47 protein-coding genes are annotated in these 43,949 nt (G+C 74.8%); 27 read left to right on the top strand and 20 right to left on the bottom strand.

From position 1 onward, the window contains the following. Positions 1–184: 184 nt before the first annotated feature. Positions 185–1,051, bottom strand: coding sequence for an aldo/keto reductase family oxidoreductase (locus VKZ81_RS23630; protein ID WP_324243846.1), 867 nt, complete (start codon positions 1,049–1,051; stop codon positions 185–187). 101 nt (positions 1,052–1,152) lie between these two features. On the opposite strand from VKZ81_RS23630, the gene VKZ81_RS23625 reads away from it, so the two are divergent. Next, positions 1,153–2,022, top strand: coding sequence for a helix-turn-helix domain-containing protein (locus VKZ81_RS23625; protein ID WP_324243845.1), 870 nt, complete (start codon positions 1,153–1,155; stop codon positions 2,020–2,022). A gap of 3 nt (positions 2,023–2,025) precedes the next feature. Here the strand turns inward: VKZ81_RS23625 and VKZ81_RS23620 are convergent, their stop codons facing one another. Both VKZ81_RS23620 and VKZ81_RS23615 read right to left on the bottom strand, forming a co-directional pair. After that, on the bottom strand, positions 2,026–2,265 hold the full coding sequence (locus tag VKZ81_RS23620; protein ID WP_324243844.1) for a DUF5703 family protein: 240 nt from the start codon (positions 2,263–2,265) through the stop codon (positions 2,026–2,028). Positions 2,266–2,367: 102 nt separating this feature from the next. After that, positions 2,368–3,312, bottom strand: a complete 945-nt coding sequence (locus VKZ81_RS23615; protein WP_324243843.1) for an aldo/keto reductase — start codon at positions 3,310–3,312, stop codon at positions 2,368–2,370. A gap of 50 nt (positions 3,313–3,362) precedes the next feature. Between VKZ81_RS23615 and VKZ81_RS23610 the strand changes: the two genes are divergently transcribed. Genes VKZ81_RS23610 through VKZ81_RS23595 form a run of 4 tightly spaced genes read left to right on the top strand, consistent with a single transcriptional unit; the run spans position 3,363 to position 6,353 of the window. Next, positions 3,363–4,184 (top strand): undecaprenyl-diphosphate phosphatase, encoded by an 822-nt coding sequence (locus VKZ81_RS23610; RefSeq protein WP_324243842.1) that lies wholly within the window; start codon positions 3,363–3,365, stop codon positions 4,182–4,184. Between the two features lie 39 nt (positions 4,185–4,223). Next, positions 4,224–4,928: a histidine phosphatase family protein gene (locus tag VKZ81_RS23605; RefSeq protein WP_324243841.1), complete on the top strand. Its 705-nt coding sequence runs from the start codon at positions 4,224–4,226 to the stop codon at positions 4,926–4,928. A 50-nt stretch (positions 4,929–4,978) separates the two neighbouring features. Then, the gene (locus tag VKZ81_RS23600) at positions 4,979–5,548 is read left to right on the top strand and encodes a DUF3090 domain-containing protein (RefSeq protein ID WP_324243840.1); all 570 of its coding nucleotides are present in this window, start codon (positions 4,979–4,981) and stop codon (positions 5,546–5,548) included. Between the two features lie 10 nt (positions 5,549–5,558). Further along, the gene (locus tag VKZ81_RS23595; protein WP_324243839.1) at positions 5,559–6,353 is read left to right on the top strand and encodes an SCO1664 family protein; all 795 of its coding nucleotides are present in this window, start codon (positions 5,559–5,561) and stop codon (positions 6,351–6,353) included. Between the two features lie 16 nt (positions 6,354–6,369). Here the strand turns inward: VKZ81_RS23595 and pdxR are convergent, their stop codons facing one another. Then, on the bottom strand, positions 6,370–7,776 hold the full coding sequence (pdxR, locus tag VKZ81_RS23590; RefSeq protein WP_324243838.1) for a MocR-like pyridoxine biosynthesis transcription factor PdxR: 1,407 nt from the start codon (positions 7,774–7,776) through the stop codon (positions 6,370–6,372). A gap of 27 nt (positions 7,777–7,803) precedes the next feature. Between pdxR and VKZ81_RS23585 the strand changes: the two genes are divergently transcribed. Continuing rightward, positions 7,804–8,484 (top strand): B3/B4 domain-containing protein, encoded by a 681-nt coding sequence (locus VKZ81_RS23585; RefSeq protein WP_324243837.1) that lies wholly within the window; start codon positions 7,804–7,806, stop codon positions 8,482–8,484. Between the two features lie 118 nt (positions 8,485–8,602). After that, entirely contained in the window at positions 8,603–9,469 is an 867-nt protein-coding gene (locus tag VKZ81_RS23580; protein WP_324243836.1) for an LLM class F420-dependent oxidoreductase, read from the top strand. Positions 9,470–9,537: 68 nt separating this feature from the next. On the opposite strand, the gene rpsT is transcribed toward VKZ81_RS23580, so the two are convergent. Together rpsT and VKZ81_RS23570 are read right to left on the bottom strand one after the other, a co-directional pair. Further along, positions 9,538–9,798, bottom strand: a complete 261-nt coding sequence (gene rpsT, locus VKZ81_RS23575) for a 30S ribosomal protein S20 (RefSeq protein WP_324243835.1) — start codon at positions 9,796–9,798, stop codon at positions 9,538–9,540. 95 nt (positions 9,799–9,893) lie between these two features. Beyond that, positions 9,894–11,654 carry a GGDEF domain-containing protein gene (locus tag VKZ81_RS23570; protein WP_324243834.1) on the bottom strand — a complete coding sequence of 587 codons (1,761 nt, stop codon included), beginning with the start codon at positions 11,652–11,654 and terminating at the stop codon, positions 9,894–9,896. Positions 11,655–11,898: 244 nt separating this feature from the next. Between VKZ81_RS23570 and lepA the strand changes: the two genes are divergently transcribed. After that, positions 11,899–13,737 carry a translation elongation factor 4 gene (lepA, locus tag VKZ81_RS23565; protein ID WP_324243833.1) on the top strand — a complete coding sequence of 613 codons (1,839 nt, stop codon included), beginning with the start codon at positions 11,899–11,901 and terminating at the stop codon, positions 13,735–13,737. A gap of 316 nt (positions 13,738–14,053) precedes the next feature. Here lepA and VKZ81_RS23560 read toward each other — a convergent pair whose 3' ends face one another. Then, positions 14,054–14,281: a hypothetical protein gene (locus VKZ81_RS23560; RefSeq protein ID WP_324243832.1), complete on the bottom strand. Its 228-nt coding sequence runs from the start codon at positions 14,279–14,281 to the stop codon at positions 14,054–14,056. A 218-nt stretch (positions 14,282–14,499) separates the two neighbouring features. Here VKZ81_RS23560 and VKZ81_RS23555 point away from each other — a divergent pair, with 218 nt between their 5' ends. The 3 genes from VKZ81_RS23555 to VKZ81_RS23545 are packed head-to-tail and all read left to right on the top strand — an operon-like array spanning position 14,500 to position 16,608. Continuing rightward, the gene (locus VKZ81_RS23555; RefSeq protein WP_324243831.1) at positions 14,500–14,880 is read left to right on the top strand and encodes a hypothetical protein; all 381 of its coding nucleotides are present in this window, start codon (positions 14,500–14,502) and stop codon (positions 14,878–14,880) included. A gap of 55 nt (positions 14,881–14,935) precedes the next feature. After that, positions 14,936–15,970, top strand: a complete 1,035-nt coding sequence (locus VKZ81_RS23550; RefSeq protein WP_324243830.1) for an NAD(P)H-dependent flavin oxidoreductase — start codon at positions 14,936–14,938, stop codon at positions 15,968–15,970. Continuing rightward, on the top strand, positions 15,967–16,608 hold the full coding sequence (locus tag VKZ81_RS23545) for an MOSC domain-containing protein (RefSeq protein ID WP_324243829.1): 642 nt from the start codon (positions 15,967–15,969) through the stop codon (positions 16,606–16,608). The genes VKZ81_RS23550 and VKZ81_RS23545 overlap by 4 nt, the downstream gene beginning before the upstream one ends. A 48-nt stretch (positions 16,609–16,656) precedes the next feature. Here the strand turns inward: VKZ81_RS23545 and VKZ81_RS23540 are convergent, their stop codons facing one another. Beyond that, positions 16,657–17,106 carry a MarR family winged helix-turn-helix transcriptional regulator gene (locus VKZ81_RS23540; protein WP_324243849.1) on the bottom strand — a complete coding sequence of 150 codons (450 nt, stop codon included), beginning with the start codon at positions 17,104–17,106 and terminating at the stop codon, positions 16,657–16,659. A 112-nt stretch (positions 17,107–17,218) separates the two neighbouring features. After that, positions 17,219–18,184 (bottom strand): zinc-binding dehydrogenase, encoded by a 966-nt coding sequence (locus VKZ81_RS23535; RefSeq protein ID WP_324243828.1) that lies wholly within the window; start codon positions 18,182–18,184, stop codon positions 17,219–17,221. Positions 18,185–18,227: 43 nt separating this feature from the next. On the opposite strand from VKZ81_RS23535, the gene VKZ81_RS23530 reads away from it, so the two are divergent. From VKZ81_RS23530 to trpS, 3 genes are all read left to right on the top strand, one after another. Next, positions 18,228–18,458, top strand: a complete 231-nt coding sequence (locus VKZ81_RS23530; RefSeq protein WP_324243827.1) for a hypothetical protein — start codon at positions 18,228–18,230, stop codon at positions 18,456–18,458. A gap of 88 nt (positions 18,459–18,546) precedes the next feature. Beyond that, positions 18,547–19,863: a lipopolysaccharide biosynthesis protein gene (locus VKZ81_RS23525; protein WP_324243826.1), complete on the top strand. Its 1,317-nt coding sequence runs from the start codon at positions 18,547–18,549 to the stop codon at positions 19,861–19,863. Between the two features lie 153 nt (positions 19,864–20,016). Further along, the gene (gene trpS / locus VKZ81_RS23520; protein WP_324243825.1) at positions 20,017–21,072 is read left to right on the top strand and encodes a tryptophan--tRNA ligase; all 1,056 of its coding nucleotides are present in this window, start codon (positions 20,017–20,019) and stop codon (positions 21,070–21,072) included. Here trpS and VKZ81_RS23515 read toward each other — a convergent pair. Then, on the bottom strand, positions 21,066–21,905 hold the full coding sequence (locus VKZ81_RS23515; RefSeq protein WP_324243824.1) for an NAD-dependent protein deacetylase: 840 nt from the start codon (positions 21,903–21,905) through the stop codon (positions 21,066–21,068). The two genes, trpS and VKZ81_RS23515, sit on opposite strands and share 7 nt — an antisense overlap. Positions 21,906–21,969: 64 nt before the next feature. On the opposite strand from VKZ81_RS23515, the gene VKZ81_RS23510 reads away from it, so the two are divergent. From VKZ81_RS23510 to VKZ81_RS23500, 3 genes are read left to right on the top strand one after another with little or no spacing between them, the layout of a single operon-like run. Further along, positions 21,970–22,560, top strand: a complete 591-nt coding sequence (locus tag VKZ81_RS23510) for a TIGR03086 family metal-binding protein (RefSeq protein ID WP_324243823.1) — start codon at positions 21,970–21,972, stop codon at positions 22,558–22,560. Between the two features lie 5 nt (positions 22,561–22,565). Continuing rightward, positions 22,566–22,979, top strand: a complete 414-nt coding sequence (locus tag VKZ81_RS23505; protein ID WP_324243848.1) for a nitroreductase family deazaflavin-dependent oxidoreductase — start codon at positions 22,566–22,568, stop codon at positions 22,977–22,979. 45 nt (positions 22,980–23,024) lie between these two features. Further along, positions 23,025–24,038: an endonuclease/exonuclease/phosphatase family protein gene (locus VKZ81_RS23500; protein ID WP_324243822.1), complete on the top strand. Its 1,014-nt coding sequence runs from the start codon at positions 23,025–23,027 to the stop codon at positions 24,036–24,038. A 7-nt stretch (positions 24,039–24,045) separates the two neighbouring features. On the opposite strand, the gene VKZ81_RS23495 is transcribed toward VKZ81_RS23500, so the two are convergent. Together VKZ81_RS23495 and VKZ81_RS23490 are read right to left on the bottom strand one after the other, a co-directional pair. Next, positions 24,046–24,810, bottom strand: a complete 765-nt coding sequence (locus VKZ81_RS23495; RefSeq protein ID WP_324243821.1) for an enoyl-CoA hydratase-related protein — start codon at positions 24,808–24,810, stop codon at positions 24,046–24,048. Continuing rightward, positions 24,807–25,631: a helix-turn-helix domain-containing protein gene (locus VKZ81_RS23490; protein ID WP_324243820.1), complete on the bottom strand. Its 825-nt coding sequence runs from the start codon at positions 25,629–25,631 to the stop codon at positions 24,807–24,809. The genes VKZ81_RS23495 and VKZ81_RS23490 overlap by 4 nt, the downstream gene beginning before the upstream one ends. An 88-nt stretch (positions 25,632–25,719) precedes the next feature. Between VKZ81_RS23490 and VKZ81_RS23485 the strand changes: the two genes are divergently transcribed. Further along, entirely contained in the window at positions 25,720–26,124 is a 405-nt protein-coding gene (locus VKZ81_RS23485; protein WP_324243819.1) for a PaaI family thioesterase, read from the top strand. Between the two features lie 102 nt (positions 26,125–26,226). Then, entirely contained in the window at positions 26,227–27,171 is a 945-nt protein-coding gene (locus tag VKZ81_RS23480) for an NADP-dependent oxidoreductase (protein WP_324243847.1), read from the top strand. Here VKZ81_RS23480 and VKZ81_RS23475 read toward each other — a convergent pair. Genes VKZ81_RS23475 through VKZ81_RS23465 form a run of 3 tightly spaced genes read right to left on the bottom strand, consistent with a single transcriptional unit; the run spans position 27,168 to position 30,128 of the window. Then, on the bottom strand, positions 27,168–28,160 hold the full coding sequence (locus tag VKZ81_RS23475; protein WP_324243818.1) for a CapA family protein: 993 nt from the start codon (positions 28,158–28,160) through the stop codon (positions 27,168–27,170). The genes VKZ81_RS23480 and VKZ81_RS23475 overlap by 4 nt on opposite strands. A 52-nt stretch (positions 28,161–28,212) precedes the next feature. After that, positions 28,213–29,457: a sensor histidine kinase gene (locus VKZ81_RS23470; RefSeq protein WP_324243817.1), complete on the bottom strand. Its 1,245-nt coding sequence runs from the start codon at positions 29,455–29,457 to the stop codon at positions 28,213–28,215. Next, positions 29,454–30,128, bottom strand: coding sequence for a response regulator transcription factor (locus VKZ81_RS23465; protein WP_324243816.1), 675 nt, complete (start codon positions 30,126–30,128; stop codon positions 29,454–29,456). Before VKZ81_RS23465 ends, VKZ81_RS23470 begins: the two co-directional genes overlap by 4 nt. Before the next feature lie 124 nt (positions 30,129–30,252). On the opposite strand from VKZ81_RS23465, the gene VKZ81_RS23460 reads away from it, so the two are divergent. The 4 genes from VKZ81_RS23460 (at position 30,253) to VKZ81_RS23445 (ending at position 32,933) form a co-directional block, all read left to right on the top strand. Further along, positions 30,253–30,627 (top strand): hypothetical protein, encoded by a 375-nt coding sequence (locus VKZ81_RS23460; protein WP_324243815.1) that lies wholly within the window; start codon positions 30,253–30,255, stop codon positions 30,625–30,627. A gap of 465 nt (positions 30,628–31,092) precedes the next feature. Next, positions 31,093–32,028: a M23 family metallopeptidase gene (locus tag VKZ81_RS23455; protein ID WP_324243814.1), complete on the top strand. Its 936-nt coding sequence runs from the start codon at positions 31,093–31,095 to the stop codon at positions 32,026–32,028. A 57-nt stretch (positions 32,029–32,085) separates the two neighbouring features. Then, the gene (locus tag VKZ81_RS23450) at positions 32,086–32,481 is read left to right on the top strand and encodes an MBL fold metallo-hydrolase (RefSeq protein WP_324243813.1); all 396 of its coding nucleotides are present in this window, start codon (positions 32,086–32,088) and stop codon (positions 32,479–32,481) included. 56 nt (positions 32,482–32,537) lie between these two features. Next, the gene (locus VKZ81_RS23445; protein ID WP_324243812.1) at positions 32,538–32,933 is read left to right on the top strand and encodes an MBL fold metallo-hydrolase; all 396 of its coding nucleotides are present in this window, start codon (positions 32,538–32,540) and stop codon (positions 32,931–32,933) included. On the opposite strand, the gene VKZ81_RS23440 is transcribed toward VKZ81_RS23445, so the two are convergent. Beyond that, on the bottom strand, positions 32,894–34,249 hold the full coding sequence (locus VKZ81_RS23440; protein ID WP_324243811.1) for a cytochrome P450: 1,356 nt from the start codon (positions 34,247–34,249) through the stop codon (positions 32,894–32,896). The two genes, VKZ81_RS23445 and VKZ81_RS23440, sit on opposite strands and share 40 nt — an antisense overlap. A 56-nt stretch (positions 34,250–34,305) precedes the next feature. Between VKZ81_RS23440 and VKZ81_RS23435 the strand changes: the two genes are divergently transcribed. Continuing rightward, positions 34,306–34,743 (top strand): SRPBCC family protein, encoded by a 438-nt coding sequence (locus VKZ81_RS23435; protein WP_324243810.1) that lies wholly within the window; start codon positions 34,306–34,308, stop codon positions 34,741–34,743. Here the strand turns inward: VKZ81_RS23435 and sthA are convergent, their stop codons facing one another. Further along, the gene (gene sthA, locus VKZ81_RS23430; protein WP_324243809.1) at positions 34,744–36,159 is read right to left on the bottom strand and encodes a Si-specific NAD(P)(+) transhydrogenase; all 1,416 of its coding nucleotides are present in this window, start codon (positions 36,157–36,159) and stop codon (positions 34,744–34,746) included. It lies immediately after the preceding gene. 225 nt (positions 36,160–36,384) lie between these two features. Here sthA and VKZ81_RS23425 point away from each other — a divergent pair, with 225 nt between their 5' ends. Beyond that, positions 36,385–37,485 carry a DUF4192 domain-containing protein gene (locus VKZ81_RS23425; protein WP_324243808.1) on the top strand — a complete coding sequence of 367 codons (1,101 nt, stop codon included), beginning with the start codon at positions 36,385–36,387 and terminating at the stop codon, positions 37,483–37,485. A gap of 8 nt (positions 37,486–37,493) precedes the next feature. Here VKZ81_RS23425 and galE read toward each other — a convergent pair whose 3' ends face one another. Both galE and VKZ81_RS23415 read right to left on the bottom strand, forming a co-directional pair. Continuing rightward, entirely contained in the window at positions 37,494–38,453 is a 960-nt protein-coding gene (gene galE, locus VKZ81_RS23420) for a UDP-glucose 4-epimerase GalE (RefSeq protein WP_324243807.1), read from the bottom strand. A gap of 105 nt (positions 38,454–38,558) precedes the next feature. Further along, positions 38,559–39,290: an iron-dependent transcriptional repressor DtxR gene (locus VKZ81_RS23415; RefSeq protein ID WP_324243806.1), complete on the bottom strand. Its 732-nt coding sequence runs from the start codon at positions 39,288–39,290 to the stop codon at positions 38,559–38,561. Between the two features lie 164 nt (positions 39,291–39,454). Here VKZ81_RS23415 and VKZ81_RS23410 point away from each other — a divergent pair, with 164 nt between their 5' ends. After that, the gene (locus VKZ81_RS23410; protein WP_324243805.1) at positions 39,455–40,624 is read left to right on the top strand and encodes an acetoin utilization protein AcuC; all 1,170 of its coding nucleotides are present in this window, start codon (positions 39,455–39,457) and stop codon (positions 40,622–40,624) included. Positions 40,625–40,630: 6 nt separating this feature from the next. Continuing rightward, entirely contained in the window at positions 40,631–43,360 is a 2,730-nt protein-coding gene (locus VKZ81_RS23405; protein WP_324243804.1) for a bifunctional acetate--CoA ligase family protein/GNAT family N-acetyltransferase, read from the top strand. Positions 43,361–43,363: 3 nt separating this feature from the next. On the opposite strand, the gene VKZ81_RS23400 is transcribed toward VKZ81_RS23405, so the two are convergent. Continuing rightward, positions 43,364–43,949: FumA C-terminus/TtdB family hydratase beta subunit (locus tag VKZ81_RS23400; RefSeq protein ID WP_324243803.1), on the bottom strand; the 586-nt coding region annotated here is incomplete at its 5' end.

Below are 43,949 nucleotides of genomic sequence, written 5' to 3'. Positions count from 1 at the left end.
GGTCCCGACGAGCCGGCGCCGGGGGGCACCTGGGAGGAGTCGTGCGCCGGGTACTGGGCCCACCTCGGCCGCCGGCTGCGGGAGCGCGGCGTGCCCGCCGATCCCGCGCGGCTGCGTGAGCTGCCCCACGACGTGGTGCTCGCCGACCGCCTGCGCGCCCGCCTCGCCCGCGGTTGGGCCGGGATCAGCGCCCGATCTCGTCCAGCTCCGCGAGTGCGTCGGCAGGCAGCTCCAGCGCGGCGGCGGCGACGTTCTCGCGCAGGTGCTCGATCGACGACGTGCCGGGGATCAGCAGGATGTTCGGCGACCGGTGCAGCAGCCACGCGAGCGCGACCGCGTTTGGGGTCGCCTCGAGCCGCTTGGCCACCGACTCGAGGGCGTCGGACTGCAGCGGCGAGAAGCCGCCGAGCGGGAAGTAGGGGACGAACGCGATGCCCTCGCGCGCGGTGAGCTCGACGAGCGGGTCGTCCTCGCGGTGGGCGAGGTTGTAGTGGTTCTGCACGCAGACGACGGGGGCGATCGCCCGGGCCTCGGCCAGCTGCTCGGCGGTGACGGTGCTCAGGCCGATGTGGCGGATGAGGCCCTGCTGCTGCAGCTCGGCGAGCACCTCGACCTGCGGTGCGATCGAGCCCGGCTCCGGCCCCTCGACCGCGCCCATGCGCAGGTTGACCACGTCGAGGGCGTCGAGGCCGAGCCGTCGCAGGTTGTCGTGGACCTGCGTGCGCAGGTCGGCGGGGTCGCGGGAGAGCACCCAGCTGCCCTTCTCGTCGCGGCGGGCGCCGACCTTCGTGACGATGTGCAGGTCCTCCGGGTACGGGTGCAGCGCCTCGCGGATCAGCTCGTTGGTGACGTACGGGCCGTAGAAGTCGGCGGTGTCGATGTGGTTGATGCCGAGCTCGACCACCTCGCGCAGCACGGCGATCGCCGCGTCGCGGTCCTTCGGCGGTCCGAAGACGCCGGGCCCGGCCAGCTGCATGGCGCCGTAGCCGACGCGGGTGAGCTCGAAGTCGCCGACGCGGTAGCGGCCGCCGGGAAGTCCGTGGGATGTCATGACCCCATCGTTCGGCGGCGGGGCCCGGACCGGAACGTAGAGTTCATCCTGGGAGTCGCAGGACCAGGATCGGCGCTCGCCCCACACCTAGGATCAGGACCGTGACCAGGTCGAACGTGCTGGGCGACTACCTGCGCGCGCGTCGTCACCTCGTCGACCCGGCGGACGTGGGGCTGCACGTCGCGGGGGTGCGGCGCACGCCCGGCCTGCGCCGGGAGGAGGTCGCCACCCTCGCCGGGATCAGCGCCGACTACTACCTGCGGCTCGAGCAGGGACGCGACCGCAACCCGTCGCCGCAGGTGCTGCGGGCGCTGGCGCGGGTGTTCGGGCTCGACGAAACCGCCACGCAGTACCTGCTGAGCCTCTCGGCCGACCGGCCGGCGCCCGCGCGGCGGCCTCGCCGCGAGGTGGTGCCCGCGGGGATCCGGCAGCTTCTGGAGGTGATCGGGCTGCCGGCGTTCGTGGAGAGCCGGAGCTTCGACGTGCTCGCCGCCAACCGGCTCGCCGCCGCCCTGTCGCCGCGGCTGCGGCCGGGGGAGAACCGCCTGCGGTCGATGCTGCTCGACGCCGACGAGCAGGCGCTGCACCCGGGCTGGGAGACGATCATCGGCGGCATGGTCGCGGCGTTCCGCGCCTCCGTCGGCACCGACGTCGACGACCCGCGGATCGTGCAGCTCGTCGGCGAGCTGTCGCTGGCCAGCGAGCGGTTCCGCCAGCTGTGGGCACGCCACGACGTCAAGCCGCTGGCGGGTGGGCAGGTGCGGATGGACCACCCGGAGCTGGGGCCGCTCGAGCTGCGGCTGGAGAAGCTGCCGATCTCGGACACCGACGGCCAGCTCCTGGTGGTCTACCACGCCGAGCCGGGCTCGGACAGCGCCAGGTCGCTGGCGCTGCTGGGGTCCCTCGCCGACGAGCCGCAGCAGCTGCAGCCGCAGGAGACGCAGCAGCCGCGCGCGTCGGCGCGCGGATGAGCTCTAGATCGAGAGCTCCGGCAGCATTCTCGAACTGCGCCGACGGCGCAGCACCACCTTGCGGACCCCACCCGGGTAGAGACGTACGCGGGACAGCTCCCAGCCGCCGAACTCGGCCTGGATCGCCAGCCGCACCGCCGCGGTCATCCGGGACACATCACCCGGTAGCTGGACCGGGCGGTACTCCCAGTCCCCGTCGACAGATTCCCCCTCGACCGTGCCGGTCGGGCCGCTCCGCGCCACCGGCTCACCTCCCTAGCAGCACCGCACCGCCACCTGACGTCCTGGTGAACGCCGGGTGGAATGACCCACACCATAGGCGCGCCCGCGCGCGCGTGCCAGGGCTCAGCCGGGGTCGCTGACGTCGTCGAGGGCGGCGCGGATCTCCGCGGGCAGGACCAGGCCGTCGGCCGCCATCGAGGCCGTGAGCTGGGCCGCGTCCCGCGCGCCGACGATCGCGGACGCGACGCCCGGCTGGTCGCGCACCCACGCCAGGGCCACCGACAGGGGTGAGGTGCCGAGGCCGTCGGCGGCGGTGAGCACCGCGTGGACGATCCGGGTCGCGCGTTCGGTGCGGCGGGCCTCGACGTACGACGCGAGCTCGGGGGACGCGCCGCGGGAGTCGGCCGGGGTGCCGTCGACGTACTTGCCGGTGAGCACGCCGCGGCCGAGCGGCGCCCACGCCAGCAGGCCGATCCCGTGGTGCAGCGCGGCGGGCAGCAGCTCCCGCTCCGGGTCCCGGCACAGCAGCGAGTACTCCGCCTGCGCCGAGACCGGCACGGCGACGCCGCCCAGCATCCGGCCGCGCTCGGCCACCGTCGCGAGCTGCCAGCCGGCGGGCCCGACCAGGCCCGCGTAGCGCGCCTTTCCCGAGTACACCGCGACCTGCACGGCCGACAGGGTCTCCTCGACCGGCACCCGGGCGTCGAAGTAGGGCAGCTGCCACAGGTCGATGTGGTCGGTGCGCAGCCGGGCGAGCATCGCGTCGAGCCCGTCGAGCAGGGCCCCGCGCGCGGCGCCCTCGCCGAGCGGCCCGCCGGGCACGCCACCACGCCCGGCGAGCACGACGTCGTCGCGCCGGACGGCCGTGGCGAGCACCTCGCCGAGCACCTCCTGCGCGGCCCCGTCGCCGTAGGCCTCCGCGGTCTCGACGAGCGTGCCTCCCGCCTCGACGAACGCCGCGAGCTGGGCCTTTGCGGTCTCGACGTCGGTCGAGACGCCCCAGGTCATCGTGCCGAGCCCGATCTGCGAGACCTCCAGCCCGCTGCCCCCGACCCGTCGCCTCCGCACGGGGGAAGCCTATGCGGGACGCCCTCGGCGCCCTCGGTACGGTCCCGCGCGTGACGTGGCTGGAAGTGATCGTGCTCGGGGTCGTGCAGGGGCTGACCGAGTTCCTGCCGATCTCCTCGTCGGCGCACCTGCGGATCGTGTCGGAGGTCTTCTTCGGGCGGGACGCGGGCGCGGCCTTCACCGCGGTCACCCAGCTGGGCACGGAGGCCGCCGTGCTCGTCTACTTCGCGCGTGACATCGGCCACCTGCTGCTGACCTGGCTGCGCGGCTTCCGCTTCCCCGCCGTGCGGGCAACCTCGGACTACCGCATCGCCTGGCTCGTGATCATCGGCACGATCCCGATCGGCGTGCTCGGTTTCCTGTTCGAGGACCAGATCCAGACCGCGGCGCGCAACCTGTGGCTGATCGCGACGACGCTGGTGGTGTTCGGGCTGCTGCTGGGGCTCGCCGAGCGGATCGGCAAGCAGCGCTTCGAGCTGGAGCAGATGAAGCCCGCCGACGGCATCCTGCTCGGCTTCGCCCAGGCGATGGCGCTGATCCCGGGCGTGTCCCGCTCCGGGGGCACGATCACCGCGGGGCTGCTGCTCGGGTTCTCGCGCCCCGCCGCGGTCCGCTACTCGTTCCTGCTGGCGATCCCCGCCGTGGTCGCCTCCGGCATCTTCCAGATCCCGGACGTGTTCGCGGGCGACGGGCCGTCCGTCGCCCAGATGGTGGTGGCGACGGTGATCGCGTTCGCGATCGGCTTCGCCTCGATCGCGTGGCTGCTGCGCTACGTGGAGCGCCACAGCGTCTACCTGTTCGTCTGGTACCGCGTCGCCCTCGGGGCCGTGCTGTTCGTCGCGCTGGGCGCGGGCTGGATCGCCGCCTACTGAGCCGCGGCCGCCCGCTGGACGCACGTACGCTCGGCGGTCGTGACGACGCTCATCCTGCTCCGCCACGGCCGCTCGGCGGCCAACGCGTCCGGCGTGCTCGCCGGGCGCTCCGCCGGTGTCGAGCTCGACGACACCGGCCGGGCGCAGGCCGAGAAGCTGGTGGACCGGCTGGCGGGCGTGCCGATCGCGGAGATCGTCTGCTCGCCGATGCTGCGGTGCGAGCAGACGGTGGCGCCGCTGGCCGCGGCCAGGGGGCTCGTCCCGAGCACGGAGCCGGAGCTCGCGGAGGTCGACTACGGCTCGTGGACCGGCCGCGAGCTGAAGACGCTGGCCAAGGAGCCGCTGTGGAAGGTGGTGCAGGCGCACCCGTCGGCCGCGGTGTTCCCGGACGGGGAGGGGCTGGCCGGAATGCAGGCGAGGGCGGTGGCGGCGGTGCGCAGGCACGGCAACCGGATCGCCGCCGAGCACGGCCCGGACGCCGTCTGGCTGGCCTGCAGCCACGGTGACGTGATCAAGTCGATCCTCGCCGACGCGCTCGCGACGCACCTGGACAACTTCCAGCGCATCGTCGTCGACCCGGGGTCGATCAGCGTCGTGCACTACACCGAGACGCGCCCGTTCGTGGCGCGGGTGAACGATCTCGGCGGTGACGTCTCGGGGCTGATCCCGCCGCCGAAGCGCAAGCGGCGCAAGTCGTCTTCGCGCAGCTCGGACGCCGTGGTCGGAGGCGACACCGGCGCGTAACGCCCACGGGCGTGCCTGAAAAGCCGCGGCGGTCTACCCTCGATGTCGCCATGCCACGCGTCATCCACGTCTTCCGCCAGCCCGAGCGCTTCGTCGCGGGCACCGTCGGCGAGCCCGGTGAGCGCTCGTTCTACCTCCAGGCGATCCAGGATGCGCGCACGGTGAGCGTGCTGCTGGAGAAACAGCAGGTGTCGGTGCTCGCCGACCGGATCACCGCCTTGCTGCAGGAGGTGGCCCGCCGCTTCGGCGCGGACGACTTCGACGACGAGGAGGCCGGCACCGACCTCGACCCCCTCGCCGTGCCGCTGGAGGAGGAGTTCCGGGTCGGCACGATGGGCCTCGGCTGGGACGCCGAGACGCGGTCCGTCGTGGTGGAGCTGCTCGCGGTCACCGACGAGGAGGTCGACGAGTCGGTCGTCCTCGACGACACCGAGGAAGGCCCGGACGCGCTGCGGGTCTTCCTGTCCCCGCCGCAGGCGAAGGCGTTCGCCGACCGCGCCGAGCGCGTGGTGTCCGCGGGCCGGCCGCCGTGCCCGCTGTGCGCCGAGCCGCTCGACCCGCACGGCCACGTCTGCGTGCGGCTCAACGGGTACCACCAGCGGTCCCCGGTCGAGGACTGACGAGACCTCGGTGGACCCTCGCGACCCGGCGGTGCCGGGACTGCTCCGGCACGGCCGCATCGAGATCACCGGCCGGCTGGTGGACGCCTCGAACGCCACCCTCTTCGGCACGATCGCGCTCGACGGCGTGGAGGCCGAGTGCGTCTACAAGCCCGTGCGGGGCGAGCGGCCGCTGTGGGACTTCCCCGACGGCACCCTCGCCGGGCGCGAGGTGGCCGCGTACCTGGTGTCCGAGGCCGCGGGCTTCCACGTCGTGCCGCCCACGGTGCTGCGCGACGGGCCGTTCGGGCCGGGCATGGTGCAGGTGTGGGTGGAGACCGACGACGAGCGCGAGCTCGTCGACGTCTGCCACCCCCGCGAGGTGCCGCCCGGCTGGATCGGCGTGCTGCGCGCCCGCGGTGACCACGGCGAGCCCGCCGTCCTCGTCCACGCCGACATCCCCGAGCTGCAGGCCATGGCCGCGTTCGACGTGGTCGCCAACAACGCCGACCGCAAGGGCGGGCACGTGCTCGCCGGGGCCGACGGCAACGTCTACGGCGTCGACCACGGGCTGTGCATGCACACCGACGACAAGCTGCGCACGGTGCTGTGGGGCTGGGTGGGCAAGCCGCTGCCCCGCCCGGTGATCGAGAACCTCGAGCGGCTGCGCGCGGAGCTGGACGGGGAGCTGGCCGAGTCGCTGTCGGAGCACATCACGCGGCGCGAGCTGCGCACGCTCGTCCACCGGGTCGAGCACCTGCTCGAGGAGCCCAGCTACCCGGAGCCGTCCGGGTACGGGCCCGCCATCCCCTGGCCGGCCTTCTGACCCGTTCCCGCGCTGGTCAGACGCCGGCCGCGGCCATCGCCGCGATGCCCCGTTCGATCCGGTCGGCGGTGAGCGACCCGTACCCGACCACGAGCCCCGCCCGCGGCCTCGTCGACTGCGCGTACGCGGAGAGGGGGATCGCCCCCGGCCCGCCGGGCGCGTGCGCCATGGCGTCGAGCGCGGCCGGCGGGACGGGGTGCCGCGGCACCAGCACGGCGTGCAGGCCCGCGGCCACGCCGGTGACCGACCAGCCGGGCAGGTGGCGGGCCACGGCGGCGAGCAGGGCGCGGCGGCGCTCCGCGTAGCGGGCGGCCATCCGGCGGATGTGCCGGTCGAGCGCGCCGGTCTCGATGAACACCGCGAGCGCCACCTGCTCGAGCACGGACTCTGCGATGTCGGCCCAGTGCTTGACCTCGGTGAGGGTGGTGGCGAGCCAGGACGGGGCGACCACCCAGCCGAGCCGCAGGCCGGGCGCGAGGGTCTTGGAGATGCTGCCGCCGTACACGACGCGGTCGGGGGAGAGGCCCTGCAGCGCGCCGACGGGGGAGCGGTCGTAGCGGTACTCGGCGTCGTAGTCGTCCTCGACCACCACCGCGTCCCGCGCCGCCGCCCACTCCAGGAGCGCCGTGCGCCGCGCGGGGGCGAGGACGGCGCCGGTGGGGAACTGGTGGGCCGGGGTCACCGACACCGCGCGCAGCTCGGTGGCGGCGAGCGCGGCCACGTCGATGCCCTGCTCGTCGACCGGGACGGGGTGGGTGTCGAGGCCGCCGACGCGGAAGGTCTCGACGACGCCCGCCGAGCCGGGGTCCTCCACCCCGACCGCGTCGATGCCGTGGCGGGCCAGCGCCTCGGCGATCAGGCGGGCCGCCTGGGCGAACCCGCCGGTGACCACGATGCGATCGAGCGGCGCGACGACGGCGCGGGTGCGGCCCAGGTACGCCGCGAGCGCGCGGCGCAGCCGGGGGTGGCCGCGCGGGTCGCCGTAGCCCAGCTCGGCGTCGGGCAGCGACCGCATCGCCGTCTCCAGTGCGCGCAGCCACTCGGTGCGGGGGAACGCGCCCAGCGCCGGCACGCCCGGGTTGCCGGGCTCGAACGGGCGCACCGGCGGCGGCGCCTCGCTCCCGTCGGTGTGGACGTCGCTCACCACCGTGCCGCGGCCCGTGTGCGCCTGCAGGTAGCCCTCCGCCACGAGCTGCTCGTAGGCGCGCACGACCACGCCGCGGGAGACCGCGAGGTCGGCGGCGAGGCTGCGCGACGCGGGCAGCCGGGTGCCCGCGGGGAGACGCCCGCCGCGGATCGCGCGGCGCAGCGCGTCGGCCAGCCCGTCGGCCAGCGCGCGCGGGCCGTGCGCCCTCAGGTCACCGAGCTCGATGCGCAGCCCCGGATTGGTCTCGTTGATCGCCGCCGCGGTGGACTCGGTCACGGGACCAGTCTGGCCTAGCGTGTCCGTGTGTTCTCCTACGACCAGGCCGTCCTCGACCGCTACCCCGCCGTCCGCGCCGGCGTCGTCCACGCCTCCGGCCTGACCAACGGGCCCACGCCACCCGCGTTGTGGGAGCGCTACCGCACCGCGCAGAAGGAGGTCGCCGACCGGCTTGCGACCACCCCGCCCTCCCAGCTGCCCCCGATCGCCGCCTGGCGCCGGGCGTTCGCCGGGTTCGGGGCGAAGCCGACCCAGTACCGCAGCGCGGCCGAGGCGCTGCTGCGCCGGCTGGCCAAGCAGGGCGACATCCCGTCGATCAACGCGCTGGTCGACCTCGGCAACCTCGTGTCGATCCGGCACGCGCTCCCGGTCGCGGTCGTCGATCTCGCGGGCATCGACGGCGGCATCACGGTCCGGTTCGCGACGGGGGCCGAGCGGTTCACCGACCTCGGCGCCGACGAGCCGGTCGCGCCGGAGCCCGGCGAGGTCGTGTTCGTCGACCGCGCCGGGGTGGCCTGCGCCCGCCGCTGGTGCTGGCGACAGAGCGCCCAGAGCGCGACCCGGGAGTCGACGACCGACGCCCTCGTGGTGGTCGAGGGTCTGCACGACGCGGCGGAACGCGATGTCGCGGCGGCCCGGGAGGAGATCGTCGCGCTGCTCGCGGAGTTCCAGCCGGGGGCCACCGTCACCGCGCACGCGCTTCCCTGAGCCGGCCCCGGCCTGGGCCGATCCTGGTCCCAGCAGGGCCACCCTGGTCCCACCACCGCGAACGCCGTGCGGGCTAGCGTCGGAACCGCTGATCGAGCAGCAGACTCGGAGGATCGACGTGAAGATCGGTCTGCACATCGCGGACTTCACCTACCCGTCCGGCCCGGCGAACCTCGCCGACGACCTGACCCGCATCGCGACCACGGCCGAGGAGGCCGGCTTCGCCCGCGTGAGCGTCATGGACCACGTGTGGCAGATCGCCGTGCTCGGTCCACCCGAGCACGAGATGCTCGAGGCCTACACGACGCTGGGCTACCTCGCCGCGCGCACGTCGCGGGTGGAGCTGCTCGCGTGGGTCACCGCGGTGACCTACCGCGAGCCAGGCATGCTCGCCAAGCTCGTCACCACCCTCGACGTGCTCTCCGGCGGCCGCGCCATGCTCGGCATCGGCGCCGCGTGGAACGCCGACGAGGCGCGCGGGCTCGGCCTGCCGTTCCCGTCCACCAAGGAGCGCTTCGAGCGGCTCGAGGAGACGCTGCAGATCGTGCAGCAGATGTGGAGCGACTCGGAGGAGCCCTACGTCGGGCGGCACTACCGACTCGAGCGCACGCTCAACCGGCCCCAGCCGCTGCGCAGGCCGCCCATCCTGATCGGTGGCGGCGGCGAGCGGAAGACGCTGCGGCTGGTCGCGCAGTACGCGCAGGCGTGCAACCTGTTCGCCGCCGACGACCTCGAACGCAAGCTCGACGTGCTGCGCGAGCACTGCGCGGCGGTCGGGCGGCTCTACGACGAGATCGAGAAGACCGTGATGCTGCCGCTCGACGTCGGCGAGCGCGGCGAGAAGGTCGACGCGCTGCGGTCGCAGCTGGAGCAGCTCGCCAAGCTCGGCGTGCAGCACGTGCACGGCTGGGTGCCCCGGGTGTGGGAGCTCACGGCGCTCGAGACCCTCGGCCGCGAGATCGTGCCCGCGGCGGCCGAGCTGTAGGCCCTACTGCCGGAGCACGACGGCGCCGATCCGCGAATCGCGGATCGGCGCCGTGGTGGTTCTGCGGGTCAGAGCGCGGCGAGGCGCTTGGCCATCGCCGACTTGCGGTTGGCCGCCTGGTTCTTGTGGATGACGCCCTTGCTCGCGGCCTTGTCCAGCGCGCGCGCCGCGGCGCGCTGCAGCTCGACGGCCTTCTCGGTGTCGCCTGCCTCGGCGGCCTCGCGGAACTTCCGCACGGCGGTACGCACGGCGGACTTGACCGACTTGTTGCGCAGGCGGCGCTTCTCGTTGGTCTTGACCCGCTTGATCTGACTCTTGATGTTGGCCACGCGAATGCCTCGAGTTTCTTCCTGCCGGTGGACTGCTCGCTCTCCGCACCGGCGGCGGGGATCCGTTCGTCACGCCGGGCGCTCGACGGCCCATGCTACAGCGCGTCGGATCCACCGGCGAAATCGCCCCTACCCAGCGGGAACGCCCCGATCCGCCGCGGCCGCGAGCCGTCGTCGCTGACCACCGCGTGGCCGCCCCCGTGCTTGGCCCGGTACATCGCGGCGTCGGCCGCGGCGAGCGCGGCCGCCGGTTCGCCGTCCAGCCGGGCCCGCACCACGCCGATCGACGTCGTCACTCCCGCGGCGACCTCGCCCGGCAGCCGGGCCACCGCGGCCGCCGCACGGCGCAGGGCGGCGGTGGCCACCGGGAGCGGGGTGGCCGGCATGACCACGACGAACTCGTCGCCGCCGTAGCGGGCCACGAGGTCGCCCGCGCGCAGCGTGGAGCGCAGGCAGTCGGCGATCACCCGCAGCACCTCGTCGCCCGCGGCGTGCGAGCGCTCGTCGTTGACCTTCTTGAAGCCGTCGAGATCGATGAGCGCCACGGCGCACGGCTGCGCGGCCGGGTCGGCGACGGCCTCGGCGAGCCGCAGGTCGAGGGCGCGCCGGTTCGGCAGCCCGGTGAGCGGGTCCTGCAGCGCCTGGGCGGCCGCGGCCCCGTGCTCGCGGGCCAGCCGGTGCTGCTCGGCGTGGCTGCGCAGCGCCGTGTGCCGCGCCTCGCGCAGCGCCCACAGCTCGTTCTCCAGCGCCGAGGCGTACAGCTGCAGCGGGCCGGACGGGGCGCCGTGGGCGATGCGGTCGACGCGGGCGACCTCGCGGTGCAGCGCGAGGGTGAGCACGGCACCGGCGGGCGAGCCGTGGCGCAGCTCGGCCTGCAGGCCGGTGAGCGCCGCGGCGGCGTCGTCGGGCCTGCCCGCGGCGAGCAGGCACCGGGCGGTCGCGATGGCCAGCACGATCCGGTCCCCGGCGAAGTGCGCCATCGGGTGCAGGGCGGTCAGCATCTCCAACTGGTGCGGGGCGGGCCGGGCCAGCGCGTAGGCGGCGCCGATCACCGAGCACTCCCTCGTGGCCGGCCGCCCGGTGCGCATCGCGGCGGTCCAGAGCCCGGCGGCGGTGCGCGCGGTCTGCGCCGCGGCGGCGAACCGGGTGGCCGCCGCGGTGTCGCGCCCGCTGCGCTCCAGCCGCAGCGCCCACGACAGCTGCAGCCGGGTCCGGTTGAGCTGGTGCACCAGCCGGTCCATCACCGAACCCGACCCCTGCGCGACGGCGACGGCGCGCTGCGAGACCTCGTCGGCGAGCTCGTGCGACCCCAGCTTGAGCAGCACGACCACGAGGCCGTTGAGGCTGCGGGCGAGCGAGCGCGCCCAGCGGCCGGGGTCCTCGCCCGGCGGGGGCGCGGTGATGTCGGTGAGGATCGCGAACGCCGTCGCGGCGTCGGCGAGCGCGTCCTCCTCGTGCCCGTACACCGCGGTGCGGTGGGCGCGCAGGGTGGCCGCCTCGCCGAGCCGGCGCGGGTCTGCGTCCAGCTCGGCCAGCTCGACGAACTCCTGCAGCAGCGCCTCGACCTCGTCGGCGTCGGCGGCGTCCTCGCCGAGCAGCCGCGCCGTGATGCCCATCCGCAGCAGCTCGGAGACCAGCGTGGACGGGCCGTGGCCGCGGGCCTGGTCCAGCATCGCGTCCAGGCCGCGCCGCGCCGCGGCCCTGCCAGCGGGGTCGGCGCGCTGCCCGAAGCGCACCTTGCTCAGCGCCCTGTCGACGACCTGCTCCTCGGTGAGGTCCCCGGCCTCGCGCGGGCAGCGGCACTCCGGTGCCCCGCCGAGCAGGGCGCACTCGGTCGCCGTGCGCGTCGTCGTCACCGCTTCCTCCCAGCTCGCCGGCGTTCGGCATCGTGGCACGTCGGACGGGTCCCGGACGCGGGCGGCGGCGGAACTCGACCCGAAGATCCAACGGATGGTCGCCCCGGTGTCACGGGCGGTGACCACGGCCGGCCCGGGCTACGCACGGGCGGGGACCCCTCGAGCCGCCGACCGGCTCACCCGTCCGGACTCCGACCCGGTGCGTCGTGGGACGATGGAGCCACCCCGTAGGAGAAGGAACAGAGTGAGCTTCGCCGATCAGACGTTCACCCCGCCGGAGCTGATCCGGAACTTCTGCATCATCGCGCACATCGACCACGGCAAGTCGACCCTGGCCGATCGCATGCTGCAGCTCACCGGCGTGGTCGAGGAGCGCCTGATGCGCGCCCAGTACCTCGACCGGATGGAGATCGAGCGCGAGCGCGGCATCACGATCAAGGCCCAGAACGTGCGGCTGCCGTGGCGGGTCGACGGCACCGACCACGTCCTGCACCTGATCGACACGCCGGGCCACGTCGACTTCACCTACGAGGTCTCGCGCGCGCTCGAGGCGTGCGAGGGCGCGATCCTGCTCGTCGACGCCGCGCAGGGGATCGAGGCGCAAACGCTCGCCAACCTCTACCTGGCGCTCGACAAGGACCTCACGATCATCCCGGTCCTCAACAAGATCGACCTGCCGGCGGCCGACCCGGACCGCTACGCGGCCGAGATCGCCCACATCATCGGGTGCGATCCGGCGGACGTCCTGCGGGTCAGCGCCAAGACCGGCGAAGGGGTGGCCGCGCTGCTCGACGAGGTCGTCCGCGCCGTCCCGCCGCCGCAGGGGGACCCGGACGCCCCGGCCCGCGCGATGATCTTCGACTCGGTGTACGACACCTACCGCGGCGTCGTCACCTACATCCGCGTGGTCGACGGGAAGATCACCCCGCGCGAGCGGATCCGGATGATGTCCACCGGCGCCACCCACGAGCTGCTCGAGGTGGGCATCGTCTCCCCGGAACCGAAGCCGTCGCAGGGCCTCGGCGTCGGCGAGGTGGGCTACCTCATCACCGGCGTGAAGGACGTGCGGCAGTCCAAGGTCGGCGACACCGTCACCACGCAGCACAACGGCGCCACCGAGCCGCTCACCGGCTACCGCGAGCCCCGGCCGATGGTCTACTCCGGGCTCTACCCGGTGGACGGCTCGGACTACCCGGAGCTGCGCGACGCGCTCGACAAGCTGCGGCTCAACGACGCCGCCCTCACCTACGAGCCGGAGACCTCCGCCGCGCTCGGCTTCGGCTTCCGCTGCGGGTTCCTCGGCCTGCTGCACCTGGAGATCACCCGCGACCGGCTGGAGCGCGAGGCCGGGCTCGACCTGATCGCCACCGCGCCGAACGTGGTGTACCGGGTGGTGCTCGACGACGGCTCGGAGCGCATCGTCACCAACCCGTCGGACTGGCCGACCGGCAAGGTCTCCGAGGTGTACGAGCCGGTCGTCAAGACCACGATCCTGGCGCCGTCGGAGTACATCGGCGCGATCATGGAGCTCTGCCAGAGCAGGCGCGGCCAGCTCAGCGGCATGGACTACCTGTCGGAGAGCCGTGTCGAGCTGCGCTACACCCTGCCGCTCGCCGAGATCATCTTCGACTTCTTCGACGCGCTGAAGTCCCGCACGCGCGGCTACGCCTCGTTGGACTACGAGGAGGCGGGCGAACAGGCCGCCGACCTGGTCAAGGTGGACATCCTGCTGCAGGGCGAGCCGGTTGACGCGTTCTCCGCCATCCGGCACCGGGACCAGGCCTACGCCTACGGCACGATGATGGCCTCGAAGCTGCGCGAGCTGATCCCGCGCCAGCAGTTCGAGGTGCCGATCCAGGCGGCGATCGGGTCGCGCATCATCGCGCGGGAGAACATCCGCGCCATTCGCAAGGACGTCCTCGCGAAGTGCTACGGCGGTGACATCACCCGCAAGCGCAAGCTGCTGGAGAAGCAGAAGGAAGGCAAGAAGCGGATGAAGACCATCGGGCGGGTCGAGGTCCCGCAGGAGGCCTTCGTCGCGGCCCTTTCCACCGAGTCGAGCGCAGACAAAGCGAAGAAGTAGCCAGCCGGCAGGCCCCGATTCCGTCCGTGCACGGCGAGACGGAGGAGGGGACCATGGCTCTTCCTGTTGCGGCGGGCGGCCTGCCCGCGCGATCTGCGCGTGGCGTACTGCGAGCGGATCGGGGTGGCGTCCTACCGGCTCCTCGACCCCGCCGAGCCCGGCGCCCTCACCGGCTACGAGCTCGACGGCGCAGGCGCGTACCGCGAGGTCGGCGGCGCCGTGGGCGACGAGGCCTTCCACGCGGAGCGGCCGTCCCGGTCACGGTCGGGCCGGCCCGGCTCCTGGACGGCCTGCGGCCGTGGGCGGCGCCGGGTGGCTATGCGGGCTGGGTGCTCAGCTCGATCACCGCGGCGTCCGGCGCGAGCTCGAGCACCCGCACGGTGAGGGTGCCCCGGTCCGAGCCGAACCGCACCGTCCCGGACGGCCCGACCACGCCCAGCCCGAGCCCGGTGGGCCGGTGCACCCGGAACGCCACCGCGAACGGCCCGACCGACGACACCGAGAGCCCCGTCGCGCCGGCCCGCCCGTCGAGCGGGATCCGCACCGGGCCCGTGACCCGGAGGGTGCAGGTGCCGTCGAGGCAGGCGGCGACGCCCGCGTCCGGGGGGCTGCGCCCACGCCGCGGTGGGCGCGCCGAACAGGCTCAGCGCGAGCGCGGTGAACAGGGCTGCGGCGACGGTCCAGCGGCGCACGCCTCGACGCTGGATCGGCACCGGCGCGGCGGCTGCCCGGATGACCCGGTCGGGGGGCACGATGTGGCCCATGAGTGCCAGCCTCCTGGAGTACGCCCCGGCCGTCACCGGCGTCGTCCTGCTGGCCGTGTTGCTGGCCGGCGTCCTCGCCGGGCGGTCGAAGAGCAGGTGGACGGCGCTCGCGGGCGGCATCGTGCTGATCTTCGCCGCCGGCGTGGTGCTCACCGCGGTCGGCGGCGGCCCGGAGAACGACGACCCGGCCGCCGAGCTCACGGCGCTCTACACGATCACCCTGCCACTGCTGATCGCCTTCGTCGCGGGCTGGCTCCTGGTGCGCGGCGGCTGGCTGCGCCGCTTCCTCGTGATCGCGATCGGCGCGTTCCTGCTGGTCGCCTTCCCCTACGCCGCGGCAGGCCAGGCCACGGCCACGGCGTTCCTGCCAGGCGGCTGACTCACCGCTCACACCTGCGGTACCCGGCCGCCGCGGCCGGGCTAGCGTGATCGGCGTGCTGACCGCGCTGGACTCCCCGATCGTGCTGGCGCCGATGGCGGGTGGCCCCACCACCCCCGAGCTGGTCGCCGCGGTGTCCGGCGCGGGCGGGTTCGGCTTCGTCGCGGGCGGCTACCTGGACGCCCACGGGCTCGGCGCCGCGGTGGCCGCCGTCCGGGAGCGCACCGCGCGGCCGTTCGGGGTGAACCTGTTCCTGCCCGGAGAACGGTGCGACGCCGGGGTGGAGCGCTACCGCGCGCGGCTCGTCGCCGCCGGGTTCGACCCCGGCGAGCCGGTGTGGGACGACGACGCCTACCCGGACAAGCTCGCGCTCCTGCTCGCCGACCCGGTGCCGGTGGTGTCGTTCACGTTCGGCTGCCCCGACCCGGACGCGGTGGCGCGGCTGCACGCGGTGGGCAGCGAGGTGCTCACCACCGTCACGAACCCGGACGAGGCGCGCCAGGCCGCCGAGGCCGGGGTCGACGGGCTCGTCGTGCAGGGGTTCGAGGCGGGCGGGCACCGCGGGGTGTTCGACAACGACCCGGCCGACCCGGCGGGCGGCCCGCAGTACGGGCTGCTCGCGCTGCTGCGGCTCGTCGCCGCGGCCGTCGACCTGCCGCTCGTGGCCGCGGGCGGCATCGTCGACGGCGCGGGCGTCGCCGCCGTGCTGGCCGCGGGCGCGGTGGCCGCCCAGCTGGGAACCGCGTTCCTCGCCTGCCCCGAGGCGGGCACGAAGCCCGCGCACCGCGCCGCGCTCGCCGCCTCCGACGGCGCCCCCACCGCGATGACGCGCGCGTTCACCGGCCGCCCGGCGCGCGCCATCCGCAACACGTTCCTCGACGTCCACACCGCCGCGGCCCCGGCCGCCTACCCGCAGGTGCACCACACGACGAGACCGATCAGGGCCCACGGCGATCCCGCCACCACCAACCTCTGGGCGGGGCAGGCCTACCCGTTGGCCCGGCCGCTGCCCGCCGCCGAGCTGGTGGCCACCTTGCTCGCCGAGGCGCGGGAGGCCGCGTCCCGCGCCGCCGCGGGGGTGGCCCGGTGACGGTCGTGTCGGTCAACGTCGCCGTCGTCCGCAGCGACATCGAGACGCGCGCCCCCGACGGGCGCACCGGCATCGACAAGCGCCCCGTCGACGGCCCCGTGCTGCTCACCGCAGACGGAGTGCGGGGCGACACCATCTGCCACACCAAGCACCACGGCGGCCCGGACCAGGCGGTGTACGCCTACGCGGTGGAGGACCTCGCGTTCTGGACCGCCGAGCTCGGGCAGGAGTTCACCCCCGGCGGCGTCGGCGAGAACCTCACCGTGTCCGGCGTGGACTGCACCGGCGCCGTGCTCGGCGAGCGCTGGCGGGTCGGTGAGGCCGTGCTGCAGGTGCGCGCCACCCGCACGCCCTGCCGGGTGTTCGCCGGCTTCCGCGGGGTGCCCGACCTGGTCAAGCGGTTCATCGCCGCCGGACGGCCCGGTGCGTACCTCGCGGTGCTGCGCCCCGGGACGGTGCGGGCGGGCGACCCGGTGGAGGTTTTCGACCGGCCGGACCACGGGGTGACCGTGGCCGACCTGCTGGCGGCCTCCACCGTGGCGCGCGAGCGGGCGCCCGAGATCGCCGCGGCGCGGGAGTACCTGGGGGTGCGAGCCCGGGCCTGGCTGGACCGGGCGCTGGAGCTGTCGGGGGCGTAGCCGGGGAGGTCGGGGGATTCGGGGGATCGGGGAGGGTCGGGGGTCTTCTCAGACGGGTTGGCGCGCCAGCGCCTCGAGGAGCTCGGCCAGCTGTGCGCGTTCGGGGGTGTGGGGCGAGCCGAGCGCCTCGCTCGCCTTGCGCTCCACCCGGCCGCAGACACGCTCGACGACGGCCCGCCCGGCGCCTGCGAGGTGGACCAGGACCCGCCTGCGGTCGACGGGGTCGGTGCGCCGGTAGGCCAGCTGCGCGGCGACCAGGCGGTCGACCACGCGGGTGGCGGTCGGTGCGGGCAGAGCGGTGTGGGCGGCGATCTCACCCATGCTCCGCCCACCGCCGCGGGCGAGCATGAGAAGCACCCGCCATCCGTCGCGGCTCACGCCTTCCGCCGACGTGACCGGGGACAGCGCGGCGGCAACCGCGCGGTCCAAACGGTCGAGCAACTCGACCAGACCTGTCACTCGCGGCGCCGGGGCGGGGTACCCATTCCCCGGCGCCATTCGACTTGGTGGCTCAGACACGGTCACACACTGTACGTCCTGAGAGGGCCGAACGGGGTTCTCAGGAAGGCGAATCGCTAGACGAACGGCCGATTCAGCGCGACGAGCGGCTTCACCGGGTGAATACGATCTTCCCAGCGGTGTCTCCGTCGAGCATCGCGCGGAAGCCCTCGGCGGCCCGATCCATCGGCAGTTCGAGCCCGATCTCGGGCGAGATGCCGGCGTTCTCGACGAAACGCAGCAGGTCGATGAGCTCCTGGCGCGTCCCCATGGTCGAACCGATGACGCGCAACTGGAGGAAGAACAGCCGCTGGAGGTCGGCACCGGGGTTGGGCCCGCTGGTCGCGCCGGAGACGACGATCACACCGCCCGGCTTGAGGGCGCGCATCGAGTGCGACCACGTGGCTTCACCGACGGTCTCGAAGACCGCGTCCACCCGCTCGGGGAGCCGCTCCCCGGTCGGGAACGTGGCGTGCGCGCCGAGCCGCTCGGCGACCGCGCGCTTCTCCTCCGTGCGCCCGGTGACCCACACCCGCATCCCGGCGGCGCGGCCCAGTTGCACCAGCGCCGTCGACACCCCGCCGGACGCGCCCTGCACGAGCATCGTCTGCCCGGGCCGCAGCCCCGACTTGGTGAACAGCATCCGGTAGGCGGTGAGCCACGCCGTGCCCATCACGGACGCCTGCACGGCGGTGAGCCCCGCGGGCTTGGGCACGACGTTGCGCGCGGGCACCACCACGGTGTCGGCGAACGTCCCCTGGTGCTTCTCGGTGAGCAGGGTGCGCTTCGGGTCGAGCGTCTCGTCGCCCTCCCACGCCGGGTCGCCGATCACCGAGTGGATGACGACCTCGGTGCCGTCCTCGAGCGTGCCCGCACCGTCGCAGCCGAGGATCATGGGGAACTGGTCGGGCTTGATCCCCACGCCGCGCAACGTCCAGATGTCGTGCATGTTGAGGCTCGCGGCGGTGACGTTGACGGCCACCCACCCGTCGGGCACCTCGGGCGCGGGCCGCTCGCCCACGACGAGCGAGTCGAGCGGAGCGTCGGCGTTGGGCTCTGCTGCGTAGACGGCGAACATGGCGCGAATGTATCCAGGATCGTCCCCGTCTACTGTGTGAGCCGTGTTGAGCACCCTGGCGGACTGGTGGGACGCGTTCGAGCTGTGGCTCACGCAACTCCCGTTCGGGTTCCAGGTCCTCCTCGCCACGTTCGTGCTCGTGCCGCTCTGCTGGGGCACCGCCGTGGTGTCCGATCGCCTGGTCGACGCCGCCGCGGGCTGGTTCGCCGCCCGCCGCGGGCGCCGCGAGAAGGGCCCCGAGGGCTCACCCGACGTGACTTCCGCGTCGCGGTAACTCTCAGCGTCGCTTCAGCGGTCCGCCATCAGGGTGGGCCGCGATGCCCGGTGCGACCGCACCGGGTGACGACGGCGACGGAAGGCCCATGTCGACCTTGCAGGAGCACCGCGTTCCGACCCGCGACCGCGCCGCGCAGGTACGGTCGGGTCTGCTCCGCGGATGGCGGACCCCGCAGCACCGCGACGGCCTGGCGCTCGTGCTCAGCTCCGGCCTCACCTCGGGGTTGGGGCTGCTGTTCTGGATCCTCGCGGCCCGGCTGTACGACTCGGCGACCGTGGGCGTGAACAGCACCGTCCTGTCGGCGATGACGCTGCTGGGCACGGCCGCGCAGCTCAACCTCGGCAACGCGCTGCTGCGCTTCGTCCCCGTGGCGGGCCGCCACGTCCGCGTGCTCGTGGTGGGCTGCTACGCCGCCGCGGTGGCGGTGGCCGCACTGGCCGGTGCGGTGTTCGCGCTCGGAGCAGGCTGGTGGGCCCCGGAGCTGGTCGCCGCGTTCGGCGGGTCGCAGCTGCTGGCGTTCTTCACGCTGGCCACCCCGGTGTGGGCGATGTTCGTCATGCAGGACTACGTGCTGCCCGCGCTGAAGAAGGCCACGCTGGTGCCGGTGGAGAACCTCGTGTTCTCCGTGCTGAAGATCGTGTTCCTCGGCGCGGCCGCCGCGCTGGGGCTCTTCGGCGGGCTCGCCGTCGCCTGGGTGGCGGCCACCGCCGTGATCGTGCTGATCGTCACGGCCTACCTGGCGCGGGTGCTGCCGCGCCCCGCGGAGACCACGGGCGGCGCGGCCCCCGCGGTCACGGTGCGCGACGTCGCGTCGTTCGTCCGGGCCGACTACGCGGGCACGGTCTTCCTGCTCACCGCGGTGTTCGGGCTGCCGCTCGTGGTCCTCGCCCGCCTCGGCCCGGAGGCGGCCGCGGTGTACGGCATCACCTGGCAGATCGCCTACGCCCTCTACCTGGTCGTCAACGGGATGGGGCAGTCGCTCGTCGCCCACGTCGCCGCCCACCCCGACCGGCTCGAGCAGGCCCGGCGCGGCATGGTGGTCAAGGCGATGGCCCTGCTCGTGCCCGCCGTGCTCGTGATCGCGGTGGGGGCGGAGCCGCTGCTGTCGCTGTTCGGCGCCCACTACGCCGACGAGGGCAGCCTCCTGCTGGCGCTGCTCGCGCTCTCGGCCGTCCCGAACGTCGTCACCTGGTCCGCGGTGTGGGCCGCGCGCGTCCGCCGCGACGGGCGCGTCCTGTTCGGGCTGCCCGCCGCCGTCACCACCGCGGTGATCGCCGGGAGCTGGGTGCTGATGCCGGCGCTCGGGGTCGTCGCCACCGGGGTGGCGTGGCTCGGCGCGCAGAGCGTCGCGGCGGCGGGGGTGCTCCTCGTCCGCGCCGTGAGCCGCAGGCGGCTAGCCTGAGGGTGTGCATCGTCTCCCGCGCGTGAGCTGGCGGCCGCCGTCGTAGGACGGCCGCCAGCTCACGCACGACCAGGGCCGTCCCGTCAGGGCCGGCCCTTTTCGTTCGTCGGGGGCCTTCTGGCGGGCGGCCTGCCCACCAGCGAAGGAGCCCCCATGAGCCCTGACCCATCCGACACCCTGCTCGCCGCCCAGCGCCGCAGCGCCGAGCTGGAGGCCCGCATCGCCGAGGACCCGGCGCGGTTCCGGATCCTCACCGGTGACCGGCCGACCGGCCCGCTGCACCTGGGCCACTACTTCGGCACGGTGGCGGGCCGCGTGCGCCTGCAGCGGCTCGGCGTCGAGCTGTTCGTGCTCGTCGCCGACTACCAGGCGCTCACCGACCGCGACGTCGCCGAGAACCTGCCCGAGCACGTCGACGGGCTGGTCGCCGACTACCTGGCGGTCGGGATCGACCCCGGCAAGGCCACGATCTTCACCCACAGCGCGGTGCCCGCCCTCAACCAGCTGCTGCTGCCGTTCCTGTCGCTCGTCTCGGTCGCCGAGCTCGCGCGCAACCCCACGGTCAAGGAGGAGATCGAGGCGTCCCGGAGAGCGGTGAGCGGCCTGATGTTCACCTACCCGGTGCACCAGGCCGCCGACATCCTGTTCTGCAAGGCCAACCTCGTGCCCGTCGGCAAGGACCAGCTGCCGCACCTGGAGCTCACGCGCACGGTGTCCCGCCGCTTCAACGACCGGTACGGGCCGGTCTTCCCCGTCCCGGACGCGCTGTTGTCCCCGGTGCCGCACCTGCTCGGCCTGGACGGGCAGAAGATGAGCAAGAGCCGGGGCAACGCGATCCCGCTGTCGCTGCCCTCCGACGAGGTCGCGCGGCGGATCAGGGGCGCGCGGACCGACGCGCAGCGCCGCATCACCTACGAGCCGGACACCCGGCCGGAGGTGGCCAACCTGGTCCGGCTGGTGGCGCTCTGCCAGGACCGCGACCCGGTCGAGGTGGCCGACGAGGTCGGGGACGCGGGTGCCGCCGCGCTCAAGCGCCTCGCGATCGACGCGGTCGAGGGGTTCCTGGCCCCGATCCGCGCCGCCCGCGCCGCCTACCTCGACGACCGGGCCCAGCTGCGCCGGATCCTGCGGGCGGGCAACGAGCGGGCGTGCGCGATCGCCGAGGACACCCTTCGGGAGGTCCGCGCCGCGATGGCGACGGACTACTGAGCCGTGCCGAGGGCGGCCGCGAGCGCCGACAGCGTCTCCGAGCAGCCGGCGTCGACCCGGACCGTGGCGAGGTCGTCGCCGCGGGTGGGGCCGCGGTTGACGATCACCACCGGGAGGCCCGCCTCGTGCGCGTGCCGCACGAACCGCAGGCCGGACATCACCGCCAGCGACGAGCCCGCGACGAGCAGCGCCGCGGCGGCGTCGACCATGGCGTAGGCGCGCTCGACCCGGTCGCGCGGGACGTTCTCGCCGAAGAACACCACGTCCGGCTTGAGCGGGCCGCCGCACCCGGTGCACCACGCCAGCCGGAACCCGTCGACGGCGGCGAGCTCGGCGTCGCCGTCCGGGGCGGCCTCCACGGCGGCGCCCGCCGCCTCGATGAAGCCGGGGTTGAGCTCGGCGAGCCGCCGCTGCAGCTCGGCGCGGCTGCTGCGCCTGCGGCAGCGCACGCAGACGACGTCGGCGATCCGGCCGTGCAGGTCGATCACCGCCCGGTTGCCCGCCGCCGTGTGCAGACCGTCGACGTTCTGCGTGATCACGCCCTTCAGCGCCCCGCACCGCTCCAGCGCGGCGAGAGCGTGGTGGCCCGCGTTCGGCTCGGCCTGCGCCATGCGGGCCCAACCGACGTGGCTGCGCGCCCAGTAGCGGCGCTGGGCGTCCTCGCCGGAGAGGAACTCCTGGTAGGTCATCGGCGTGCGCCGCGGCGACCCGGGGCCCCGGTAGTCGGGGATGCCGGAGTCGGTGGACAGGCCCGCCCCGGTGAGGGCGACGATCGGGCGGCGCGCGAGGACGTCGAGCGCCTGGTCGATGGCCGACGCCTCCAGGGTGTCCACGACGGCAAGGGTAGCTGTCGCGTTCGTGCAATACAGATCGTCGCGCGGGGCGCAGGATCGAGGCATGGAATCGGCGCAACGGCTACGAGACAGCATCGAACTGGCGGTCGCGACGATCCGCGACACCGGCACGGGCCGCTACGACGACCCGTCGCCGTGCGCCGGATACACCGTCCGCGACGTCGTGAACCACCTGGCGTTCGGCTTCCTGCTCGCCCACCGCAGCGGCGCCCGCGAGCCGTGGGAGCCGTCGTGGAGCGGGGAGGAGCGCGCCCCCTACCTCGCCGGGCTGCCGGAGGAGGAGTGGGCGCGGGCGTGCGCCGACGAGGCGGCGGCCACCACGCAGGTGTGGGCCGACCCGGACGCGTGGCGGGGCGAGGCGAGCATGGGCGGCGCGGCGATGCCCGCCTCCGCGATCGGCTCGATGATGACCGCCGAGTTCGCCGTGCACGCCTGGGACCTCGCCCGCGCCACCGGCCGGACCGTCGACGTCCCCGACGCGCTCGGCGCCGCCGTGCTCGACGGGGTGCTCGCGATGGCGCCGTCGGGGCGCGCCGCCGGGTGGTTCGGGCCCGAGGTCGCCGTGGCGCCCGACGCGCCCGCGTTCGAGCGGGCCCTCGCGGCGTCCGGCCGGGACCCGGGGTGGACGCCGTGACCGGGATGGACGTGCGCGCGGTCAACGAGCGCGTGATCGCGCAGTTGCGGGCGGGCGGCCCGGTCGAGGGCATGCACCGGGAGCGCCTGGTGCTGCTCACCACCACCGGGCGGCGCACCGGGCGGCCGCGCACCACCCCGATGATGTTCCACCGCGACGGCGATCGGCTGCTCGTGGTCGCGTCCAACATCGGCGCGCCCCGGCACCCGGACTGGTACCTGAACCTGGTGGCCGACCCGCACGTCACCGTCGAGGTCGGCGACGAGCCCGGCGGCGCCCGCCCGGCGGTGGCGCGGCCGCTCGAGGGCGCCGAGCGCGAGCGGGTGTGGGAGATGCTGAAGGCGACCTACCCGTTCTTCGCCGAGCACGAGGCGAGGACGACGCGAACGATCCCGGTGGTCGCGCTCGAGCGTCCGTGATCGTTTCTCACCGGGATCACAGCGGGGGCCCGCCAGACTCGCCGCGTGGGTTCACCGCCTGGGACCGGGGCCGACGTCCCGGCTGCACCGACGTCCACCCGGCCCCGCCGACGGCTGCCGATCGCGCTCGTCGCCGGGGTCGCCGTGCTGACCGTGCCCGACCTGCTCGGCATCGACCGGATCACCCCGCTCGCGCAGGTCGTGTCGCTGCGGCCGTACCTGCTCGTCGGGGTGGCGGCGCTGGTGCTCGCCCTGTGCGGCCTCGCGTGGCGCACCCGGCGGGCCCTGCTGCCCGCGGCGGCGCTCGCGGTCGTGCTGGTCCTCGGCGTCGTGGTGACCGTCCCCCGCACGCAACCCGGGCCGCCGCCCGCGGGCGGGCGTGCGCTCACCGTGCTGACGGTCAACGCGTTGGACGGCGCGGCGGACGTGGCCGGCCTGGCGGAGCTCGTCCGCCGCGAGCGGCCCGACCTCGGCGCGCTCGTCGAGGTCGGCCCCTGGTACCGGGAGCGGCTCGCGCCGCTGGTCGAGCCCCTCGGCTACCGCATCGTCACCGCGGTCGGCACCGACTCCGACGGCGTGACCGACGTCTTCGGGGTCTCGGCGCTGGTCGCCGCGCACCTCGGCGACGTGACGGTCGACGTCGACGAGACCCGGCCGTTCCCCACCGTCATCATCGGCGGCGGCGGGCTGGGCGCGACGCGGTTCGTGGCCTACCACGCGGTCGCCCCGCGCCCGGGTGACGTCGCGCAGTGGAGCACCGACCTGGGCGAGCTGACCCGCTACTGCGCGGGCGGTACCCCGGCGATCGTCGCGGGCGACTTCAACGCGACGCTGGACCACTCCCGGCTGCGCGAGGTCACCGCCGGGTGCGCGGACGCGGCCGCCCAGCTCGGGCGCGGCCTCGCGCCCACCTGGCCGTCGTGGCTGCCGACCTTCCTCGGCGCGCAGATCGACCACGTCCTCGTCACGCCCCCGATCGCCGCCGAGGACCTCGCGCTGCACGAGGTGGCGGGCAGCGACCACCGGGCCGTGGTGGTCCGGCTCCGCCTCCCGGGGTGAGCGGGCGCTACCGGGCCCAGGCCGGCTTGCGCTTCTCGGCGAACGCGCGCATGCCCTCCTGGCCCTCCTCCCCGGCGAAGAACCGGGCGGAGAGCTGCTGCATCTCGGCGAACTGCGCGTCGAGCGCGGCCGGGCGCTCCCGGCGCAGCAGCTCCTTCGTCGCGGCCAGCGCCCCGGGGGCGCCCAGCCGGAGCATCTCGGCGTAGCGGGTGACCTCGGCGTCGACGCCGTCGGCCGGGACCGCGCTGTTGACGAGCCCGATCCGCGCCGCGCGGCGCCCGTCGAACGTCTCGCCGGTGAGCAGCAGCTCGTGCGCCGCGCGCGGCAGCAGCCGGGGCAGCACGGTCACCGAGATGACCGCGGGCACCAGGCCGAGCCGCACCTCGCTGAACGCGAACGTGGCGTCCTCGGCGGCCACCGCGATGTCGCAGGCCGCGACCAGCCCGACGCCGCCCGCGCGGGCGGGCCCCGCCACCCGCGCGACGACCGGGGTGGGGGAGGACCAGATCCGCTCCAGGATCGCCGGGAACTGGTTGACGCCCTGGTCCTGCGCGCCCGCCCCGCGCGACTCCTTGAGGTCCATGCCGGAGCAGAACACCCGCCCGGTGTGGCTGAGCACGATCACGCGCGCGCCCGGGTCGTCGATCGCGGTCTGCAGGTGCGCGAGCAGCTCCCGGCGCAGCTGCGCCGAGAGCGCGTTGCGGTTGGCGGGCGAGTCGAGCGTGATCGTGGCGACGCCGGCCGCGACGTCGAGGTGCACCAGCTCCGTCATGCGGGCACCGTATCCCGGCGCGGCTGCCCGAACCGCTTGCGCAGGTAGGCGGCCGTGGCGTCGTCGGCGGGGAAGAAGCTCTCGATGGCGATCTCGTCGAGGGTGACGTCGAGCGGGGCGCCGAGCACGGCCACCGTGCTGAACAGCGTGAGCTCCTGGTCGGGGTGGCGCAGCCGCAGCGGCAGCACGATCCGGTCGCGCGGCTGGGCGGCCGGGTCGAGGCCCGCGTCGCGGCAGTAGCCGGTGACCTCGTCGAGCAGGGCACGCAGCCCGGTGGTCGCCGAGCGCTCGGCCTGCCTGCGCAGCCGCGACACCAGGTGGGCCGCGTACTCGGGCAGGTCGGCGACGTGCGGGGCGAGCCCGCGCGGGTGCAGGCTCGCGCGCAGCACGTTCACCGGCGGTGTGAGCAGCTCGGGGTCGACGAGGTCGGTGAGCAGCGCGACGGCGCTGTTGGCGGCGAGCAGGTTCCAGCTGCCGTCGACGAGCACCGCCGGGTACGGCGCGTGGCCCTCCAGGATCTGCTTGAGCGAGCGCTGGACCTCGCTCATCTCGGCGTCGTCGAGCGAGTGCTCGGTGTAGGCGGGGGCGTACCCGGCGGCCATCATCAGCTCGTTCCGCGCGCGCAGCGGCATGTCCAGCTCCTCGGCCAGCAGCAGCACCATCTCCCGGCTCGGGCGCGACCGGCCCGTCTCCAGGAAGCTGAGGTGACGGGCGGACACGTCGGCCTGGATGCCGAGCTCGAGCTGGGTGAGCCTGCGCCGCTGCCGCCACTCGCGCAGCAGGGACCCGAACGAGCTGGTGGTGGCGGTGGCCGCGGTCATAGCGGCGACGCTAGCTCGCGCGGGTTCGCCCGGGCGATGACCTCAGGGGTAATGGACCGCCGCGTCCGTGATCGGCAGGGTGGCCGTCATGACCGACGAGCTGACCGCCCAGCTGCACGCCGCCATGCCGTTCACCGCGGTGCTCGGCGCGACGGCGGTGAAGGTGGGGCCGGACGAGGTCGTGCTGCGGCTGGACTGGGACGGAACCCGCTGCACCGCGGGCGGGCTGCTGCACGGCGGCGCGCTGATGGCGCTCGCCGACTCCGCGGGCGGCTGGTGCGCGTTCCTCAACCTGCCCGAGGGGGCGCGCGGCACGGCCACCATCTCCTCCGCGACCAACTTCCTGCGCCCGGTCACCGCCGGCCACGTGGCGGCCACGGCCCGGCCGCTCAGCGTGGGGCGGACCGTGATCGTGGCCGACACCGAGCTGCGCGACGCCGGTGGTCGGCTCGCCGCCCGCGTCACCCAGACCCAGGCCGTGCTGCCCGGATAGCCCGGCGCGCGGGGGCTGCCGTTCGCCGCGCGGTCCGCGCGGGAGGCCGGTTCGACCCCGCGGGGCGCCCGCCGGCGGTGGTAGGCATCCGCCGTGGGAACGATGCGCGTGATCACGCAGCTGTCGACCGGCGGACCGCAGGTGCTCGAGCTCGGCGAGGCGGAGATCCCGGAGCCCCTGCCCACGGAGGTCCGGGTGCGGGTCGGTGCGGCGGGCGTGAACCCCGTCGACTGGAAGACCCGGGCGGGCGCGGGGATGGCCTCGGTGCTCGGGCCGCCGCCGTTCACCGTGGGCTGGGACGTCGCGGGCACGGTCGACGCGGTCGGGCGGGGCGTCACCCGCTTCGCGGTGGGCGACGCGGTGTTCGGGATGCCGTGGTTCCCACGCCAGGCGGGCGCCTACGCGGAGTTCGTGACGGCGCCGTCGCGCCACTTCGCCCGCCGCCCCGCGGGCCTGTCCGAGATCGAGGCGGCCGGCCTGCCGCTCGCCGGGCTCACCGCGTGGCAGTGCCTGGTCGACATCGCCGACGTGCAGCCGGGGCAGCGCGTCCTCGTGCACGCCGCCGCGGGCGGGGTCGGGCACCTCGCGGTCCAGATCGCGAAGGCGAGGGGCGCGTACGTGATCGGCACGGCGTCGGCGCCGAAGCACAACCTGCTGCACGACCTCGGCGTCGACGAGGCGATCGACTACCGCGCCGAGGAGTTCGAGAAGGTGATCGAGCCGCAGGTCGACCTCGTGCTCGACCTGATCGGGGGCGAGGTGGCGACGCGCTCGCTCGACGTCCTGCACCCGGAGGGCCGGCTCATCTGCCTGCCGTCGGCGGCCGCGGCCGACGCGGTCGCCGCGGCGGCCGAGCGCGGCCTGCGCGCCACGTCGATGCTCGTCGAACCGGACGGCGACGGGCTCGAGGAGCTCGCCCGCCTGGTGGACGAGCGGCGGCTGCGGGTGCTCGTGTCGGAGACCTTCCCCCTCGAGCGCGCCGCGCACGCCCACCGCGCCGGCGAGCTGGGTCGTACCACCGGCAAGCTGGTGCTCACCGTCGGCTAGCAGGGCGCGGGGCCCGCGAGCTCCGGGTGCCCGTGGCGGGCGATCACGGCGGGGATCAGGCAGCCGTGGACGGCGCCGTCGGGATCCACCACGAAGCGGGCGACCGCGGTCGTCGCCGACTCGGTCGACAGGCGCGGCCAGACGAAGTTGCCGAGGCCCCATGCGATCGGCCGCCCCGCGTGCTCGCCGAGCGGTCCCAGCCGGTGCTGGTGGTGGCCGAAGATCCCGTCCGCGCCCGCCTCGATCATCGCCTCGGCGTAGCCGATGTCGTCCGCGCGGGGCTCGGTGTCCAGCTCCATCCCCCAGTGGATGGTGACGAACACCAGGTCGGCCACCGCGTCGGCGGCGCGCACCGCCTCGACCATCAGGTCCACGTCGTCGCCGGAGGCGAGCCCGGGGGAGCGGGTCGTCGCGAGCCACGAGGCGTCCGGGACGACCCCGCCGAACCCGAGCACGGCGATCCGCCACCCGCCGCGTTCGAGGATCGCGGGCGCGGTCGCGGCGGCGAGGTCGGCGCCGATCCCCACCGGGGCGATCCCGGCGTCGTGCGCGTGCCGGATCGAGTCCAGCATGGCGTCGCGGCCGAAGTCTCGGATGTGGTTGTTGGCGAAGTTCGCGACCTCGACGCCCGCGGCGCGCGCGGCCGGGAGCGCCGCGGGGTCGCAGCGGAACGTGAACGCCTTCTCCACCGGCTCGCCCCGCGTCGAGACGGGGCACTCGAGGTTGACGATCGTGAGGTCGTCGGCGGCGAACAGGCCGCCGAGGCCGGACCAGGCGTGCTCGTAGCCGTGCTCGCGGAACGCGGGGATGTAGACCGGGTCGAGGCTGACGTCGCCGGTCCCGTGCACGACGATGCGCTCGCGGGCCGGGCGGGGCGGCGTGGTCACCGCGTCTTGCTCGGCGGCGACGCCCGCCGGGGCCGGCGGGGCCGCGCAGGCGACGACGGTGAGCGGGGCCAGCACGACCGCGGTGATCCCCCGGAGCCTCATGCTGATCTTGTCGGCACCCGGGCGGCGGGTGTTGCGGTGCGGCGTCGCGGTTTCAGCCGATCGGGAACCGCGCCCGCAGCACGGCGCCCGGCGGGCCGCCCGCCACCGCGAGCGTGCCGGCGTGGCGGACCGCGATGTCACGGGCGATGGCGAGCCCCAGCCCGGATCCGCCCGCGTCGCGCGCCCGCGCCTCGTCGAGGCGGGTGAAGCGGTCGAAAACCGCCGCCTGCTGGTCGGGCGGGATGCCCGGCCCGTCGTCGCAGACGTCGAGCACCGCCTCCCCGCCGCGCGCGGCCAGCCGCACGGTCACCGCGCCCGCGGCGTGCCGCACGGCGTTGTCGACGAGGTTCGCCACCAGCCTGCGCAGCTGTTCTGCCGAGCCGCGCACGACGATCCCCGGCCCGATCCGCAGGTCGACCCGGACATCGGAGCGCGGGCGGGCCCGGGCGGCCTCCTCGGCGGCGACCTGCCCGAGGTCGACCTCCTCGTGCTCGGCCGGCTCGCCCGCGTCGAGCCGGGCGAGCAGCAGCAGGTCGGCGGTGAGGCGCTGGATCCGGTCGACGTCGGCGAGCGCCTCGGTGGTGAGCGGTTGGGGCGGGGCGACCTCGAGGCGGGTGCGCAGCACGGCGAGCGGGCTGCGCAGCTCGTGCGCCGCGTCGGCGACGAACCGGCGGTGCCGATCGACCGCGTGCTCGAGCCGGTCGAGGGTGCGGTTGGTCGTCTCGGCCAGGAGCCTGATCTCGTCCCGGGCCTCGGGCACCGGCACGCGCCGGTGCAGGTCGGTGGCGGTGATGTCGGCGAGTTCCCGGCGGATCGCCGACACCGGCGCGAGCGCGCGCCCGACGGCGATGAAGGTGAGCCCGGCCACCAGCAGGAGCAGCGCGGGCACCCCGGGCAGCAGCACGGACCGCAGCGTGTCGAGGGCGGCCGCCGCGGGGTGCAGCGACGCCCTGGCCTGCACGAGCACCTCCCCGTCCGCGGTCATCACGGGCACGCTGGCGACCGCGAAGCGCTCGTTCTGGGTGAACGTGGGCGGGGGCACGCCCGGCTGCGCCGGCCGCACGACGACGTCCGGGCCCACCACCAGCGGGGACTCGACGACCGGCGGGTCCGGCACCGTGAGCATCTCCACGGTCTGGGCGGCGCGGCGCTCGGCCTCCGCCGCCGCGCTGTCGGCGAGGCTGCCGGCGAGCACGCTCACCAGCACCGCGGACGCGACGCCGAGGGCGACCGCCACCACCGCCGTGGCCGCGAGCGTCGCGCGCAGGCGCACCGACATCCGCGCGGGGGCCCTCATGGGGCTGCCTCCAGCCGGTAGCCGGCGCCGCGGACGGTGACCAGCGAGGTGCGCCCGAACGGGGCGTCGATCTTGCGCCGGAGCGCGCTGATGTAGACCTCGACGATGTTGGGGTCGCCGTCGTAGGCGAAGTCCCACGCCTGGGCGAGCAGCTCCCGCTTCGACACGACCTCGCCCGCCCGGCGCGCGAGCCCGTGCAGCACGGCGAACTCCTTCGGCGTCAGCGCGATGTCCACCTCGCCGCGCCGGCAGCGCAGGCCCGCCGGGTCGAGCGTCAGGTCGCCGACGGTGATCGACACCGGCCGGGCGGGCCCGCCGCGGCGCACGAGCGCGCGCAGCCGGGCGAGCAGCACGAGGTAGGAGAACGGCTTGGACAGGTAGTCGTCCGCTCCGGTGTCGAGCGCCTCGGCCTCGTCGTGCACGCCGTCCTTGGCGGTGAGCATGAGGATCGGCGTCCAGTTCTCCTTCGCCCGCAGCTCCCGGCACACGACGTAGCCGGACAGTCGAGGCAGCATGACGTCCAGCACGATCACGTCGTAGGTGTTCTCGGTGGCGAGCCACAGGCCGTCGCGCCCGTCGTGGGCGACGTCCACCGCGAACCCCTCGTTCGCCAGCCCGCTCGCGAGCACGTCGGTCAACCGCCGCTCGTCGTCCACCAGCAACATCCGCACGGGCGCAGTCTGGCGCGCGCGCCTGAGCCCAACCTGAAGACGCGTTCGGCCGCGTTCAGGCCCGGTTCAGGCGGGCGGGGACAGCCTTCCGGGGTCCCATCGAAGATCGAGTGGAAGGCGAACGATGCGCAGACGCACCATCGCGGTGGCCGTCCTGGTGGCGGGCCTGTCGATCGCGACGACCGGTGCCGCCTCGGCGGGCGAGCCCGGCGACGAGCGCGGGCCCCTGGTCGTGACCTGCGAGAACGGCGAGCTCGTCACGCGCGAGGCCACCGAGGAGGACCGCGAGCGACTCCGGGCCGTCCCGGTGCCGCCCGACCCGCCGCGGGTCGAGGAGGGACGGTTCCAGCGGGTCGAGCCGCGCGCGGGAGACCCCGCGCCCGGCGGGACGGGCGTGCGGGTCGTGCCCGCGGTGCCCGAGCCGCCGCAGGTGACGTGCGAGGTGGACGGGCCGCCCGAGGCACCGCGCATCGAGCCCGCCCGGCCCGCGCCGCGCTGAGCTCACAGGGGTGGCGGTCGGGGCGCCACCCCTGTGCGGGCTTGACGGGAGCGACGAGTTACGATCCTGATCATCGTCGGGCGCGCCCACCGCGGCCGGATCGGCGATCGACGGGTGAAGTTGCCCCGTTCGTCGGTACCGGCGTGCGGTGACAGGTTTTCTTGTACGCGCTCCGACGTCGCCCACCGGGGGACTGGGCGTGGCTGTGCGGTGAACGGCTGATGGCCGAGGAGCGGCGGTCACCGTGCGCAGCGAACCCTGCCGCTCGTCGCGCCTCCGTGGCCGACGGCCTCAGTTCCCGCCTCGATGCGTTGTCCAACGCGCCACGGCCGATAACGTTTCCCCCGGATCGATAACGACCCGGTCACGACAACCGGACACGGACCGAAACCGCCCCCCGACGGTCCGCCCGCACCCCCGAGCGGGACGTCCGGCCGGGTCGTCGAAGATCCGGAAGGAAAGGTCGTGGCTCGGCACCGCTCCCCCCAGGGCCGGCACGCGCACCTCGGGCCCCCGCTGTCCGCCGCACTGGCGGCAGCGGGGGTCGGTGGCGCCCACCGGTCGATACCCGTCCAGCAGCTGACCTCGTCGCTGCCCGCCCGGTTCGTCGCCACCGTCGTGGCGGGCGGAGCGCTCGCCGCCACGGCCCAGCACGCCCTCTCCCAAACCGTCCCCGCCGTCGCGGACGGCGCCGCGCTGCGCGTCGCCGTCGAGGAGCTGCTGGGCACCGAGCCCGCGTCGGAGCCCGCGGACACGTTCGACGCCGCCGGCGCGGCGTCCGTGGCCTTCTCGCCGGTGGTCCCCGAGGTGGCGGCCGACGTCCCCGCCGAGCAGCCGGTCGCGGACGCCGCGTCCCTGGTCAAGGCGGCCGACCTGCAGCGGGCCGCCGCCGAGGCGGAGGCCGCCCGCGCCGCGGAGGAGGCGGCGCGGAAGGCCGCGGAGGAAGAGGCCGCCCGCAAGGCCGCCGAGGAGGAGGCAGCGCGCAAGGCGGCCGAGGAGGCCGAGGCATCGGCGGGCGGCGCCGTCCAGATGATCGCCGGTCGCGTGACGTCCGGGTTCGGCTCGCGGTGGGGCCGGGCCCACAAGGGCCTCGACATCGCCGCCCCGATCGGCACCCCGATCCGCGCCCCGCTCGCGGGCACCGTGATCGAGTCCGGACCGGCGAGCGGGTTCGGCATGTGGGTCCGCGTGCGCCACGACGACGGCACCGTCACCACCTACGGCCACATCAACCGGTCGCTGGTCCGCGAGGGCCAGAAGGTCGGTGCGGGCGAGGTGATCGCCGAGGTCGGCAACCGGGGCCGGTCCACCGGCCCGCACCTGCACATCGAGGTCGAGACCCCGGGCGGCCGGACGATCAACCCCCGCCCGTGGCTGGACGAGCACGGCATCGGCTACTGATCCCGCTCCCCGGGGCAGACGGGTGTCGGTGCGGGCGGACGGGGTATCCACCGGTCCATGGGCGACGGAGCCCTGCGCGGCGACTGCGGCGCGCTGACGTTCGTCGGGACCGCGACCACGCTGCTGCGGCTGGGCGGGTTCACCGTCCTCACCGACCCGAACTTCGTGCGGCGGGGTGAGCGGGTCCACCTCGGCTACGGCCTGACCGCGAAACGGCTCTCGGACCCGGCCCTGTCGATCGACGACCTGCCGCCGTTGGACCTCGTGCTGCTGTCGCACCTGCACGGCGACCACTTCGACCGGGTGGCCGAGCGGGACCTGCCGCGCCGCCCGCCCGTCGTGACCACCGAGCACGCCGCGCGCCGGCTGCAGCGTGGGGTTTCGGCGCCGCGACCGGCCTGGCGACGTGGGACGACTGGGAGCTCGCGCGCGGCGAGGAGTTGCTGCGGGTGACCGCGGTGCCCGCCCGGCACGGTCCGGTGGGCGTGCACCGCCTGTAGCCACCGGTGATGGGCAGCGTCGTGGACCTGGAGCGGCGCGGCGAGCGGGTGCTGCGCGTGTACGTCACCGGCGACACGCTGTGCGGCCCGGAGTTGCGGGAGATCCGCGAGCGCTTCCCCGGCGTCGACGTGATGATCACGCGTCTCGGTGGCACGCGGGTGCTCGGCATCCTCGTCACGATGGACGACCGCCGCGGCACCGACCTGGTCGACCTGGTCGGGCCCGCCACCGTCGTCCCCGTCCACCACGACGACCACCAGGTGTTCCGCAGCCCGCTCGGGGACTTCGTCGAGGAGGTGGGCCGCCGCGGCCACGACCACCGCCTCCGCACCGTCGCGCGTGGCGAGACGGTGCTGCTCGCGGCTCAGGACGGGCGGCGGGCGACGGAGAACCGCAGGCCGTAGGGGTTGAGCGTGCCGGGGATCCGGCGGCCGGGGTAGAGGCGGGGTCGCGACGTGAGCGCGACCTCGTGGTGCTGCAGCAGCGCCGCGAGCAACGTGCTGGTCAGCAACAGCACGAGGTTCTGCCCCGGGCACACCGCCGGGCCCGCGCTGAACGGCACCAGGGACAAGCTCTCCCGGGCCGACCCGTCCTGCCAGATGGCGGGTGCGAAGCGGTCGGCGTAGGGGAGTCGCTCGTCGTCGCGGTGGAAGAACGGGGTCAGCACGACCACGAGGGTCTTCGCCGGCAGGACCCGCTCGCCCAGGCGCGTGGTGGTCGTGGTCTCGCGCAGGATCGCCGGGGTGGTCGGCCAGAGCCGGACCGACTCGAGCACGGCCGCGCGCAGCAGCGGCAGGTCGTGCGGCCGCGACGGATCGCGGTCGGCGAGGTCGTCGGCGACGGCGCGCTGCTCGGCCGGGTGACCCGCGAGCAGCGCGAGCGCGCGGAAGGCGGCCAGGCCGGCCGGGTCGAACGCGAAGAGCCACTGCGGCACCTGCTCCACGGGGTGCGTCCGCGGGCTGGTCGGCGCGTCCGCGGCCGCGGCGGCGAGGCTTCCCGGCTCGGCCTTCTCCAGCTGTTGGCGCAGCCGCTGCAGGAACTCCTCGCGCAGGTCCCGGCGCCGTGGGTGGGCGAACGACCAGTTGCCGGCCGCGCGCAGTCGCGCGAGCAGCTCGGTGAGCTCGCGGTCGTCGCGGGCGGAGTCGCCCAGCGCGACGCGGCGGACGATCCGCATCCACGCCTTCCCGAAGGCGTCCCAGTCCAGGACGCCCGTGCGGTCGGCCTCGGCGAGCAGCGCGTGCGCCTCCTCGCGCACCACCGCCACCATCGGCTCGGCCAGGTGGTGCAGGGGCCGGTCGGTGTCGAGCGCCGACTCGTTGAACCGCCTCCGGTCGGCCCGGTCGGCGCCGTGCGAGATCAGCACGCCGTGCGGCTGGAAGTGGCCGAGCGCGCCCCGCTTCTCCGGCGTCGTGGTCGCGAACGGCTCCGGTGACCCGGCCAGCACCCGGTGCACGTCGGCGTCGTCGAGCACGAGCACCACCGACCGCCCCGGCACGGCCAGCCGCAGCGGCGCCGTCCCGTACCGGGAGCGCAGCCGCTGCAGGGTGCGGACGAGGAGGCGGTCGGCGTCGGCCTTCTCCGCGAGCGCGACGGCGCGCGGCCTGCGGATGATCACCCCGCGGGCGACGACCGGCGCCAGCGCCGTGCCCAGCACGAGCGCGGTGTCGAGGGCCGATGCGGTCGCGGCGGTCGTGGCGGGGTCGCTCGCTGTGTGTCCCACCGAAGTGCTGTACCCGCTGCCGGGTCGATGACCCGGCGATGCCATACGCTGCCGGGGTGGTCACGGTCAGCCGGGAGATCGACGCGTCACCGGACGCCGTCTGGGCCGTCCTCGCCGACGGCTGGCTGTACCCGAGCTGGGTCGTCGGGGCGTCGCGGATGCGCGCGGTCGACCCCGGGTGGCCGGGCGTCGGGAGCGAGCTGCACCACTCGGTGGGCGTGTGGCCCGTGCTGATCGACGACACCACCACGGTCGTCGCCTGCGTCCCCCGGCGGGAGCTGGTCCTGCAGGCGCGCGGGTGGCCCGCGGGCGAGGCCACCGTCCACCTGACGATCGAGGAGCGCGCCGGCGGCTGCGTGGTGGTGATGGACGAGGACGTGGTGCGCGGGCCGGGGCTGCTGATCCCCGGGCCGGTGCGCACGGCCGTGATCGCCCCGCGCAACGTCGAGTCGCTGCGCCGGCTCGCCTACCTCGCCGAACGCCGGGACCGGTGACTAGCCGAGCTCGTTGCCGAACACCTCGAGGGCGCGGATCTTGTTGGTCGCGTCGAGGGCGGCCACCTTGTACGCCTCGGACAGCGTCGGGTAGTTGAGGACGGTGTCGACGAGGTAGTCGACGGTGCCGCCGCAGCCCATGATCGCCTGCCCGATGTGCACGAGGTCGGTGGCGCCGGTGCCGAACACGTGCACCCCGAGAAGCGTGCGGTCGTCGGTCGAGACGAGCAGCTTGAGCATGCCGTAGGAGTCGCCGACGATCGCACCGCGCGCCAGCTCCCGGTAGCGGGACATGCCGACCTCGTAGGGCACCGCCGCGGCGGTCAGCTCCGCCTCCGTGCGGCCGCAGAAGGAGATCTCCGGCACGGTGTAGATGCCGATCGGCTGCAGCTCCTGCAGCTCGCGGACCGGCTCGCCGAACGCGTGGTAGGCCGCGAGCCTGCCCTGGTCCATGCTGGTGGCCGCGAGCGCGGGGAAGCCGATCACGTCGCCGACGGCGAAGATGTGCGGCACCTGCGTGCGGTACTGCTTGTCCACGGTGATCCGGCCGCGCTGATCGGCCTCGAGCCCGGCCTTCTCCAGGTCGAGCTCGTCGGTCACGCCCTGGCGGCCCGCGGAGTACATCACCATGTCGGCGGCGATCCGCTTCCCGCTGGCCAAGCTCGTGACGGTGCCCCGCGAGGTGACCTCGACCTTCGCGACCTCCTCGCCGAACCGGAAGGTGACCGCCTGGTCGCGCAGGTGGAACTTCAACGACTCGACGACCTCGGGGTCGCAGAAGTCGAGCATCGACGGCCGCTTCTCGACCACCGTGACCCGTGTCCCGAGCGCGGCGAACATCGACGCGTACTCGATCCCGATCACCCCGGCGCCGACGACGACCATCGACCCGGGCACGCGCTGCAGCTTGAGCACGCCGTCGGAGTCGAGGACGTGCTCGTCGTCGAACTCGACCTCGCTGGGGCGGGCGGGCTTGGTGCCGGTGGCGATCACGATGTTCGCCGCGGTGACCGTGGTGCGGTCGCCGCGCCCCTCGCCCTGCACCGTGACGGTGTGCTCGTCCTCGAAGCGGGCGGTGCCGGTGATGATCTCGACGTGGTTGCGCAGCAGCTGGTTGCGGACCACCTCGATCTCGCGCCCGACCACGTGCTGGGTGCGCGCCAGCAGGTCGGCGATCGTGATGTCGCTCTTGACCCGGTAGCTCGCGCCGTACAGGTCGCGCTGGGTGAACCCGGTGAGGTAGAGGACCGCCTCCCGCAGCGTCTTGGACGGGATCGTGCCGGTGTTGACGCAGACGCCGCCCATCATGCTCCGGCGTTCCGCCACGCAGACGCGCTTGCCCAGCTTCGCGGCCGCGATCGCGGCCTTCTGCCCGCCCGGGCCGGATCCGATGACGAGCAGGTCGTAGTCGTACACGCGACGCCTCCCCAGGCTCCCACTCCGCAGGAGGACAGCGTCGCGGGAGTCGATCCGCTCGGCAAGCGGGGGATCGACATCCGAGGGACGACACCTCCGACGATCCCGTGCACCAGGCCGGCAGTTGTCCACCTCGGACCGATCCATCCCCCTCGGCCGGCCCCTGTCCACAACCGAACGGAGCAACCCACCCAGCACCCCGGCCCCCCGGCGCATCCTCGCCGCATGACGCCTCCCGCCGAACCGCTCCCCGTCCACCGCCGCCGCGCCCTCCGCATCCGCGACCAGGGAGAACTGGTCGCCGCGATCCCGGCGGTGCTGGGGTTCCACCCTCGCGAGTCCCTCGTGCTGATGGCCACCGTGGGCGGCACCCTGCCCGGCGCCACCGGCCCCTCGGGGCGCCGGCTCGGCCTCACGCTGCGCGCCGACCTGCCCCCGCCCGAACACCCCGACTACCCCGAGCACGCCGAGCTCGTCGTCGCGTCCGCGGTGCGCGGGCTGCTCCTCGACGAGCCCGTGGCCGCGATCGCGGTCGTGGTGAGCGAGTCCGGCCACCCGCCTGGAGCGCCGCCGCACCCGGCGGTCGCGACCGCGGTCGCCTCCGCGTTCGACGCGCGCGGCGTGCCGCTGCAGGCGTCGATGTGGGCCGAACGCACCACCGGCGGCGCCCGCTGGGCCTGCTACGACCCGTGCGGCTGCGCCGGCGTCGTCCCCGACCCGGCCGCCACGCCGTTCCTGGCGACGGTGGTCGCGCACGGCAGGGTGGTCCACGCCGACCGGGAAGCGCTCGGGGCGCTGGTGGCCCCGGCCGATCCGGACGTGCTCCGGCGCCGCGAGCGGCGCCTGGTGCGGGCGGTCGACGGGGTCCTCGACACCGTGGACCTCGCCGCAGGCGGGGGAGGGGACGTGCCCGATCCCGCCGTGCTCGATCCCGGGGCGGGCGTGCGCGCCGTCGACGCCGCGATCGCCGACGCCGCGGCGGGCAGGCTCGCGCTGGCGGACGACCGCGTGGTCGCGCTGGCCCTCGCCCTCGGGGTCGACGAGGTGCGCGCCGCGGCGCTGCGGCGGTGCGCGGGCCCGCACGCCGCCGCGGCCGAGCAGCTGTGGGCCGCGCTCGCGCGGGAGACCCCCGATCCGGAGGCCGCCGTGCCGGCCACCCTGCTCGCGGTGTCGGCGTTGTTGCGCGGCGACGGCGCCCTCGCCAACGTCGCGCTCGACCGCGCGGAGGCGGCGTGGCCCGGCCACGCGTTCGCGGGTGTGGTCCGCCGCGCCGTCGGCCTGCACCCGTCGGCGGTACGCGAGATGGTCACCGGGGGTGGGCGGTGAGCCGCGGGTCAGGCCGTCCGGTTGCGGGCGAACTCCCAGGCGTCACCCACGATCGTGGCGAGGTCGGTTCGCTGCGGCCGCCAGCCCAGCTCGGCCTGGGCCTTCTCGCTCGAGGCGATCAGCACCGCGGGGTCGCCCGGGCGGCGGGGCGCGGTCACGGCGGGGATCGGGTGCCCGGTCACCGCGCGGCAGGCCTCGATCACCTCGCGCACCGAGAACCCGCTGCCCGAGCCCAGGTTGTAGATCGCGTGCCTGCCCGGCTCGGCGTGCTCGAGGGCCAGCAGGTGGGCGTCGGCGAGGTCGTCCACGTGGATGTAGTCGCGCACGCACGTGCCGTCGGGCGTGGGCCAGTCGTCGCCGTAGACCTGCACGGCGTCGCGGGTGCCCGAGGCCACCTGCAGCACGAGCGGGATCAGGTGGGTCTCCACGGTGTGCCGCTCGCCGAAGCGGCCGTGGGCGCCGGCCACGTTGAAGTACCGCAGGCTCACCGCGGCGAGGCCGTGCGCCGCGGCGTAGGAGCCGATGGCGTGGTCGATGGCGAGCTTGCTCGCGCCGTACGGGTTGGTGGGCCGGGTGGGCGCCTCCTCGCGGATGGGCACCTGCTCGGGCTCGCCGTAGGTGGCCGCCGTGGAGGAGAACACGAGGCGGGGCGTGCCGTGGGCGCGCATGGCGTCGAGCAGACGGATGCTCGTCACCACGTTGCCGTTCCAGTACAGCTCGGGCCGCTGCACCGATTCGCCCACGAGCGACTTGGCCGCGAAGTGCAGCACGCCGTCGAAGCCCTCGGCGAGCACCTCGCCTGCGGCCTCGGCGAGGTCGGCCTCCACGAACCGCGCCCCGTCGGGCACCGCGTCCTTGTGCCCGGTGGACAGGTCGTCGAGCACCGTCACCTCGTGGCCCGCGTCCACCAGGTGGGCGGCGCACACGCTGCCGACGTAGCCCGCCCCGCCGGTCACGAGCAGCTTCACAGAACCCCTCCTCGAACCTCGGCGCGCGTCGCCCGGCCGCCGCGCGTCGCGGCCCACCGTCTCACGGTGCGCGCCGACGCCCCCGGAGGGGCGGGCGGGCTGCGCTCAGCGCGCCTTCACGAGCACCGCGTGCGCGATGAGCGGTGCCACCGAGGCCGACTGCCCGTTGGCTGCCACCGTCACGGCGTCGCCGAAGCGGGAGATGGCGTTCACGTCCACGTCCTGCCCCGGCACGATGCCCGCCGACTTGAGGTCGGCCATCAGGTCGGCGTCCACCTGCACGTGCTCGGCGATGCGCCGCACCTCCACCGGGCCACCGCCGCGGCGGGCGAACTCGTCGAGCCGCTGCAGGCCCACCTCCGGCATCGGAGGGGCCGACACCGAGCTCGACGGCGCCGGAGCGGTGCTCTCGACGCCGTTCACCAGCTGGTCGAGGCCGGGGATCGGGTTGCCGTACGGGGAGGTGGTGGGGTTGTCGAGCAGCTTCACGAGCTTGCGCTCGACCGCCTCGCTCATCACGTGCTCCCACCGGCAGGCCTCGGCGTGCACGTACTCCCATTCGAGCCCGATCACGTCCACGAGGAGCCGCTCCGCGAGCCGGTGCTTGCGCATCACCGCCACGGCGCGGGCGCGCCCGGCCTCGGTGAGCTCCAGGTGGCGGTCGCCTGCCACGACCACCAGCCCGTCGCGCTCCATCCGGGCCACGGTCTGGCTCACCGTCGGCCCGCTCTGGCCGAGCCGTTCCGCGATGCGCGCGCGCAGCGGGACGATGCCCTCCTCCTCGAGTTCGTAGATCGTGCGGAGGTACATCTCGGTGGTGTCGATGAGCTCGTTCACGCCCCCAGCCCTTTCGTCAAGTCCCCATCCTATCGGTGCAACACCTCGCAGCCGCCCCGCCATCCCGGGCAGGATGTGCGGGTGCTCGCGCCGATGGAACCGCTGTTCGCACCCACCTGGCCGGTAGGGCGGCCCGGTTCGCCGACGTCCGTCGGGGTGACCCGGTGAGCCCCCGGGCCGCGGTGGTGTGGACGCCGGAGTTCCTGTCCTACGACCTCGGCGACGACCACCCGCTCGACCCCGTCCGGCTGGACCTCACGATGCGGCTCGCCACCGAGCTCGGCGTGCTCGAGGGCGTCGAGCCCCTGGTGCCGCAGCAGGCGCCGGACGAGGAGGTCCAGCGGGTGCACGTCCCGTCATACCTCACCGCGGTGAAGTCGGCGCCGGAGGACCCCTTCGGGGTGGGGCACGGCCTCGGCACCGAGGACAACCCCGTCTTCCTCGGCATGCACGAGGCCAGCGCGCTCATCTGCGGCGGAACGCTGCTCGCCGCACGGGAGATCGCCGAGGGCCGCGCCGACCGCGCGGTCAACATCGCGGGCGGGCTCCACCACGCCATGCGCGACCGCGCGGCGGGGTTCTGCGTCTACAACGACTGCGCCGTGGCCATCTCGTGGCTGCTCGACCACGGGTTCGAGCGCATCGCCTACATCGACGTCGACGTCCACCACGGCGACGGCGTGCAGGCCGCGTTCTACTCCGACCCGCGCGTGCTCACCGTCTCGCTGCACCAGCACCCCATGACGCTGTGGCCGGGCACGGGGTGGCCGGGCGAGTACGGCGAGGGCGAGGCGGCGGGCCGCGCGGTCAACCTGCCGCTGCCGCCGGGCACCCCCGACTCGAGCTGGCTGCGCGCCTTCCACGCGGTGGTGCCGTCCCTGCTGCAGGAGTTCCGCCCCCAGATCCTCGTCACGCAGTGCGGGGTGGACACCCACCTCGAGGACCCGCTCGCCGACCTCGGGCTCACCGTCGACGGGCACCGCGCCATCTACCGCACGCTGCGCGAGCTCGCCATCCACACCGCGGGCGGCAAGTGGCTCGCCGTGGGCGGCGGCGGGTACGGCCTGTTCCGGGTCGTGCCGCGGTCGTGGACCCACCTGATCGCCACGGTGCTCGACCGCGACGTCGACCCGCAGCGCCCCCTGCCCGCGGGCTGGCTCGCCCACACCGCGAGCCTCACCGCGCGACAGCTACCGGTCTCGATGACCGACGGCGGCGACACCTCGTTCGTCCCGTGGACCGAGGGCGCCGACCGGGTCGACCCCGCCGTCATCGAGACGAGGCGGGCGGTGTTCCCGCTGTACGGTCTCGACCCGGACGACCCGAGGGACTGAGCGGGCATGACGAGCAGCGGCGAGACGACCACCGGTGAGGTCACCGCGAAGGAGCCGGGCTACCCGCGCCACTGGGAGGCCGACGTCGTGGCCTCCGACGGCGGCATCGTGCACCTGCGCCCGATCACGCCCGACGACGCCGACGCGCTGGTGCGGTTCCACCAGAGCCTGTCCGAACGCACCCGGTACCTGCGCTACTTCGGCCCGTACCCGCGCATCCCCCCGCGCGACCTCGAGCGGTTCACCCACGTCGACCACCGCACCCGGGTGGCGCTGATCTGCATGCTCGGCGACGACATCATCGCCGTGGGCCGCTACGAGGGGCTCAACCCCACGCCGGACGGGCGCGTGGAGTCGGCCGAGGTCGCGTTCGTCGTGCGCGACGACCACCAGGGCCGCGGGCTCGGCTCGATCCTGCTCGAGCACCTCGCGGCGGCGGCCCGGGAGAACGGCCTGCGCCGGTTCGAGGCCGAGGTGCTGGTGGAGAACCACCGGATGGTGCGGGTGTTCCGGGACGCCGGGTACCAGGTCAAACGGGAGTTCGCCGAGGGCGTGCTGCACCTGGAGTTCGACATCGACCCCACCGAGCGCTCGATCGCGGTCCGCGACGCCCGCGAGCAGCGCGCGGAGGCCCGCAGCGTGCACAACGCGCTGCACCCCACGTCGGTCGCGGTGATCGGGGCGTCCACCGATCCGTCCAAGATCGGGCACGCGGTGCTGGCCAACCTCCTGAAGGCCAACTTCACCGGGCCCGTCTACCCGGTCAACCCGGCCACGCGCTCGGTGCGCGGGGTGCGCGCCTACCCCTCGGTCACCGACATCCCCGACGAGGTCGACCTCGCCGTCGTCGCCGTGCCCGCCGCCGGCATCGACGAGGTCATGGACTCCTGCCTCGAGAAGGGCGTCAAGACGCTCGTCGTGGTCAGCGCCGGGTTCGCCGACGCGGGCGGCAGCGGGGTCGTGGCGGAGCGGCGCCTGGTCGCCGAGGCCAGGGCGCACGGCATGCGGGTGATCGGGCCGAACGCGCTCGGCGTGGTCAACAACGACCCGTCCGTGCGGCTCAACGCCACGCTCGCCCCCGACCTGCCGGGCACGGGCCGGGTCGGCTTCTTCTCGCAGTCCGGCGCGCTGGGCATCGCGATCCTCGCGGCGGCGAAGGAGCGCGGCCTGGGCCTGTCCACGTTCGTCTCCGCGGGCAACCGGGCCGACGTGTCCGGCAACGACCTGCTGCAGTACTGGCAGACCGACCCGAACACCGACGTCGTCCTGCTCTACCTGGAGACGTTCGGCAACCCGCGCAAGTTCGCCCGCCTGGCGCGGCGGCTCGCGCGCACCAAGCCGATCGTCGCGGTGAAGAGCGGGCGGCACTCCGGGCCCACGCCCGCGCTGGCCGCGAGCGCGGCGCCGATCGACGAGGCCAGCGTGCGGGCGCTGTTCGAGCAGGCGGGCGTGATCCGGGTCGAGACGCTCACCCAGCTGTTCGACACGGCGCTGCTGCTGGCCTACCAGCCGCTGCCCGCCGGGCCGCGGGTCGCGGTGGTCGGCAACTCGAGCGCGCTCGGCGTCCTGGTCGCCGATGCGCTGCTCGACGGCGGCCTGGAGCTCGCGGGGCCGCCGGTCGACGTCGGCACCGCCGCGCCGCCGGAGGAGTTCGCCGCCGCCGTCGCTCGGGCGATCCGGGACCCGCAGGAGGGCGAGCAGGGCGGCGATCAGGGCGGGGGCGCCGACGCCCTCATCGCGGTGTTCGTCCCGCCCGTCGCGACCCCCGGCGCGGAGTACGCGCGCGCCCTCCGGGAGGCGGTCGCCGGGTCCGACAAGCCGGTGGCCGCGGTGTTCCTCGCCGCGGAGGGCGTGCCGGCCGAGCTGTCGGTCGCCGGCCCGGACGGGTCGCCGGGGCCGGGTTCGGTGCCGAGCTACCCGAGCCCGGAGCGGGCGGCGGCGGCGCTCGCCCGGGTCACCCGCTACGCGGCGTGGCGCGCGCGTCCGGTGGGGGAGTTCGTGAGCCCGCCGGGCATCGACGCGGAGCGGGCGCGCGGCCTCGTCGCCCGCCTCGGCGCCGAGCGCACCCACCGGCTCGGCGACGCCGACGCGGTGGAGCTGCTGGGCTGCTACGGCATCCGGGTCGTCGAGTTCCGCGAGGTGTCCGACGCCGACGCGGCCGTGGCCGCGGCCGAGGAGCTGGGCTTCCCGGTGGCGCTGAAGGCCGTCGGCGAACGCTGGCGCCATCGCACCGACCTGGTGGGCGTGCGGCTCGACCTGGACGACCCGGCGAGCGTGCGCCGCGCCCACGCCGACCTCGCCCGGCTCACCGGCCAGGGCGAGGTCTACGTGCAGCGGATGGCACCGAAGGGGATCTCCTGTGTGCTGGAGATCGTCGACGACCCGTCCTTCGGGTCCCTGCTGTCGTTCGGGCTGTCCGGGATGGCCACCGAGCTGCTCGGCGACCGGGCCTTCCGGGTGGTGCCGGTGTCCGACCAGGACGCCGCGTCCCTGGTGCGGGCGCCGCGCGCCGCGCCGCTGCTCGCGGGCTACGGCGGCACCGAGCCGGTCGACCTCGCCGCGCTGGAGGACCTGGTGCGCCGCGTGGGCCGGATCGCCGAGGACCTGCCCGAGGTGCGCTCGCTCGTACTCGACCCGGTGCTCTCCTCGCCCGAGGGCGCGTTCGTCACGGGCGCGCGCATCACGCTCGGCCCGCCGCCGACCCGCCGGGACGACGGGCCGCGGCGGCTGCGCTGAGGCCTACCGGCGGAAGGAGATCTGCAGCGTCGGCCGGCTGACCTCGGCGAAGAAGTCGTTGCCCTTGTCGTCGACCACCACGAAGGCGGGGAAGTCCTCCACCTCGATGCGCCAGACGGCCTCCATGCCGAGCTCCGGGTACTCGAGGACCTCGACCTTGCGGATGGACTCCTGGGCGAGCACGGCGGCGGGGCCGCCGATGGAGCCGAGGTAGAAGCCGCCGTGGCGCTTGCAGGCCTCGGTGACCTGCTTGCTGCGGTTGCCCTTGGCGAGCGTGACGAAACCGCCGCCGTGCTGCATGAACAGGTCGACGTAGGAGTCCATGCGGCCGGCGGTGGTGGGGCCGAAGCTGCCCGACGCGTAGCCCTCGGGCTTCTTGGCGGGGCCGGCGTAGTAGATGATGTGGTCCTTGACGTACCGGGGCAGGCCCTCGCCGCGGTCGAGGCGCTCCTTCAGCTTCGCGTGGGCGATGTCGCGGGCCACCACGATGGGCCCCGACAGCGACAGGCGCGTCTTCACCGGGTAGCGCGAGAGCGTGGCGCGGATCTCCGACATGGGGCGGTTCAGGTCCACCCGCACCACGTCGTCC

Source organism: Pseudonocardia sp. (assembly GCF_035305885.1).
Taxonomy (GTDB): Bacteria; Actinomycetota; Actinomycetes; order Mycobacteriales; family Pseudonocardiaceae; genus Pseudonocardia.
This window is presented reverse-complemented; position numbering and strand designations above follow the sequence as displayed.

What these genes read in the sequence shown, in the direction of transcription:
- VKZ81_RS23630 (WP_324243846.1), bottom strand. Translation starts at nt 1,051, where the DNA reads ATGACATCCCACGGACTTCCCGGCGGCCGCTACCGCGTCGGCGACTTC.
- VKZ81_RS23600 (WP_324243840.1), top strand. Translation starts at nt 4,979, where the DNA reads ATGCCACGCGTCATCCACGTCTTCCGCCAGCCCGAGCGCTTCGTCGCG.
- VKZ81_RS23555 (WP_324243831.1), top strand. Translation starts at nt 14,500, where the DNA reads ATGAGTGCCAGCCTCCTGGAGTACGCCCCGGCCGTCACCGGCGTCGTC.
- VKZ81_RS23540 (WP_324243849.1), bottom strand. Translation starts at nt 17,106, where the DNA reads ATGGCGCCGGGGAATGGGTACCCCGCCCCGGCGCCGCGAGTGACAGGT.
- VKZ81_RS23535 (WP_324243828.1), bottom strand. Translation starts at nt 18,184, where the DNA reads ATGTTCGCCGTCTACGCAGCAGAGCCCAACGCCGACGCTCCGCTCGAC.
- VKZ81_RS23525 (WP_324243826.1), top strand. Translation starts at nt 18,547, where the DNA reads ATGTCGACCTTGCAGGAGCACCGCGTTCCGACCCGCGACCGCGCCGCG.
- trpS (WP_324243825.1), top strand. Translation starts at nt 20,017, where the DNA reads ATGAGCCCTGACCCATCCGACACCCTGCTCGCCGCCCAGCGCCGCAGC.
- VKZ81_RS23510 (WP_324243823.1), top strand. Translation starts at nt 21,970, where the DNA reads ATGGAATCGGCGCAACGGCTACGAGACAGCATCGAACTGGCGGTCGCG.
- VKZ81_RS23505 (WP_324243848.1), top strand. Translation starts at nt 22,566, where the DNA reads ATGGACGTGCGCGCGGTCAACGAGCGCGTGATCGCGCAGTTGCGGGCG.
- VKZ81_RS23495 (WP_324243821.1), bottom strand. Translation starts at nt 24,810, where the DNA reads ATGACGGAGCTGGTGCACCTCGACGTCGCGGCCGGCGTCGCCACGATC.
- VKZ81_RS23490 (WP_324243820.1), bottom strand. Translation starts at nt 25,631, where the DNA reads ATGACCGCGGCCACCGCCACCACCAGCTCGTTCGGGTCCCTGCTGCGC.
- VKZ81_RS23485 (WP_324243819.1), top strand. Translation starts at nt 25,720, where the DNA reads ATGACCGACGAGCTGACCGCCCAGCTGCACGCCGCCATGCCGTTCACC.
- VKZ81_RS23480 (WP_324243847.1), top strand. Translation starts at nt 26,227, where the DNA reads ATGCGCGTGATCACGCAGCTGTCGACCGGCGGACCGCAGGTGCTCGAG.
- VKZ81_RS23475 (WP_324243818.1), bottom strand. Translation starts at nt 28,160, where the DNA reads ATGAGGCTCCGGGGGATCACCGCGGTCGTGCTGGCCCCGCTCACCGTC.
- VKZ81_RS23470 (WP_324243817.1), bottom strand. Translation starts at nt 29,457, where the DNA reads ATGAGGGCCCCCGCGCGGATGTCGGTGCGCCTGCGCGCGACGCTCGCG.
- VKZ81_RS23460 (WP_324243815.1), top strand. Translation starts at nt 30,253, where the DNA reads ATGCGCAGACGCACCATCGCGGTGGCCGTCCTGGTGGCGGGCCTGTCG.
- VKZ81_RS23450 (WP_324243813.1), top strand. Translation starts at nt 32,086, where the DNA reads ATGGGCGACGGAGCCCTGCGCGGCGACTGCGGCGCGCTGACGTTCGTC.
- VKZ81_RS23445 (WP_324243812.1), top strand. Translation starts at nt 32,538, where the DNA reads ATGGGCAGCGTCGTGGACCTGGAGCGGCGCGGCGAGCGGGTGCTGCGC.
- VKZ81_RS23425 (WP_324243808.1), top strand. Translation starts at nt 36,385, where the DNA reads ATGACGCCTCCCGCCGAACCGCTCCCCGTCCACCGCCGCCGCGCCCTC.
- VKZ81_RS23405 (WP_324243804.1), top strand. Translation starts at nt 40,631, where the DNA reads ATGACGAGCAGCGGCGAGACGACCACCGGTGAGGTCACCGCGAAGGAG.